Below are 55,545 nucleotides of genomic sequence, written 5' to 3'. Positions count from 1 at the left end.
GATCCCGATCGCGGCGTCGGACCCGGCCAGCCACGCACGGAACGAGCCGAACTCTCCCCAGTCGCGTGTGAGTGTCGGTTCGGCGATCCGTGCCCTGTGGGCCAGCGTTGCGAGATCCACCGGACCATCCGCGGTTCTCAAGAACTCGAGGACCGTGCGTCGCCCCACGGAGTCCACGACCGAGTCCGAAGTCGAGGCCATGACCGACCTGGCCGTTCGCGAGGCGATGAGTTCGAGCAGATCGTCCGCCTGAACGACCTGATCGGCGACTGCGCGGTAGGCGCTCGCGACGGGCCCGGCGACGACGACGCTCGTCCACCGATCCGCCGCGCGAAGCCTGCGCACCAACGAGGTGAAGTCGGCATCGGCCGACGCGATGAAGAACTCGTCGACATGAGTGGAGCCCTGCAGCACGTCGAGCACATCGAGCACGAGATTGATGTCAGCGCTGCTCTTGCCCTGTTGCGTCAGGGACGGGCAGTCGATGACGCCGAATCCCGCACGGGACCAGGACGCTCGGTAACGCGAGAACCCAGTCGGGTTGAGGTAGCAGTTGCGCACGAGGAAGCGACGGGCACGCCCATCGCCCTCCGTGATCGCGTCGACCCACGCGGCGGGGTCGGTGGCGAAGCGCTCTGCTGCACCCGAGTCGATCCGTCGCAGGCCCAGGTAGATGTTGTCGAAGTCGACGAACAGCGCGGCGCGCCGGATTTCGTTTCCCGTCATGAGTCGATGATGCCGAGCGGTCGCCCGCGGGCGCCAGCGGAACTGCCGGATACGGCTTCGCAGCTCACGGCGGGTACCGGGACCGCTGCGGGATCGTTCGTTTCTGCGACCCGCGGGCCGATGGTCCTTGCCGGTCAGGGACTTCACCGCAACGCTGGGTGCATGAGCGGATACGCCGATCCGGAACGACCGCAGGAGCGACTGAGCGATGCCGAGCGCGAGGAGGCCGTCGGGCACCTCATGACGGCGCAGGCCGAGGGGCGCCTGACGACGGCCGAACTCGCCGACCGGTCCGCGACCGCGCGCGCCGCCGTGACGCGCGGCGACCTCGCGCCGCTGTTCGCCGACCTGCCCTCGGCTGCACCACGACCCGCCGCCCCGACCGTGTCGGAGCCACCCCTGACCTGGGCGCCCGTCCCCGAGCCGACGGCGCCGATGGGACGACGCTCCCGAGCCCTCGGCGGTCGGGTCGGCGACACGATCATGGCGCTCTCGCCGTTCATCGCCCTGCTGCTGTTCTTCGGCTTCGGGTTCTGGACGCCCGGAGGGTTCGCCTGGTCGTGGCTGTGGTTCTTCCTGATCCCGATCACCGGCATCATCGTCTACGGCGGCGGATCCGCGAAGGAACGCGACCGCTGAGCGTGCTCAGCCCTTCTTCGGCCGGATGCGCACGCGGTTCTGACCCGGGGTCTCGTCGAGTTCGACGACGCCGCCGCGCGACTTCAGGAAGTCGGTGAACGACGCGAACCCGAGCTTCCGCTCCTGGAACGACGGGTCCATGCGGAGCATCTGGTTCTTCACCGCACCGCTCGGCTGCCACTCCTCATCGGACTTCGACCGCAGCAGTTCGAGCGCCTTCAGCAGCAGCCGACCCGGGTTGCGCGTGGTCCCGGCCGGAGTCTCGTCCGCCTGACCCGGAGCCATGAACTGGACGGCCGTGGTCGGCACCGACGGTTTCTCCTCGACCGAATCGGCCCCGCCCTCGGCGGATGCGCCATCCGTCGCCTTCTTCGACGACGCGCGTCGCCGGCGCGGCGTAGCCTCCTCATCCTTGGGCGCCTCGGACGACTCCGCCTTCTTCGCGGCCCCGGCCGCCTTGCCGCCGCCGCGCGCCGATCCGCCCTGCGACGCCGGCGCGCTCGCCTCGTCGTCGGCCACCGCGGCATCCGTGGCCAGCAGCGCGTCGTAGTCGGCGTACTCGTCGCACGCGGCGGTGAGCGCCCGGCTCGTGCCGCCCGCGACGCCGATGCCGACCACGTAGCGGCCGAGGCGCTTGGCCTTCTGCGCGAGCGCCACGTAGTCGGAGTCGCCGGCCACGATCACGATGTGCGAGAGGTCGTCGATGCGGAACATGTCCTCGACCGCGTCGACGGCGAGCCGGATATCGGCGCCGTTCTTCGTCGCGGACAGCGGGAAGAGCTGCACGAGGTCGACCGCGCGGTCGATGAGCTGGCCGCGGTAGCTGGCGTTCACGGGCGTCGACCAGTCGGCGTACGCGCGCGCGATCGCGATCGTGCCGAACGTCGCGGCGAAGTCGAGCACCGCGTCGACGTCGACGGTCGCCTCCTTCAGGCGCTCGGCCGCCTTCGTGCCCGGCGAGACCGCCTTCGTGCGCGAGGTGTCCTTCCGGTACTGGCTGTCGCCATGCAACTGGTCGTAGCGCGAGATGACGATGTTGTCGAAGTCGAAGTAGAGCGCGACCCGGGGTTCTGCCGAAGCGGGCATGAGTGCCTTCCGTCGGGGTGTGCCTCGATCGTATGCCCCGGCGCCTCGGGCCGACAGGGCGCGCGCCGTGCGCGCTCAGGCCGCCGCGGCCACCGCGTTGTGCAACTCGTCGGCATCCACGCCGAACCGGCCGAAGCCGCCCCCGAGGTTCGTCATGAGCACGAAGCACACGCCGAGCGACGGCGTCACCCAGAACTCGGTGCCCGCCCAGCCGCCGTGCCCGAACGTGTCGGTCGTGAGGAGGCCCGCCGCCGAGTGGCGCAGGTTCCACGTGAATCCCCAGTCCTGGCCGCGCTCTGCCGGATACGGCTCGAGCTTCGGCAGGCCCGCGGTGAGGGGTCGCAGCATCGCCCCGGCCGTGACGGGCGCGACCACCGCCCCATCGTTCCGCAGCAGCGCACTGCCGAGCGCGAGCAGGTCGGCCGCCCGGCCGAGCATCCCGGCACCGGGGTGCCGCAGCGCGGCGAAGCGAGCGTAGTCGAGGCCCTGCGCGGCGGCGTCGACCGGCGCGTGCGGCGAGACGTCGGCGTCGAAGGTGAGGCCGGAGGCATCCGCTCGCTCGGCGATGTCGGCGACCGCGCGCTCCCAGGGAGCGCCCGAGGCGTCCTCGATGAGCGCGGCGATGCCCTCGAACGCGATGGTCGAGTAGCGCGAGACCGTGCCGGCCGCGAAGTCGCGACCGGGGGCGAGGAGCGACGGGCGGAGCCCGTCGGGCGTGTCGAGCGGCGGCTCGATGATGCCCGACGTGTGGCTCGCGAGATGGCGCAGCCGCACGACGTCGGCTCGGCCGGCGCCGAAGCCGGGCAGCGCCCGCTCGAGCGGTGTGTCGAGCGTGAGGCGGCCCCGTTCGACGAGGCGCAGCGCGGCGAGCCCGACGATCGGCTTCGTGATCGAGAACAGCGGGTAGTGGTCGTCGACGGATGTCGCGCCGAACGCGTCGAGCGCGACGACGCCGTCGGCGTTCGCGACGCCGAGCACGGCGTTCGGCAGCGGTCCGTCGGCGACGTTGCGGCGGACCCAGTCGAAGGCGTGGTCGAACTGCGGCATCTGTCGGTGTCCTCTCGGGGGCGTGCGGGCTCGGCGCGGGTCAGCTGCGGAGCACGACGTTGCGCGGCTCGTCGCCACGCAGCATCCGCTCGATCTGGTCTCGGAGCAGCCGCGCCATGCGCGGCATCATGGCCGTCGTCGCGCCGCCGACGTGCGGCGAGATGAGCACGTTCGGCAGGGTGAAGAGCGGGTGGCCCTCGGGCAGCGGTTCGGGTTCGGTGACGTCGAGCGCGAAGCGCAGACGGCCGGAGGTCGCCTCGGCGAGGATCGCGTCGGTGTCGGCGACCGCGCCGCGCGCGACGTTCACGACGAGGGCGCCGTCGGGCAGTGCCGCGAGGAAGGCGGCGTCGACGAGTCCGGCCGTCTCGTCGGAGAGCGGCACGACGACGATGACGATCTCGGCGTCGGCCAGCAGCGCGGGCAGCTCGTCGACGCCGTGGATCCGACCGCGCTCATCGTCGCGCGCGCGCCTCGCGACGCGCGTGAGCTCGACCTCGAAGCCCGCGAGGCGGTCCTCGATCGAGCGGCCGACGCCGCCGTAGCCGACGAGCAGCACGCGACGGTCGGCGAGGCTGGCGTGCCGCGCGGGCGCCCAGCGCCCCTCGTCGGCGGCGCGCACGAAGTCGGGGATGCCGCGCTGTTCCGCGATCGCGAGCCCGACCGCGAGTTCGGCGGTCGAGGTCTCGTGAACGGATGCCGCGTTCGCGAACACGTGTCCCGGCGGCAGCGCGCCGGGCACGTCGTCGTAGCCGATCGACTGCGACTGCACGAGCCCGACGTCGAGCCCGTCGAGCGCGCCGAGGCGGCCCGAGGCGCCCATGTAGGGCGGCACCGCGATGCCGATGCGGCGACCGGATGCCTCCGCCGGCGGCGGGCCCGACATGTCCCACTCGACGACGTCGACCCCGTCGGGCACGCCTCCCGCGGTCTGCTCGAGCGCACGACGCAGGGTCGCGCCGGGCACGGTGACGAGGAGCTTCGGGCGGTCGGTCATGCGTCGATCCTCGCAGAACGTCTTCGCCCGGCTGCCGACGGCGGATGGCCGCTGCTACCGTGACGCTCATGGGCGAAGGTCGCACGGCACGCCGCGATCGTCCGGTCGACGAACGGGCGGAGGCGCTCAAGGAGCGGGTCTACGCGACGTTCACCGGACTGGCGATCGTGCTCGTGCAACTCGAGAACGTGGATCATGTCGGACCGATCAGAGCCGCGATCACGCTGCTCGTCGGCATCGTGGCGATCACCCTGGCCGGGTTCGTGGCCGACGTGGTCGCCCACCTCGCCGTCCACGGCGCCTTCCCCCGCGGCGCGGAGCTGCGTCGGATGCTGCGAATCTCCGGGACCGCGCTGGCGTCGGCGCTCGGTCCGCTCGTGATCCTGGCACTCGCCGGATTCGGTCTCATCGCGCTCGAGCCCGCGCTCGTCGGCGCCGCAGTCCTGTACCTGGTCACGCTCGGCATCATCGGATACGTGGCCGTGCGCCGCACGCATGTCGCGTGGTGGAAGCAGCTCGTCGCGCTCGGCCTGCTCGTGCTGCTCGGCCTCGCGGTCGTGGTGCTCCAGCAGCTCGCCCACGGTCACTGACCCCCGGCGGTCGAGCAGGACACGGAGCGCCCGTATCGAGACCTCACCGCACCGACGGATCGTACCGCCTCGGCGCGAACGCCCGCGCGACGAGTGCGCGCAGCGACTCGAGGTCGCCCTCGGCGAAGCCCTGCGTGCGCGCCTGCACGAGCACGTTCCCGATCGCGGTCGCCTCGACGGGCCCCGCGAGGACGGGGATGCCCGCGTGGTCGGCCGTCCGCTGACACAGCAGGCCGTTGAGCGCTCCGCCGCCGACGACGTGGATGGTCTCGACATCGACGCCCGACAGCACCGACGCGGTGCGGACGGCCCCGGCGAACGCCGCGGCGAGGCTCTCGATGATCGACCGCGCGAACTCCGCGCGCGTCCGCGGGGCGGGCGCGTCGTGCTCGCGGCACCACTCGGCGATGCGCCCCGGCAGGTCGCCCGGCGCCATGAACCGCGGGTCGTTCGCGTCGAACACCGCGACCGGCGAGGTGACGGATGCCGCGGCCGCGAGCAGCTCGGGCAGGTCGATCGTCTCGCCGTCCCGCTCCCACCACCGCACCGACTCCGACAGCAGCCACAGCCCCATGACGTTGTGCAGGAAGCGGACGCGCCCGTCGACGCCGCCCTCGTTCGTGAAGTTCGCCTCGCGCGCGGCATCCGTCGTCACCGGACGCTCGAGTTCGACGCCCACGAGTCCCCAGGTGCCGCACGAGATGTATGCCGCCGACTCGGCCCGCATCGGCACGGCGACGACCGCCGACGCGGTGTCGTGCGAACCGACCGCGACGACCTCGATGCCGTCGGGTGCGCCGAGCTCGGCCGCGACCTCCGCCCGCAGGGCGCCGAGCGAGGCGCCCGGGTCGACGAGCGGGGCGAAGACGGATGCCGGGAGTCCGAGCTCCGCGATGAGGTCGTCGTCCCACTCGCCGGTGGCCACGTCGACCAGGCCGGTGGTCGAGGCGTTCGTGCGTTCGGTGACCTTCGCGCCCGTGAGCTGGAACCCGATCAGGTCGGGGATCAGCAGGAGCGACTCGGCGAGCCCGAGCCATCCGCTCTGCCCCTCGCCCTCGGCGGCGAGCTGGTAGACGGTGTTGAACGGCAGGAACTGGAGGCCGTTGCGGCGATACAGCTCGGCGAACGGAACGCGGGCGTGCACGCGTTCGACCGCGCCCTCGGTGCGGGCGTCGCGGTAGTGGAACGGCTCGCCGAGCAGGCGGTCGCCGCGGACCAGGCCGTAGTCGACCGCCCACGAGTCCACGCCGATCGAGGCGACCTCGGGTTCGCGACGGAACGCGTCGGCGAGCCCGCGCGTGAGGTCGCGGTACAGGCCCGTGAGGTCCCAGTGCAGCCCCGATGTCATCCGGACCGGGCCGTTCCGGAACCGCGCGACCTGGTCGAGCTCGAGCCGTCCGGCCGACTGGTCGACGTGCCCGACGATGACCCGTCCGCTCGTCGCCCCGAGGTCGACCGCCGCGACCGCGCCGCTCGCCCTGCTCACCGCGCCGCTCGCCCTGCTCACCGCGCCACTCGCCCTGCTCACCGCGCCACCCCCTCGCGCGAAATGCCACTTCTGGCTGCTTCGTGCACCCGGACCTCGCGCGAAATGCCACTTCTGGTGGGTCCGTGCGCCGGGAATCGGGCGCAGGTGGCATCTCGGCAGCAGATGCCGCGATGGACGCCGCTCATCGGAGGAACGCCGCCGCGACGCCCGAGTCGACGGGGATGTGCAGGCCCGTGGTGCGGGAGAGCTCGGGGCCGGTGAGCACGTACACCGCGTCGGCGACGTTCTCGGGCACGACCTCTCGCTTGAGGATCGTGCGGTTCGCGTAGAACTGGCCGAGGTCCTCCTCCTTCACGCCGTAGGTCGCGGCGCGGTTCGCGCCCCACCCGGCGGCGAAGATGCCCGAGCCGCGCACGACGCCGTCGGGATTGATGCCGTTCACGCGCACGCCGTGCTCGCCGAGCTCGACCGCGAGCAGGCGCACCTGATGGGCCTGGTCGGCCTTCGTCGCCGAGTACGCGATGTTGTTCGGGCCTGCGAACACCGAGTTCTTCGACGAGATGTAGATCACGTCGCCGCCCATCTTCTGGTCGATCAGGGCGCGAGCGGCGGCCTTCGCGACGAGGAACGACCCCTTCGCCATGACGTCGTGCTGCAGGTCCCAGTCCTGCTCGGTGGTCTCGAGCAGCGGCTTCGACAGCGACAGCCCGGCGTTGTTCACGACGAGGTCGATGCCGCCGAACGCGAGCACGGCCTGGCTGATCGCGGCCTGCACGCCCTCGGCGTCGGCGACGTTCGCGGCGACGCCGATCGCGACATCCGTGCCGCCCAGCTCGGCGGCGGCCGCCTGCGCCTTCTCGAGGTCGAGGTCGGCGACGACGACGCACGCGCCCTCGGCCGCGAGGCGAGTCACGATCGCCTTGCCGATGCCCGATGCCGCGCCGGTCACGAATGCGATGCGGCCCTGGTGGGTCTTCGGCTTCGGCATGCGCTGGAGCTTGGCCTCCTCGAGGGCCCAGTACTCGATGCGGAACTTCTCGGCGTCGCTGATCGGCGTGTACGTCGAGAGCGCCTCGGCGCCGCGCATCACGTTGATCGCGTTGACGTAGAACTCGCCGGCGACGCGCGCGGTCTGCTTGTTCGCGCCGTAGCTGAACATGCCGACGCCCGGCACGAGCACGATGAGCGGGTCCGCGCCGCGGATCGCCGGGGACTCGGATGTCGCGTGCGCGTCGTAGTACGCCTGGTAGTCGGCGCGGTACGCCTCGTGCAGCTCGTGCAGGCGGGCGAGCTGCTCCTCGACGCTCGCCGTCGCCGGCAGGTCGAGGATCATCGGCTTGACCTTGGTGCGGAGGAAGTGGTCGGGGCAGCTCGTGCCGAGCGCGGCGAGCTCGGGGGCGCGCTCGGCGGCGAGGAAGTCGAGCACGACGTCGGAGTCGGTGTAGTGGCCGACCATCGGCTTGTCGGTCGACGCGAGGCCGCGGATGGTCGGGGCGAGCGCCGCGGCGCGGGCGTGCCGCTCGGCCTCGGGCAGCGCTTCGTAGCCGGCGCGCACGCCGCCGAACGGGTCGGCCGCGCCGTGCTCGGCGATGTACGCCGCTGCGGTATCGATGATCCACAGCGAGTTCGCCTCGGCCTCGTCGGACGTGTCGCCCCACGCGGTGATGCCGTGCCCCCCGAGGATGCAGCCCACGGCGGCGGGGTTCGCGGCCTTGATCTCGGCGATGTCGAGCCCGAGCTGGAAACCGGGGCGGCGCCACGGCACCCACACGACCTTCTCGCCGAAGATGCGGGTCGTCAGTTCCTCACCATCGGCGGCGGTCGCGATCGCGATGCCCGAATCGGGGTGCAGGTGGTCGACGTGCGCGGCATCCACGAGACCGTGCATCGCCGTGTCGATCGACGGCGCCGCGCCGCCCTTGCCGTGCAGGCAGTAGTCGAACGCGGCGACCATCTCGTCCTCGCGCTCGACCCCGGGGTAGGTGTTCACGAGCGCGCGCATCCGGTCCAGGCGCAGCACCGCGAGACCCGGCTCGGTCAGCGTGCCGAGGTCGCCGCCCGAGCCCTTGACCCACAGCAGCTCGACGGGCTCACCGGTGACCGGGTCGGTCTCGGTGCCCTTCGCCGACGTGTTGCCGCCGGCGTAGTTCGTGTTCTTCGGGTCGGCGCCGAGGCGGTTCGACCGCGCGATGAGGTCGGCAGCAGCCTGGTTCGTCATGAGGTGATTCCTTCGGTGGTGGAAACGGTGGTCGGAGTCGGTGGTCGAGTAGGACCCGGAGCGCCCGTATCGAGAGCTGGTGGTCGAGTAGGACGCGAAGCGCCCGTACCGAGACCGGCGTGCGTGGTCTCGGGTCGCGGCTGCGCCGCTACTCGACCACCGAGGTCGTCGACCCAGCGCATGACGCGCTCGACGGTGACGGATGCCGCGGGCTCGTCGGGCCGGTTCAGGTGCCCGTGCTCGGTGCCGGGTTCGGTCACGATCTCGACGGGCACGCCGGCGGCGGCGAGCGTCACGGCGAACGCCTCGCCCGACACCCGCAGCTCGTCGGCCTCGCCGTTCACCATGAGCACGGGCGGGAATCCGTCGAGGTCGGCGGGCGTCGCGAGGCCGGGCACCGCGGGCAGCGGCGCGCCGTCGACCGCTCCGCCGAGGTACGTCTCGTACATCTCGAGGACGCGTGCGGGCCCGAAGCGGTCGGCGACCGGGTTCGCGTCGAGCATCGCCCGCAGCGCGGCATCCGGTGCCGGCTGCACGGCCAGCAGGGTCGGGTAGGCGAGGAACACGCCCGCGGGGGTGAATCCCGCCGACGGAGCGTCGGAGCCGGGCGCGGCCTCCACAGCCGCATCCGGGGACCGGTCCGCCCCGCCGGCGGAGCCTGAGGTGCCCGGGCCGCGCCGGCCCGGCGTGAGGCAGAGCGTGCGCAGCACGGCGCCCGCGGTGAGGTTGGCCCCGGCGCTCGCACCGCCGACGACGATGCGCACCGGATCGATGCCGAGGTCGTCGGCGTGCACCCGCGTCCAGCTCCAGGCGGCGAGCAGATCATCGGATCCGGCCGGGTACACGTTCGCGCCGTCGGCGCCGACGAGGCGGTAGTCGACCGAGACGACCGTGACGCCGCGTGCGGCGAACGCCCGCGCGACCCAGTCGGCCTCGGGCATGTCGAGGTCGCCCGCGACGAAGCCGCCGCCGTGCGCCCAGACGAGTGCGGGCGTCCGGCGCGCTGCCGCGGCATCCGCGGGGTACACCCGCACGAGCCCGTCGGCCGCCGCGTACGGCGTCTGCTGCGTCATCCGTCTGCCTCTCGAGCGGTTACGCGCCCCAGCCCGCCTGCACGCCGCCGACGCGGTCGGCCGCGATCTGCGCGAGGTAGCCGGATGCCGCGAACGCGCGCATCGGGTCGGCGGGCAGGCCGCGCGACTCGCGCCACTCGGCGAGGGCCGGACGCACGTCGGTGTAGAAGGCGTCCATGAAGATGCGGTTCGCCTCGAGCACGTCGCCCGAGACCTGCGCGGCGCGGAGCGCCTCGGTGTCGACAAGCAGGGCGCGCGCGGTCATCTCCTGCACGTTCAGCACGCTGCGGATCTGGCCGGGGATCTTGTCCTCGACGTTGTGGCACTGGTCGAGCATGAACGCGACATCCGGGTGGTTGAGGCCGCCGCCGCGCGCCACCTCGTAGACGATGCGGAACAGCTGGAACGGGTCGGCCGCACCCACGATGAGGTCGTCGTCGGCGTAGAAGCGCGAGTTGAAGTCGAACGAGCCGAGCTTTCCGAGGCGCAGCAGCTGCATGACGATGAACTCGATGTTCGTGCCGGGCGCGTGGTGGCCCGTGTCGAGGCAGACCATGGCCTTGTCGCCGAGCGCGGCGACCTGGGCGTAGCTCGTGCCCCAGTCCGGAACGTCCGTGTGGTAGAACGCCGGCTCGAAGAACTTGTACTCGAGCACGAGGCGCTGCTCGTCGCCGAGGCGCGCGTAGATCTCCGCGAGCGACTCGTGCAGACGGTCCTGGCGGCCGCGCAGGTCGGCCTGGCCGGGGTAGTTCGAGCCCTCGGCGAGCCAGATCTTCAGGTCGCGGCTGCCGGTCGCGTGCATGATGTCGATGCACTCGAGGTGGTGGTCGATCGCCTTCCGGCGGACGGCCGCATCCTCGTGGGTGAGGGCGCCGAACTTGTAGTCGTCGTCCTGGAACGTGTTCGAGTTGATGGTGCCGAGCGAGACGCCGTGCTCCTCCGCGTGGCGGCGCAGGTCGTCGTAGGAGTCGACCTTGTCCCAGGGGATGTGCAGCGCGACGGTCGGCGCGAGCGCGGTGTACCGGTGTACCTGCGCGGCATCCGCGATCTTCTCGTACGGGTCGCGCGGCGTGCCGGGCGTCGCGAAGACCTTGAAGCGGGTGCCCGAGTTGCCGAACGCCCAGCTCGGCAGTTCGATCGACTGCAGTTCGAGCTGGTCGAGGACGGTCTGCGGAATGGTGCTCACTGTTCGCTGCTTTCTGTACGGGTGGTGGCGGATGCCGCGTCGGCGTCGAGCGCGGCGAGCTGGTCTTCGAGGTGGAACACCTCGGGGAGCCGGGGGGCGCCCTGGTCGGGGCGGGCGCCGTCGAGCGCGACGAAGAACTCGGCCATCTCGGCCTCCCACGGCGCGGTGCGCGGGTCGCTCGCGAGCGAGGCCTGGGCCGAATGGTCGTCGTCGACCTCGTAGTAGCCGATGAGCAGGCCGTCCTCGCGGAGGAAGAGCGAGTAGTTGCGTCGACCGGATGCCTCGATGGCCCGGAGCATGTCGGGCCACACCGCGGCGTGCCGCTCGCGGTACTCGTCGAGGCGAGCGGGGTCGACCTGCAGCTGGAAGCAGACCCGCTGCGTGGTGCCAGTGCTCATCGTCGAGCTCTCCGTTCGTCGTGAATCGTTTCAAAGACTAGATGACGCTCGTTCGCAGCGCAAGTGGAATGCGATTGCCCACATGACCGCAGCGTGCGCCTCGTAGACTCCGACGCGGAGGGGAGTCCGATGGCAGTCAGCGTGCGCGAGGTCGCGGCCGCGGCATCCGTCTCGGTCGGCACCGTCTCGAACGTGCTCAACCGGCCCGAGAAGGTCGCGCCCGAGACGGTCGCGCGCGTGCTCGCGGCGATCGACGAGCTCGGGTTCGTGCGCAACGACGCCGCGCGCCAGCTGCGCGCCGGGCGCAGCCGGTCGATCGGGCTCGTCGTGCTCGACGTGCGCAACCCCTTCTTCACCGACGTCGCACGCGGCGCCGAGGACCGCGCGGCCGAGGACGGCATGACGATCCTGCTCGGCAACAGCGACGACAACCCGGATCGCGAGCGCGCCTACCTCGACCTGTTCGAGGAGCAGCGCGTGCACGGCGTGCTGATCTCGCCGCGCTCCGACGACCTGCCTCGGCTCGAGCGCGCGCGCTCGCGCGGCGTGCCGGTCGTGCTCGTCGACCGCGAGGCGCCGGACCGCAGTTTCTCGTCCGTCGCGGTCGACGACGTCGGCGGCGGCGCGATGGCCGTGCGCCACCTCGTCGAGTCCGGACGGCGCCGCATCGCGTTCGTCGGCGGCCCCTTCTCCATCCGTCAGGTGGCCGACCGCCTGGAGGGCGCACGCCGGGCCGCGGCCGAGACGCCGGGGGTCGCGCTCGAGGTCGTCGAGACGTCCGGGACGACCGTGCTCGAGGGTCGCGCCGCGGGAGCGGCGATCCGCGACCGAGCCCCCGAGCGCCGGCCCGACGCGGTCTTCTGCGCCAACGACCTGCTCGCGGTCGGCGTGCTGCAGGCGCTGACCATGATCGGCGACCTGGCCGTGCCCCGAGACATCGCGCTCATCGGCTACGACGACATCGACTTCGCCCAGGCCGCCGTCGTGCCGCTCTCGTCCATCCGCCAGCCCGCGTGGCTGATCGGCTACACGGCCGTCGACCTGCTCCTTCGCGAGGCCCGCGACGGCGCGGAGTCCGCGCCCGAGCAGGTGCAGTTCCAGCCCGAACTCGTCGTGCGGGAGTCGACCGGGCGCTGAACCCGAACGGACCTGCTGCGGATCAGCGGAAGAGGTGGGCGCCCAGGTGGTCGCCCGCCTTCTCCGCGGCCTTCGCGGAGGCCTTCGCCGTGCCGTTCACGGACGACGTCGATATCGCGTAGGTGAGGACCGAGTGCGCGATCGCGTCGGCCATCACGCTGAGGCCCTCCTGGTTGACGTTGCTGATGGTGCCCTCGTACTCGAGCGCTCCGCCGTACGCGGCGTTCAGCGCCTCGTAGAGCTCGGCGTCGGCGCCGTCGGCAACCGGGTCCAGGCTGTCGCACGCCTGGTGGTAGCAGGGGTCGTACGACACCGGCTCGCCGTCGAACTCCGAGAGGCCGCCGTAGAGGCCGACCTGCTCCTCGGTCTTCGCGTCCTCGGCACCCGTGAACAGGCCGCCGGCCGGGATGCCGGCGCTGATGAAGGCGTCGTAGTCGGAACGGCCGTCGAACGCCGTCGGCTCGGAGGCGACGCCCTGCGAGGCGAAGTAGTCCGAGAACAGGTGCTCGATGTCGTCGCTGCCGCTCGGGCCCTTGATGCCGAACGCGTCGCCGTCACCGTCGTACACGAAGTTCGCGTAGTTGGGCGAACCGACCATGTCGAAGTTGAGGTACAGCTCGATCTTCTTGGACTCCTGCTTCGAGAGCGAGTCGACGTAGAACTGCGAGCCGATGAGGCCCGCCTCCTCGGCGCCCCACCAGGCGAAGCGCACCGCGTTGCGCGGCTGGATGCCGAGCTCGGCCATCTGCAGCGCCGTCTCGAGGATGGCGCCCGAACCGGAACCGTTGTCGTTGATGCCCGCACCGCTCGACACCGAGTCGAGGTGCGCGCCCGCCATGATGACCCGGTCGGTGCGACCCGTCGGGGTCTGCGCGATCAGGTTCTCGGTCGGGACGTCCAGTTCGATGAGCGTGTCGGTCGCGAGGTGCATGACGACCTCGCCCGCCTCGAGCAGCGAGGCGAGCTCGTCGCCGATCGCGAACGAGGTGCCCACGACGGGGATCGGGTCGCTGAAGGCGTCGCCGAGCGTCGCGTTGAGCGTCTCCTGACGGCCGTCCTGGCCCTCGTTGAAGATGATGACGCCGGTGGCGCCCGCGTCGTAGGCGTTGGCCGCCTTGACCGCGAAGTCGCACGAGCCGCGCTGGACGAGTGCGATGTTGCCCGCGGTGAAGCCGTCGAAGTCGGCCGCCTCGCACCCGCTCGTCGAGGTGTTCGCCGAGCTGGCCGGAGGCAGCACGAGGTCGACCGCTTCGAGGGGGGCGGTCACGTCGCCGCTGCCCGAGTACTCGGCGGTGACGAAGTCCTCGTAGAGCACGTACGACACCGGGTCGGGAGAGACCCGGTCCATCTCGGCGTCCGACAGCTCGGTGAACGAGTTGAACGTGAAGGCCTGCCGGGTGACCAGGTAGCCGGCGTCGGTCAGGAGCTCCTCGAGGTAGTCGACGGAGGCCGTGTAGCCGGGGGTTCCGCTGGCGCGGGTGCCTCCGTTGGCGTCCGCGATCGCCTGGAGCTCGGCCAGGTGCTCCATCACGCCGTCGGCGGTGACGGCGTCCTCGAGGGCGCTCGTGTCGGTCGGTACGGCGGCGTAGGCGCCGGTGGCGGTCAACGCGATCGCGGCGGTCGCGGCGACCGTGGCGACCGTGGCGTTCCGGGTTCTTCTTCTCACGGCTTCTCCCATGGATGGTCGGAACCGGAGGCAGGGTGCCATCCGGGACATCCGGAGGCGCCGACGGGCACTGCCCGGACGCGATCGACCCTGACACCCGGCCCGCGCACGGTCAAGGGGTCGCCGTACGGTTCGCAGGATGCGACACTCCGGGGCCCGAGGTTCACTCGGAATCGGCGGGATGCGCCGATTCCGTGCGTCAGGTGCCGGGTGCCGTCGTCGCGCGGGAGGTCGCCGAGACCTGGCCCGTCGTCGCGCCGGACGCGCGGGTCGGATCCGCGTCGCCCGGCCGGAGCCGTCGCCTGGCGGTGTGGCGACCGGCCGGGTCGATCCCACCGCGATCGCCGATCCCCGCGCGCTCGCGAGGCTCGATCGCAGGGCCCACGAGGTCGATCGGCGCGGTGCCGTCGGACACGACCTCGATCGGTCGGGTCGCGGCGACGGCGATCGACGCGGTCGGCGCCTCGGCGTACGACAGCGCGAAGCGCGGCATGCGGCCGCGGACGGGGTGACGGACGACGCGGAGGCCGCGCGCCACGATCAGCCAGGCGAGGCCGACGAGCGCCGCGATGCCGGCGGCCACTGCAGCGACGCCGAGCGCCCAGCGCGGACCCCACGCGTTCGCGACCGCGCCGACGATCGGTGCGCCGATCGGCGTGCCGCCCGAGAGGATCGCCATGTACAGGGCCATGACCCGGCCGCGCAGCAGCGGGTCGGTCGTGGTCTGCACGTAGCCGTTCGCGGTCGTCAGCATCGTCACGACCGTGAACCCGATGAAGATCGTGGATGCCGCGAACAGCCAGTACGTCGGCATCACTGCCGCGACCGTCGCCGCGATGCCGAAGAAGGCGACGGCCGCGATGATGACCCGGATGCGGGCGCGCTCGCGCTTGGCCGCGAGCAGTGCGCCCGTGAGGGACCCGATCGCGAGGATCGACGAGAGCAGGCCGTACTCGCCGGCGCCGCGGCCGAACTCGACGGCCATCGTCGAGGAGAAGATCGGGAAGTTCATGCCGAACGCGCCGACGAGGAACACCATCACGAACACGACGACGAGGTCGGGTCGGCCGGCGACGTAGCGGAAGCCCGCGACGAAGGCGCCGCGCTCGCGGGGTGCCCGCGGCATCCGTCGCAGGTTCGAGCGCTTCAGCTTGGCGAGCGCGACGAGGACCGCGACGAACGTGACCGCGTTGATGACGAAGACCCAGCCGGTGCCGACGAGCACGATGAGCACGCCCGCGAGGGCCGGCCCGATCATGCGCGCCGCGTTGAACGACGCCGAGTTCAACGCGACCGCGTTCGACATGTTCGACGACGAGACGAGGTCGGCGACGAAGGTCTGGCGCGCCGGGATGTCGACCGCGTTCACGATGCCGAGGAGGCCGGCGAAGACGTAGAGGTGCCAGAGTTCCGCGTGCCCGAAGATGAGCAGGAGCCCGAGCGCGAGCCCGAGCAGGCCGAGGGCCGACTGCGTGAGCATCAGGATCTTGCGGCGCTCGAAGCGGTCGGCGATGAGGCCGGTCACGGGCACGAGCAGCAGCTGCGGTGCGAACTGGAGGGCCATCGTGATGCCGACCGCGAGGGCGTCGTTGTCGGTGAGCTCGGTGAGCACGACCCAGCTCTGGGCGGTGGCCTGCATCCACGCGCCGATGTTGGAGACGAGCGCGCCGATGAACCAGATGCGGTAGTCGACTGAGGCGAGGGAACGGAACATGGATCTCACTGGTCGGTGAGCCTCCTGAGGATGTCGGTGGCGGCGGCGAGCGTGTCGCGCTCGTCGGGGGAGAGGGTCGCGAACCGCTTGGCGAGCCAGGCGTCGCGGCGCCGGCGGGTCTCGCGGACGATCGCCTCGCCCTCGTCGGTCGTGCGGAGCAGGACCTTGCGGCCGTCGTCGGGGGAGCCCTCGCGGACGAGCAGCCCCGACTCGACGAGGCAGTTCACGGTGCGGTTCATGGACGGGGGAGTGACCCGCTCGAGTTCGGCGAGCCGGCCGGGCGTGAGCGGGCCCTCGCTCGCGGTCCAGGCGAGCGCCGCGTACTGGGTCGCGCTGAGTTCGGTGTCTGCACGCTCCTGGCGGATGCGTCGGGCCAGGCGCATGACCGCGAGGCGCAGCTCGGTGCTCTGCTCCGCGAGGGGCGCGCGGCGGGCGCGGGCGGGTGCCTGGGCAAGGGTACCGGTCACATCGTTAGCATAACAAATTAGCGTGCCTAATGATTCCGATGCCATCAGAGGCACGTAGGAAGACGAGCGCGTACGTGGGCCTCCCACGCCGCAGCGCTCATGAGCGTGATCCCGAGGTAGACCGGCTGGACTCGGGGGGCTCGTCAGGGACGGTGCGCCTGATCGACCGGTAGACGGTCGCTCTCGACACGTTGAACATCGCGGCGAGCTCCGTCGTCGTGCGCCTGCCCTGCGCATAGACCTCGGCGAGCAGCTGCTGTTGCGGCCCCGAAAGCTTCGGTCGCCTCCCCCTCAGTCGTCCCTTGGCCTTCGCGAGCTGCATTCCTTCGCGGGTGCGGGCGCGAATCAGGTCGGATTCGAACTCGGCGACGATCGCGAGCACGTTGAACAGAAGCCGCCCGACGGGATCGTTCGGGTCGTGCACGGATCCACCGAGGTTGAGTGAGACGTGTCGCTCGGTGAGCTCGTCGACGATGTCCCGCGCGTCGCGCAATGAGCGGGCGAGTCGGTCCAGCTTCGTGACGACGAAGGTGTCACCGTCACGGCATGCGGCCAGCGCTTCGCGGAGGCCGGGTCGGTCACGGTTGGTTCCGGTGAGCCCGCGGTCGGTGTAGATGCGGTCCGGACGGACTCCCAGTTGTTCGAGCGCCTGCTTCTGGATGGTGAGATCCTGGTCGTTCGTGGAGACCCTTGCGTATCCGATCATCAATGCGTTCATGGCCGCAGGTTCGCGCCGGGAGCAGTTCGCGGCAACCGTCGCTGATCTCGTCACGTCCAGATCGCGAATTACTGAAGTGCTCAAGGGCGCCACGGTCGTCGAGGGTGGCAGGACTGCACCTCGGGAAGACGCGCTGCTGCGGGCCTCATTGCCCCGACGATCGATCACGCTCGGACATACTCCTGTCGGACTCTGCCGCCGGTGGCGAGTTCGATGGACCCGAAATCGTGGTCGGAGTTCAGGATCACGGCATCATTGACGGCGGGGCCGCGCTCGGCTGCACCGACGTCGACGCCGGCACGGAACAAGGACGGGCGTTCGGGCCGTTCCCCATGAGCGTCCTGGTCGGCGACACGTTCACGCTGACGGCCGACCCGGACGCCGAATGGGAACTCACGCTCGCCTACGTGAAGGAAGAACTTACCGACTGGGCCACCAACGGATCCGGCCAGACGTACGGTGCCGAGAACCCCGACGGTATCCCCGACCTGATCGCCGTCGTCGCCACCAACGGACGGGAAGGCTATGTCCACCGCGCCGAACTCGAGGAAGCCAACGGCACGGCCGCCGCCCGCGAGTTCACCTCACCGGAAGACGCGATCAAGTGGCAGGAAGAACGCGCCGGCAAGACCTTCACCGTCCCCGTCTACGAAGCCGACGGCACCACCCAGATCGGCGAGTTCGTCATCGAAAGCGGCGTCGGGACCGTCGTCATTCCGGAGTAAACGCGACGGCCACTCACGATCCCTCAGTGAACGCCGTCGCGCTTCCATGGAGCAGTGACCGTCGGCGTGCAACATCTTGGCGGGTGCTGGACACTTCAGGGTATGGAGCGCGAGGTGTCGGAGGCCGAGTTGTGGTCCCGCGCGCTTCGCGGGGATGGTGCGGCACTGGGTGGGGTATTCGACCTGCACGCCGACCGGGTGTTCCGGCATGTGTTCGCGGTGCTGCGGGACGTGCATGATGCGGAGGACGCGACCGCGGCGGCGTTCCTCGAACTCTGGCGGCGGCGCGCTGCGGTCCGGGTAATCGACGGGTCGGTGCTGCCGTGGCTGTTGGTCACGGCAGCGAACTGTGCCCGCAACCTGGCCCGATCCCGCCGCCGGTACCGGGCCCTGCTCGGTTCGATGCCCCACGCCGAGCACACCGAGTCCGCTGAGACGGAAGCGTTCGCCGGACTTCCCGTAGTCGATGTCGTCGACGGCGATCTCGCGGCTCAGTTGCGGTCGCTGCCGCGGACGGAGTACCTGCTGCTGATGCTGACCGCGGTCGAAGGGTACTCCACCAGCGAAGCCGCCGAAGCAGTCGGCATCACGGCATCCGCAGCCCGGACCCGGCTGTCGCGCGCCAAGGCCAGGCTCCGACCCGCCCTCGCGTCTCTGCGGACGCCTATCGGTGAGGAGGTCGGCTGATGGCACCGGTGATGTCGGAGGAGTTCCGTCAGGCGCTTCGCACCGAACTCGTGCACCGCGCCGAGCGCACCCGGGCGCGCTCGCGTGCCCGGATCTGGCGGTGGATCACCGGTGGCACGCTCGGCGTGCTGCTGGCCGGCGGCGCCACGTTCGCTGCCGCGGACCTCTTCAACCAGCCCGGCGCCCCCGTCACCTCCACCGTCGCCGACGAGATCACGGTCACCGGAACCGGGACCCGAACGATCGACCTCGGGCCGGCTCCCGAATCCGCAACCGGCGTGTGGGTCGACATCCGGTGCCTGACCGCCGGCACCTTCGAACTCGGCGCCGGCGGAGCGGCGCTCGGCTGCACCGACGTGGACGCCGGCACCGAACAGGGCCGCGCGTACGGATCGTTCCCAATGAGCGTGCTGCGCGGCCACACGTTCACGTTGACCACCGACCCGGACGCCGAATGGGACCTCACCCTCGCCTACGTGAACGAAGAACTCACCGACTGGGCCACCAACGAATCCGGACAAACGTACGGTGCCGAGAACCCCGACGGCATCCCGGACCTGATCGCCGTCGTCGCAACCAATGGACGCGAAGGCTACGTGCATCGCGTCGAACTCGAGGAAGCCAACGGCACCGCCGCCGCCGGTGAATTCACTTCACCGGAAGACGCGATCAGGTGGCAGGAAGAACGCGCCGGAAAGACCTTCACTGTCCCGGTCTACGACGCCGACGGCACCACCCAGATCGGTGAGTTCGTCATCGAAAGCGGAGTAGGGGCCATCATCGACCCCGAGTAGACCGCGTCGGCCACGCGGGATCCCTCAGCGGGCAAGCCGGCATCACCCTCGATATGCCAGTCTCGTGTCGTGTCCAAACTCGATGAGGTGGTTGATGTCGCTCTGACCGATGAGGAGCGGTTCCTCCTGGACCGCGGGCTTGTCGAGTGGGGTGGGCCTGCGCGATGCACGGAGGCGATGGCCGTCGCGATCGGGTTCGACAGCGTCGCCGACCTGCTCGCGACGGGCTATCGAATCGCCGACGACTTGACTAAGGGAAAGCCGCTCACACGCCGGGACTGGACCCGGGCTCTATTGGCTACGGAAGTGGTGTTCGCGAGCGACGTGCTCGGCTCCGGCCATGATTGGGAAGCCACCACTGGGCTTGACGACGCATCCACGATTCCCCTGCTTCGGAACGTTCAGATTCGATTGGCTGACGTGATTCTCCGCCCCTCGAAGTAGGCGCGACGCCCATAGCCCTTCACGATCCCTCAGCCAGCATCGGCCACGCTCCACGCCGGCCGCGAGTCGTTCCGGTTGTATCGTGCGAGACACCATGGTGACGCGGCGAGATCCAGTGCAGGCGACGTTTGATGAGTTCGGCGCGAAGCTCGGCCTAGAGAAGCGGGCCCGGACTTGGTATCGCCGCTCGCCCGACGTGCTGAGCATTCTGAACCTGCAGAAGAGCCAGTGGGGGGCGCAGTACTACGTCAACGTGGCCTTCTGGTTCACGGCGCTGGGAGCGGAAGCACTTCCGAAGGAGCGGGAAGCACACGTCAGGACTCGCTTGGATACCCTGCTGCGACAGACGGATCCAGCGGAGCTGCGGGCGTTCCTCGACCTGGATGCACCGATTAGCGAGACGGACCGGGTGGCGGGATTGCTCCGGCTGCTCGAAGGCGAGCTTGCACCCCTGTTCGAGAAGTTCACCTCGGTCGCCGCGTTCAAGTCTCCCGCCGGGCGCGACCTCTTGATGCGCGCCCTGGTTCGCCGCGAGGCGCAGCCGCTCGTCGTTGCGGACAGCTGACGTAGGTCCCGAGGGGATCGTCCGTGCGCCGCTGACGAACCGCTCTGGGCGCCCGAGCACCCGCTAGCGTTGTCGCTCGTGCATGGGGTTGGGCGGTGGAGAGCAATGCCGCGCCGGGGCGACGCGATGACTGATGCGCGGTTTCGCGCGCTTCTCGATGACGCGGCCGTCGAGTTGCGGCTGCCCGGGGAGTACGAAGTATCCAGCGATCCCATGTTCGCCGCTGCTCGCTTCCGCTCCACAGCGGTTTCGCTCGTCCTGGTGGGAATCTTCCTCCTGCTGATGACGACCCTTTTCATCGTCACATTCGGCCCGCCGGACGGCCCCGTCTGGCTCGCTGGAATCCCACTTCCGATGCTCCTCCTCGGCGCGACCGGCGGAGCGTTCATGCTCGGGCTTTGGCTGTTACCCGTCCTGCGACCGTCGCTGCGACGACTCTCCCGCACCATCGGCCGCCCGGTCTTCGTCGTTGGATCGACGCCCTTCTCAAGACGCCTCCTGGTGATCACCCGCGGCGCAATCTTGCTTGTCGATGGCCGCGGCAGACGCCTCGGCTCATGGCCTTGCGATCGAGTCCACGTGACGGCACTCGGACAATTCGCGAACGCCGTGGCCCTCCTGATCGTGACCGAGGACCAGTTCTTCGAACTCCCGATCTCACACGCTATCGGCGGGCCGGCGGCGCCCCTATGGTCCAACGGGGGCGCAATCGGCCTCAAGGACTTGCGGAAGCTCATCTCCAGAGAACTCGCCGAAGCAGCGTATCCGCGCGTCGACGACAGCCTGATCCGCTGAGCGAAGCGACGCAAGGTCCTCGTTCAGGGATCCCTCAGTGCGAAGGCAGCGGGCTATCCGTCGAACTCTCCGGGCTCTTGGTACTGTGCACCGCCGCCGAGTGCATCGACTAGCGGCTGAGGGCATTCGAGCAGCTCGGGTAGGAGGTCACTCGATCGCTGCCAGCCCTGGATCGTATCGTCCGCGAAGGTGACTGCCACCCGATAGCACGTGTAGATGAGGGGCGGCCCGAAATACGGACCACCGCTTCCGCGGGCCGGATCGTCTCGAGGCAAACCATCGGGGCGCATGCCCGACGAGACCAGCACGTCGTACGAGACCACGGGATACCCGTACCCGTCACGCGCGGTGTCGTCCACGTCGTAGACAACGGTGCCGGCTTCCCCGGCTGTCAACGGGACCGTCTGCGATAGGCCATCCCAGAACAACGGCGACGCTCGCAGGGATGCCACGAACTCGTCCTGCGTGGCCATCTGCATTCGGGCTCGATCGATAAGTTCGTACGCAACCGACTCTTGACGATCCACTTGGCGCCACAGAACGCCGTCGTAGCCGCTCGCGCATCCTGTGAGAAACGCAATCAGGCACACGGCCGCGATGCCCGCCCGCACCCTCCCGTGCCTCACAATCCAGATCTTAGGCGGCGCTCGACGTCGGGTCTCTGCCGGTGGCACCGAAGATCGCGATTCCTGGCCGCGCGATTCGGATCCCTCGACGTGACGTGCACCCCCCGTCCTCTGGCCGTAGGCGGGAGCGTCGCTGATAGCGTCGCTGCGTGACAGCGAGATCGAGAGGGCGCAGTATCCTGCTTGCCGTTCTGGCCCTGTCGGTTGCGTTCGGCACGATCGGTTGCACCGGCTCCCTTCTCTGGTATCCGAAAGCAGAGGAACCGGGTGACCTGGCTGGGACCTGGGTGCACGGATCAGGAGAGCTCGAGTTGAATGCGGACGGCACCTTCAAGATGACTGACATGCCGGAATGGGTGACCGAGGGGCGTTCAAATGGATCGGAGTCTGCTGAGACGGTCAGCTGCGCCGGCACCTGGACCCTCTTCGAAGAAACACAAAACATTGATCTGTGGCCGACGAGTGGCGAATGTCGCGGCGGTCAACTCTTCGCGACCGGCCGAGCCGGTCAGATGACGATCGCGTTCGGAGTCGACGGAGGCTCCGACGACCCGCGGTGCTTCGAACTCGTCCGGAGCAGTTCGAAGTTGAAACCACGGAATACCGATGAATGCCTGACCTACTGAGCGCACCCAATCGGAGCGCATCCTCGGATACGGCGGTCAGCAGCGTCAACGCGAAGCACATCAGCCGGTCATTGCACTACGCACGGACGTCGCTCTATGCGAGATGCCCGATGGCCTTGAGGACGTCGCCGAGCCACACCAGCTCCCAGTCCACGGATGCATCATCCCGCTGGAGGTTGGCCCAGGACTCGGTGAGCTGGCCGATCGTGAGTTCCGGTGCCGCACTGAGCACGTCGTACAGCCCAGGGAACGGCACCGTGTAGAAAGAGTCCTCTGGCAGGATCACCGCCTCGCCATGCGTCGACTCGAGATCATCGAGGAGTCGAGTCACTGTTTCGCGAAGCTCAGAGAGATCGATCCGCAAGCCATTCGATGTGTGCACGATCCGAACGTACTTCGACTCCTACCGACCGCGCGCGCCGCCCGGTAGCCGGTCCGCCGGCGACGCGGGAGACGATCCCTCAGCGCTCCGCTCGCCTAGGCGGGTGGGGGTCCAAGTAGGCGAAGTAGTTGTGCCGTTGCGAAAGCCGGGGACCACGGCAAACCGCGATCATCGACAAGATGCCATGAATGCCCACTGCCGAGGACGCCCACGATGGACGATGCAACTTCATCCGCGACCTCGCCCGGCGTCCGGCACTCGGTCGAGTAGTCGCCGCGCGGTGCCTGAATCACTGCGACCCACCGGTCACGCGATACCGGGAAGACTTCGACGACGAGTTCCACTCAGACAGTATGTAGCGCTGCGATGCGTGCAGCTGAGGAGAGTCCGTATGCCGGTCGGTGACCCACACATGCTGATCGACGCGAGCGATCATGGGCGGGGCTGAAATACTCGCGACAGCTGATTCGCAGATACCCCGCGCGCATTTGTGCCCGGTGGAGGCACCCTTTTCGAACAGGGGCGGCGCCTCGTATTCCATGGGCTGCGAGACGTCTCGATCGACGTCAGAGCGCCGGCCGAGATTCCGGAGAGAGCCGGGCATCGGCGATTCTCGAACTCACGTGTCGCAACCTGACGTTGAGTCCCAGTAGTCAAGGTCGGATCAGAGACGCCCAGAGCGCTCATGACGAACGTCACCTTGGCGTGTCGACCCGGCCGCAGTCGGGGCCCAAGGGTTCGCTCTCATCGGGCGCTGGTGGTCGATTCCCGCCCGACGCGTGTCGGTAACCGGGCTGAAACACCGGACTGGAACCCTCGGCACATGGGAAGCCTCTTCGACGGGTACGCGGCGACGCGGTCGCGCAGGCGGAACCGATCGCGGCCGTGGGACGAGATGTTCCCCGCCGACGCCGTGACCGTGCGCGAGCCGTACCGCGAGCTCTACCCGGCGCTCGCCCGCATGACCCAGGACGAGCTCCGCGGCCGCACCGACGCGCTCGCGAGCAGCTACCTCGCGCAGGGCGTCACGTTCGACTTCGCGGGGGAGGAGCGGCCGTTCCCGCTCGACGCGGTGCCACGCGTCATCGGGGCGGGCGAATGGAATGTCGTCGAGGCGGGCGTGGCCCAGCGCGTGCGCGCGCTCGAACGCTTCCTCGGCGATGTCTATGGACGGCAGGACGTCGTCCGCGACGGCGTGATCCCGGCAGCCCTCATCAGCTCGTCGAACCACTTCCACCGCCAGGCGGCCGGAATCGAGAGCGCGAACGGCGTGCGCATCCACGTCGCGGGCATCGACGTCATCCGCGATGAGCTCGGCGACTGGCGCGTGCTCGAGGACAACGTCCGGGTGCCGAGCGGCGTGAGCTACGTCATCTCGAACCGACGCGTCATGGCGCAGACCCTTCCCGAGCTGTTCACGTCGATGCGGGTGCGTCCGGTCGGCGACTACCCCAACCGGCTGCTCCAGGCGTTGCGCGCGAGCGCGCCCGAGGGGGTCGACGACCCCACGGTCGTCGTGCTCACGCCGGGGGTCTACAACTCGGCCTACTACGAGCACACGCTGCTCGCCCGGCTCATGGGCGTCGAGCTCGTCGAGGGCCGCGACCTGTTCTGCTCGGGCGGCCGTGTCTGGATGCGCACGACCGCGGGTCCCACCCGTGTCGACGTGATCTACCGCCGCGTCGACGACGAGTTCCTCGACCCGCAGCAGTTCCGCCCCGACTCGGTGCTCGGCGCGCCCGGCCTCATGCTCGCGGCGCGTCTCGGACACGTCACGATCGCGAACGCGGTCGGCAACGGCGTCGCCGACGACAAGCTCGTGTACACCTACGTGCCCGACCTCATCAGGTACTACCTCGACGAGGAGCCGATCCTGCCGAATGTCGACACCTGGCGGCTCGAGGAGCCCGAGGCGCTCGCCGAGGTGCTCGACCGGCTCGACGAGCTCGTCGTGAAGCCCGTCGACGGGTCCGGCGGCAAGGGCCTGGTGGTCGGGCCGGATGCCTCGAAGTCGACGCTCGCGGAACTGCGCGGTCGACTGCTGAAGGACCCTCGCGGCTGGATCGCCCAGCCGGTCGTGCAGCTCTCGACGCTTCCGACGCTGGTGGAGGACGGCATGCGGCCGCGGCACGCCGACCTGCGCCCCTTCGCGGTGAACGACGGCGAGGACGTCTGGGTGCTCCCCGGGGGACTCACCCGCGTCGCCCTGCCCGAGGGCCAGCTCGTCGTGAACTCCAGCCAGGGCGGCGGGTCGAAGGACACGTGGGTGCTCGACGACTCGGTCACGACCGGCCCCGTCGCCGGGCTGGTGCCGAGCCCGCGACCGGAGGGGTTCGGCTCCGCCCACGGCGCCGGCGGGCGGGTCGGGACGATCGTCGCCGACCAGGCGACCGGCATCGCCGGGGCGCCCACGACTGCGACGGGCATCGCGAACGCCACGGCGACCGCGACCAGCCCGATCACCGAGGTCGAGCAGGCCGCGCACCACCGCGGCCACCGACCCGAATCCTCACCGCAGGACGAGGACGCCCCGATCCGCCAGCAACAGCAGCAGCAACAGCAGCAGCAACGGGGTCTCGACACGGCCGCTTCGCGTCCTACTCGACCACCGACGGCCGACTCCCGGTGGTCGAGTCGCACGCGCAGCGCGCGTATCGAGACCATGTCGCGAGGTCTCGATACGGGCGCTGCGCGGCCTACTCGACCAACGGCGGGAGAGGAGGCGAACCCATGCTGAGCCGCATCGCCGAGAGCCTGTTCTGGATCGGCCGCTACATCGAGCGGAGCGACGGCACCGCCCGCATCCTCGACGTGCACCTCCAGCTCCTCCTCGAGGATCCATGGATCGACGAGGACTCCGCCTGCCGTGCGCTCCTGGCCGTCATGGGCAGCGAGCCGAACGAGGACGCCGCGCTCGGCCCGTCCGACGTGATCGCCCTCCTTGCGGTCGACCCGCACCACCCGGCATCCATCGCCCACTCGGTGACCGCGGCCCGCGAGAACGCGCGCCGCGCGCGCGAGATCGTGTCGACCGAGCTGTGGGAGGCGCTGAACCACACGTACGCGCGAATGCCGAGGCACGTGGCATCCGACAAGACCCACGAGTTCTTCCGCTGGGTGCGCGACCGCGCGGCGCTCGCGATCGGCGTCGTCGACTCGGCTTCGAGCCGCGACGAGGCCTGGCACTTCTTCAACCTCGGCCGGTCGATCGAACGCGCCGACATGACCGCGCGCCTGCTCGCGACGCGGTCGCTCACCGAGGCGAGCGGGCCGAGCTGGACCACGATCCTCCGCAGCTGCGGCGGGTACGAGGCGTACCTCCGGAGCTACCGCGGCGTGCCGTCGACGCTCTCGGCGGCGGAGTTCCTGCTCCTCGATCGGCTGTTCCCGCGCTCGATCATCTCGAGCGTCATCCGCGCAGAGGAGTCGCTCCGCGAGATCGACCCGCGTGCGGGCCGCGTCGGCGTGACCGACCAGGCGCAACGGCTGCTCGGGCAGATCCGCTCCGAGCTCGAGTACCGGCCGATCGGCGACATCCTGTTCGACCTGGCCGGCAACATGGAACGCGTGCAGGAGGTCGTCTCGGCGGCGAGCGACGCGATCCGGCAGCGCTACTTCCCGACGAGCGTCGTGCCGGTCTGGATCGGGGAGGTCTCATGAGTCGACTCCGCATCGTCCACCGCACCGGGTTCGCGTACGCGCAGGAGGCCACCGCGTCGTACAACGAGGCGCGGATGCTCCCGCACTCCGGCGGCGAGCAGTTCGTGCTGCACGCGAGCCTCGACATCCGGCCCGGCGCCACGCAGCACGCCTACCTCGACTACTGGGGCACGCGCGTGTCGACGTTCGAGGTGCTGACCCCGCACCGCGAGCTCTCGGTCACCGCCACGAGCGTCGTCGAGGTGCGGCCGCTACCGGGCCGCGGGCCCGAGCCGACCTGGGACCAACTCGCCGGGATCCGAGCCTCGAGCGTGCCCTTCACCGAGTACACGACGCAGACGGATGCCACGGAGCCGCCGCCGGAGGTCGCCGCACTCGCCGCGGAGATCGCGGCCGAGGGCATGCCGGTCGGCGAGACCGCGCTCGAGATCTCTCGGGCCGTCGGCGACGCGGTGGAGTACGTGACGGGCGTGACCGGCGTGAACTCGACCGCACGCGAGGCGTGGGCCGAGCGCAAGGGCGTGTGCCAGGACATCGCGCACCTCGCGGTCGGCGCGCTGCGCTCGGTGGGCATCCCGGCGAGGTACGCGTCCGGGTACCTGCACCCCGATCGCGAGGCGCCGCTGGGCGTCACCGTCACGGGCGAGTCGCACGCCTGGGTGGAGTGGTTCGCCGGTTCGTGGCGCGGGTACGACCCGACGAACCTCGCCGAGGTGGGAGAACTGCACGTGCTCGTCGGGCGCGGGCGCGACTACACCGACGTGGCCCCGCTCCGCGGGGTGTACGCCGGACCGTCGTCGTCGGAGCTGTTCGTCTCGGTCGAGGTGACGCGCGAGTCCTGACGGGGGCTCGGCGACCGTGGTGCGTCGCGTCGCGACATCCGCTCGCCCTCTCGGATGACAGGATGAGCGCATGCCGACGTTCACCGACCCGCAGGGCGTGCGCATCCACTACGAGTCGTGGCGCGTGCCCGACCCGGTCGCGGTCGTGCAGCTCGTGCATGGCGTCGGCGAGCACATCGGGCGCTACGGCGCGCTCGTCGACGCGCTGAACTCGGCCGGCTACTCGGTCTGGGCCGACGACCACCGCGGGCACGGGCAGACCGGCTTCGAGCAGCACGGCGGCGACCTCGACCGGATGGGGAAGCTCGGGCCCGGCGGGCTGCGCGCCGCGATCCACGACGTGCACCTCTTCACCGGCGTCATCCGCGAGACCGAGGGCGACGAGGTGCCGCTCGTGCTGCTCGGGCACTCGTGGGGGTCGCTGATGTCGCAGGTCCTCCTCGAGCGGCACCCCCACGACTGGGATGCCGTCGTGCTGACCGGCACCGCCTACCGCACCCCGATCCACATGAACTCCGGCGACCTGAACCGCCGCCACCGGCACCTCGGGACGACCGGCCTCGAATGGCTCTCGCGCGACCCCGCCGTCGCCGAGGCCTTCGTCGCCGACCCGTACACGACCGCCGTGCCCCTGCAGCAGCTCTTCGGCCTCATCGAGGCCGCGCGCCTGCTCGGCCGCCCGGGCCGGAACCTCCCCGAGGAGCTTCCCCTGCTCATCATGGTCGGTTCCGACGACTCGCTCGGCGGCGAGAAGAGCGCGCTGAAGCTCGCGAACGCCTACGCGTCGCGTGCCGGGCTCGCCGACGTCACGCTCGTCGTCTACGAGGGCGCGCGCCACGAGATCTTCAACGAGACGAACCAGGAGGAGGTCCGCGGCGACCTCATCCGCTGGCTCGACGACCGCTTCGCCGTCGACTGATCGCTGCTTGCTGCTTGCTGCTTGCTGCTTGCTGCTTGCTGCTTTTCTCAGGAGTTTTCTGGCGTGTCGCCGGAATCGTCGGCGTTTCTTCCTGAGAAGCGCGCGGATCGGCGGTTCGTTCCTGAGAACGGTATCGGCGGGGCGGGCGGGGCGGGGCGGGGCGGCCGGGCAGGGCGGATGCCGCGTCAGCGCAGCGCCGGGACGTTGAAGCCGATCAGCCGCGGCTGGATGCGCCCGTCCACGCGCTCGAACCGCACCTCGGTGAGCGCGCCGTTCAGGACCTCGGGGAACAGGTCGCGGTACCGGTCCGGATCGATGCCGAGCCATTCGCAGAGCAGCAGCCGCAGCAGCGTGCCGTGGAACACGACGAGCACGCGGCGGCCCCGCCGGGACGCCGCCGAGCCGCCGACCGTCGCATCGCCGACGCCGAACTCCTCGACGAGCTCCTGCAGCGCGGGCACGGCGCGAGCGATGCCGTCGACGCCGGCCTCGCCGCCCGGCAGCGGGCTGTGCGCCGGTCGCCGCCCGAACGCCGCCCAGGCCTCCGGCATCCGCTCGGCCAGTTCGGAGGGCGACCGGCCCTCGCCCTCGCCGAAGTCGATCTCGACGAGCCGCGGGTCGGTGCGCAACTCGACTCCGGCGGCGGTCGCGGCGGCCTCGGCGGTGAAACGGGCGCGCGAGAGCGTCGAGGAGACGACCGCGGAGAGCCGGGCGCGTGACGCCCACTCGGCGAGCTCGTCGGCCTGGGCGAGCCCGTGGGCCGTGAGCTCGACATCTGACGAGCCCGCGTATCGGTGCTCGCCGTGCCACACGGTCTCGCCGTGCCGTGCCAGGTACAGGGTGGTCATCGCGGCGTCCCTTCGAGCGGGCGTGCAGGCGGATGCCTCGTGGCCGAGCCTACGCCCGGTGTGCGTGCGCCGCGGGCCGGGTGGATCGTCCACCCTTGACAGCCGCGCGGCCACCCGGCAGGCTGTGCGTCGTGAGAGCGCTCTCACGGCTTCCCGCGTCACCGAAGACCGATCAGCCAGGAGGAATCGATGAAGCTTCCGCACCATGCGAAGACGTTCGCCGTCGCGATCGTCGCCGCCGCATCCGCCGTCGCACTCGCGGCATCTCCCGCCTACGCCGCGAATGACGTGCTGTCGCCCCGGGCGACGCTCTGGACGAACCCCTCGAGCACCACGATCGAGGCCGCCGCAGCGCTCGACGGCGACGCCCGCGCGGGCGCGCTGCTCCTCGGCTCGTTCCCGAGCGCGACCTGGATCAACGGCGGCACGCCGATCGAGGCCAAGCAGGACGTCAAGCGCGTCGTCGCCGCAGCGCACGCCGCCGACGAGGTGCCCGTCCTCGTCGCCTACAACATCCCCTTCCGCGACTGCGCGCAGTACTCCGCCGGCGGCGCGACCACGGTCGAGGAGTACACCGCGTGGATCGACGGCTTCGCGAAGGGCATCGGCAACAAGGACGCCGTCGTCATCCTCGAGCCCGACGGCCTCGGCATCATCCCGTGGTACACGACCATCAACGGCGAGCTCGAGTGGTGTCAACCGGCCGAGGCGGATGCCGCGACCGCGGCCGACGAGCGGTTCGCGATGCTGAACCACGCGGTCGACGCGTTCGCCGCGCTGCCGAACACCGCCGTCTACCTCGACGGCACGCACTCCGCCTGGCTCGGCGTCGGCGACATCACCGACCGCCTCATCAAGGCCGGCGTCGACCGCGCCGACGGCTTCTTCCTCAACGTCTCGAACTACGAGACGACCGAGCGACAGCAGAAGTTCGGCACCTGGATCTCCGAGTGCATCCACCTCGACCAGAACTCGTGGTGGCAGCGCGAGTGGTGCGGCAGCCAGTACTACCCCGCGAACCCGGCCGACTTCTCGACCTGGGGGCTCACGGATGCCGCGTACGACCAGGCGTACGCCGACACGGGCCTCGAGCGCGACCCGGCCGCGCAGGCGCACTTCGTCGTCGACACGAGTCGCAACGGCGTCGGCCCCTGGACGCCGACCGAGGTGTATCCCGACCCGCAGGTGTGGTGCAACCCGCCGGACCGAGGCCTCGGCCTGCGCCCCACGACGGACACCGGCGACGAGCTCATCGACGCCTACCTGTGGGTCAAGGTGCCGGGCGAGTCCGACGGGCAGTGCCTGCGCGGGACTGCCGGGCCCGAGGACCCGGAGCGCGACATGGTCGACCCGGCGGCGGGCCAGTGGTTCGTGGAGATGGCCGACGAGCTCATCGCGAACGCGGTGCCGCCGGTGGCTCCGTAGCCCCGCGATCGAGCCCCTCGAGGGGGCGGGAGTCGGCGCACCCCACCCACAGCCTGCGCCGGCTCCCGCCCGCCGGACCTCGGAGCCGCCCGCCCGCCGGACCTCGGAGCGCCCGCCCCGCGGCATCCGTAGGCTTGGACCCATGCACGGTGAGTACAAGGTCCCCGGCGGCAAGCTCGTGGTCGTCGACTTCGACGTCGTCGACGGCGCGATCCGGAACGCTCGGGTCGCGGGCGACTTCTTCCTCGAACCCGACGAGGCGCTCGGCGACCTGAACCGGTCGCTCGACGGGTTGCCCGCGGCATCCGATGCCAAGCAGATCGCGGCCGCGATCACGAAGGGGCTGCGACCCGACGCGGTCATGCTGGGCTTCTCGGCCGAGGCGATCGCGGTCGCCGTGCGCCGTGCGATGACGGATGCCAGGACCTGGTCGGACTACGAATGGGAGATCGTGCACGACGCGGCCGTGCCGCCGCGCCTCCACCTCGCGCTCGACGAGGTGCTCGCGACGCGCGTGGGCGAGGGCCGCCGCAAGCCGACGCTGCGCTTCTGGGAGTGGGAGGAGTCGGCCGTCGTGATCGGCTCGTTCCAGTCGGTGAGGAACGAGGTCGATCCGGATGGCGCGTCCCGCTACGGCTTCGACGTCGTGCGCCGCATCTCGGGCGGCGGCGCGATGATGATGGAGAAGGGCAACGTCGTCACGTACTCGCTGTACGTGCCGGCCGAGCTCGTGCAGGGCATGAGCTTCGCCGACTCGTACGCGTTCCTCGACGACTGGGTGCTGCAGGGGCTGCGCTCGCTCGGCATCGAGGCGACCTACCAGCCGCTGAACGACATCGCGAGCCCGGCGGGCAAGATCGGCGGCGCCGCGCAGAAGCGACTCGGTTCGGGCGGCGTGCTGCACCACGTCACGATGGCGTACGACCTCGACAACGCGAAGATGCTCGAGGTGCTGCGGATCGGTCGCGAGAAGATCAGCGACAAGGGCATCGCGTCGGCGGCGAAGCGCGTCGATCCGCTGCGATCGCAGACCGGGCTCGCGCGCGCCGAGATCATCGAGCGGCTCAAGGAGACGTTCGCCGGACTGTACGGTGCGACGCCCGGTTCGGTCACCGCCGACGAGCTCGCCGAGGCCGAGGCGCTCGTCGCCTCGAAGTTCGCAACGGAGGACTGGCTCCAGCGCGTGCCCTGACACCCGTGGCCCTGTGGCTGTCCCGTGGCTGTGGAAGGCCTGAACGTGAGGGGGAGTCAGGGCGTCTACAATCGCCGGGTGGACTGGTGGATGATCCTGATCATCGCCGGCGCGGTCGTCGCGTTCGGCGTGTTCGCCACGCGCAAGGGGTGGATCGACCTGTCCGACAAGACCAAGACGGGCAAGCCCAGCGGGTCAGCGGTCATGATGATCGGCGACGAGGTCTTCGCACCGCGCAAGTACGAGGCGCAGGTCGAGGTCGACCGCCAGGCACGGCTTCCCGTCCCCGCGCCCGTTCCCGGCGATGGCGACAAGGGCATCGCCTTCGCCGCGGCCGACGCCGACGACGACGATCCCGATCGGTTCCGCGGTCGCATCCGGCTCGACGTCGATCGCTGAGCTACGCGTCCGTGAGCGTCGCGCCCCACTCCCGCGCCCGCTCGAGCTCGCCGTCGGCCAGCGGGCCGGAGTAGCCGTGCACGCCGAAGGTCCTCGGCGGGTCGACCGGTCGGAACCCCTTCGCGACGAGCGCCTTCATCGCCTTCTTCGCGGCCGATCCGGGCAGGCGCGGCTTCACGGTGCGCGTGTCGAACGTCGCGACCGCGACGGCCGACGTCGGCGGGGCGAGTTCATCGATCCACTCGCGGATGCCGCGGGCGGGGATCCCGGTCGCGCCCTGCTGCCGTGCGTTGTTCCGGGTGGACGCGGTCGACATCGAGAACGCGTGCGTCGGCCCGCCGACGATCACGAGGTCGACCTCCGGGTCGATCGCGCGCGGCGCCTCGGTCGCGGCGACGACGTCGACGCGTTCGACGCCCGCGCTGCCGCGCAGCCCCTCGGCGGCCGCCTCGGCGAGGGATCCGGTGTTGCCCCAGATCGTCTCGTACACCACCAATGCGCGCATGATCCTGCTCCCCGACCCGGGCCGGCGCCGTCGGCGCCTGCTGCCAGGCGTTCAGCGTAGGGCCGGGCCGGCTCGCCGGACCGGGACCTTCGACCGGCGGCGCCCGCCGCGCCCGTGCGCTGGCAGACTTGAGCGGTGTCCGCCGACGAACCCGATCGCGTGATCCACGCCGACAACCTCGACGTGCTGCGTTCGTTCCCCGACGGCCGGTTCACGCTCGTCTACCTCGACCCGCCGTTCAACACGGGTCGGTCGCAGGCGCGCCAGTCCCTCCGCCACGTGCGGCAGACGGTGACGGATGGCGCGGCCGACGCGCCATCCGTCACCGACCTCGCGCAGGGCGCCGAGCCGCCCCCGACCCGGGGTCTCTCGATCACCGGCTTCGCCGGCAACCGGTACGAGCGCATCCGCGGCGACCTGCTCAGGTACGACGACCGGTTCGACGACTACTGGGGGTTCCTCGAGCCGCGGCTCGTCGAGGCGTGGCGCCTGCTCGCCGACGACGGCACGCTGTACCTGCATCTCGACTACCGCGAGGCGCACTACGCGAAGGTGCTGCTCGATGCGCTGTTCGGGCGCGAGTGCTTCCTCAACGAGCTGATCTGGGCGTACGACTACGGCGCGAAGTCGAAGCGGCGCTGGCCGACCAAGCACGACACGATCCTCGTGTACGTGAAAGATCCGGAGGCGTACTTCTTCGATTCCGAGGCCGTCGACCGCGAGCCGTACATGGCGCCGGGGCTCGTGACGCCCGAGAAGGCCGCGCGCGGCAAGCTGCCGACGGATGTCTGGTGGCACACGATCGTTTCACCGACGGGCCGCGAGAAGACCGGCTACCCCACGCAGAAGCCCGAGGGGGTGCTGCGGCGGATCGTGCAGGCGTCGAGCCGCCCGGGCGACTGGGTGCTCGACGCGTTCGCCGGCTCGGGCACCACGGGCGCGGTCGCGCGCACGCTCGGCCGCCGGTTCGTCCTGGTCGACGAGCACGCCGACGCGATCGAGGTCATGCGGCGCCGGTTCGCGGATGCCCCGGGCATCCGTTTCGACGCCTGACGCTGCGCTCCTGCATTCGAGTGCCGTTTCTGCGGTGGAGTGCGCCCTGAACCGGTGCGCGAACGCAGAACGTGCACTCGAACGGGAGCGCGCGGGCGAACGCGGCGCCGCGCTCGCTACGCCGAGGCGCGGCGCACGAGCCTGGTCGGCAGGATGTTGCGGTGCGGCACGTCCTCGCCCGCGAGCAGTCGCACCAGCAGGTCGGCCATCAGGTAGCCCATCTCCTCCGACGGCTGGTGCACCGTCGTGAGCGGGATCGCCGACGACGTCGCGGCGGGGCTGTCGTCGTAGCCGACCACGGCGACGTCCTCGGGCACGTGCCGGCCGCGCTCGCGCAGCACGGCGAGCGCGCCGGTGGCCATGAGGTCGCTCGCCACGAAGATCGCGTCGAGGTCGGGTACCCGATCGAGCAGGCGCCGCGTCGCGGCGACCGCGCCCGCGACCGTGAAGTCCGCGGTCTCGACCGCGTCGGCGGGCTGACCGGCCGTGGCCATCGAGCGCCGGAAGCCCTCCAGCCGGTCGACGGCGGCGGGCATGTCGAGCGGGCCGGTGATCGTGCCGATGCGCTTGCGGCCGGCTGCGATGAGCCGCTCGGTTGCGGTCATTCCGCCCTCGAGGTTGTCGACGTCGACGAAGATGTCGGTCTCGGTGATGTTCGGCGGCCGGCCGCCGAACACGATCGGCATCTCGCGCGCGGCCTCGTGCAGCTGGTGATCGCCCTCGTGGTGCGAGACGACGAGGGCGCCGTCGACGACCCCGGAGCGCAGGTAGCGCAGGGTCTTCCGGTTCGGATCGCTCGTCGAGAGCAGCAGGTTCAGCACGTACTCGCTGTCGTCGAGGCGGCGGGTGATGCCCTGCACGATCGACGCGAAGTACGGGTCGCCGAAGAACATGCGCGTGTCCTCCGGCACCACGAGCCCGATGGCCCCCGAGGTCCGGCTGGCGAGCGAACGCGCCGCCCGGTTCGGCACGTAGTTGAGCTTCGCGATGGCCGCGTTGACGACGCGGACGACATCGGGCGAGACCTTGGGCGAACCGTTCACGACGCGGCTCACCGTCGCGCGCGACACGTTCGCCTCTCGCGCGACCATCTCGAGGGTCGGCGCAGACGAACGCGCCCCGGCTCCGGTCGACCCCTGCATGCCGGCCAGTCTATTTGCGGTGTTCATGCGGCGGCAGTCATGGGGCGTCGGTCCGGGGCGCGTTCGTCGGGTCGTTCAGCGAGCGGATGCCGCGGGCAGGCCGCGATCGCGGATGACGCGCTGGTAGGCGAGGCCGCTGTCCTTGATCGAGCGCTCCTGGGTGTCGTAGTCGACGCGGACGAGGCCGAATCGCTTGTCGTAGCCCCACGCCCACTCGAAGTTGTCCAGGATCGACCAGTAGAAGTAGCCGTGCACGGGCGTGCCCTCGTCGATCGCGTCGAGGACCGCGCCGAGGTGACCGAGCAGGAACTCGGTGCGCTCGTGGTCGTGCACCGCGCCATCCGTCGCCACCACGTCGTCGTATGCCGCACCGTTCTCGGTGACGTACAGCCGCACGTCGGCCGGACCCGAGTACTCGCGGTGCACACGGCCGAGGAGCTCGCGCAGCCCGTCGGGCTGCACCTCCCAGCCCATGCCGGTCTGCGGCAGGCCCTGCGAGTGGAAGTGCACGCCGTCGGCGGCGGGGTACGGCGACCGGGTCGGCCGATCGGTCGGTGCCTGCCCCTCGAGCGGCTCCGCCGCCGGCCGGTCGCTGACCGACTCGCCGTGGTAGTAGTTCACGCCGAGCGCGTCGATCGGCGTCGAGATGATCTCGAGGTCGCCCGGCTGGATCGCGTCGCGCAGGCCGAGGTGGCCGACATCCGCCAGCAGGTCGCCCGCGTAGTGGCCGCGGAAGATCGGGTCGAGGAAGACCCGGTTGAACTGGCCGTCGATGCGACGGGCGGCGTCGACGTCTCCGGGACGCGTCGGGTCGACCGGCTTCGCGACCGTCAGGTTCAGCGTGATGCCGAGCTCGAGCGACTCGTCGCGCTCGCGGAGCGCCTGTACCGCGAGGCCGTGGCCGAGCAGGAGGTGGTGCGCGGCGCGGAGGCCCGCCTCGACGTCCTGGCGCCCGGGCGCGTGCGCACCGGCCGTGTAGCTGAGGAACGACGAGCACCACGGCTCGTTGAGCGTCGTCCAGACCTTCACACGGTCGCCGAGCGCGTCGTGCATGGTGAGCGCGTAGTCGCGGAACCGGAATGCGGTGTCGCGGTTCGCCCAGCCGCCCTGCTCCTCGAGGGCCTGCGGGAGGTCCCAGTGGTAGAGCGTGAGCCAGGGCAGGATGCCCTGCTCGAGCAGCTCGTCGACGAGGCGCGAGTAGAAGTCGACGCCCTTCGCGTTGACGGGTCCGCCGTCCGGGCGCACGCGCGCCCACGAGGTCGAGAACCGGTACGTGTCGAGCCCGAGCTCGCGCATGAGTGCGACGTCGTCGCGGTAGCGGTGGTAGTGGTCGCACGCGACGTCCCCGTTGTCGGCCTTGACGACCGCGCCGGGCACGCGGCTGAAGGCGTCCCAGATCGAGTCGGTGCGGCCGTCCTCGTGGGCGGCGCCCTCGATCTGGTAGGCGGCGGCCGCCGCGCCGAGGAGGAAGCCCTCGGGGAAGCGGCGCACGGCCGACGGTGCGACCGCGGGTGCGGCATCCGTCGTCGCGGTGGTAATGGGCTGGATGGTGGTCATCCCTTGACGGCTCCTTGCATGATTCCTGAGACGAGCTGCTTGCCGGCGACGACGAACAGCAGGAGGAGGGGGATGGTCGACAGCAGCACGCCCGCGAGCACGATCGAGTAGTCCACGAAGTGGTTGGACTGCAGGAGCGAGAGCGCGACGGGCAGCGTCGGATCGCTGCGGTCGAGCACGATGAACGGCCAGAAGAAGTTGTTCCAGGCCGTGACGAAGGTGAAGAGGCCGAGCATCGCCGCGGCGGGGCGGGCGGCGACGACGCCGATGGTCCAGAACGTGCGGATCATCGACGCACCGTCGACGCGGGCGGCCTCGATGAGCTCGTCGGGGACCGACTGGCGCAGGTACTGCGTCATCCAGAACACGCCGAACGCGCTCGTGATCGCCGGAATGATGATCGCGCCGATCTGACCGGTCCAGCCGAGGTCGGCGAACAGGATGTACAGCGGCACGACGCCGAGCTGCATCGGCACGGCCATCGTGGCGACCACGAACACCAGCAGGGCCTTGGACCCGGGGAAGCGGAGCTTGGCGAACGCCCAGCCGGCGAGCGTCGAGGTGACGACGACGGCCGCCGCGATCAGCGCCGAGCTGTAGATCGAGTTCCACAGCGCGGGCCAGAAGTTCACGGCCGGGTCGTTCACGACGGTGTTCGCGTTGGCGAGGAAGTTGCCCGCGGGCCACCACGAGAAGTCGGGATCGTTGATCGTGGTCGAGTCGCCCGAGCCGATGAGGAAGGACCAGTAGAACGGGAACAGCGAGCCGATGAACACGACGCCGAGGCCCGCGTAGACCCAGAAGCCCGCCCGGCGGCCCTTGATGCGGGTCGTCCGGTTGCGCTTGCGCTGCGGCGTCTCGGGGATGCTCGACTCGACGATGGACAGTGCGGCGGGGGAGTTCAGGGAGCTCATGCGCGCACTCCCTTCTGCTTCTTGCCGGCCTTCGGGGTCCTGATGCCCTCGTCGCGGACGAGGGTCCGGGTGACGGCGAGGTTGATGAGCCCGATGACGAGGATGATGAGGAAGAGGATCCACGCGAGCGCTGCCGCCCGTCCGAAGTTCCATTCGCCCCAGCCGATGTTGTAGAGGAACAGCGTGATCGTGAGCCACTGCTGGGCGGGGCCGCCCTCGCCGGTGTTGTCGAACATGCGCGGCTCGTCGAAGATCTGCAGGCCGCCGATGGTCGAGGTGATGATGACGAAGATCAGCGTCGCCTTGAGCGAGGGGAGCGTGATGCTGGTGAACTGGCGGAAGGCGCCGGCACCGTCGACGGTGGCCGCCTCGTAGTAGTCGCGCGGGATCGCCTGCATCGCGGCGAGGAGGATCAGCGTGTTGTAGCCCGTCCACCGGAAGTTGACCATCGTCGCGATGGCGACGTGGCTCCAGAACGGGTCCTTGTGCCAGGGCACGGCCGGCAGGCCGAGGTCGGTGAGGATGCCGTTCACGAGGCCGTGGACGTCGCCGAACATGTTGCTGAAGATGAGGGCGACCGCGACCGGCGCCATGACGAACGGCACGAGCACGCTCATCCGCCAGAACGTCTTGGCGCGGATGTTGCGGTCGAGCATCGCGGCGATGAAGATCGCGGCGATGAGCTGCGGCACGCTCGAGAGCAGGAAGATGCTGAACGTGTTGCGCAGCGCCGTCCAGAACTGCGGGTTCTGCAGGATCCAGACGTACTGGTCGAGGCCGACGAACTCGCCGGAGTTGCGGACCAGGTCCCAGTCCATGAGCGAGATGACCGCCGTGTAGCCGATCGGGAACAGGCCCACGATGGCGAACATGATGAAGAACGGCGAGATGTAGAGGTACGGGGAGAACTTCAGGTCCCAGCGGCTGAGGTGCTGGCGGAAGCCGAGCACGCGGACCGGGCGTGCCGGGGGCTCGGCGTGGTGCGGCGTGGCCGCCGGCGCCGGCGGTCGCGTTTGCGTCGAGGTCACGATGGGCTCCGAATCAGGTGCGTGGATGCGTCGGGGAGCGGGGTGCGGGCCGGTGCCGGCCCGCACCCCCGTCTCGGCCTTAGAAGGCCTCGACCTCGGCGACCCAGGTGTTCCACGCGGACTGCGCGTCCTCGGAACCGTCGAACGTGCGGTTGACCGCGTTCTGGAGCGCGTCGTGGTACTTGAAGTAGTCGGCGTCCTTGTACGGGGCGACCGTCACGGCCTCGGCGCGGTTGGAGAGGATCTCACCGGTCGGCGCGTTGTTGAAGTACTCGTTGGTCGCGCTCGCGAGCTCCTCGCTCTCGAGGGCCTCGACCTGGCTCGGGAAGGTGCCCGCGTTGGCGAAGGCCTTCATCTGCGTCTCGGGGCTGGTGAGCCAGTTCGCGAGCTCGAGGGCGGCCTCGACGTTCTCGCCGTCGGCGGGGACGGTCAGGTACGAGCCGCCCCAGTTGCCGCCGCCGTTCGGGAACACGTCGGCGACGTCCCATCCGGAGACGTCCGCGGCGGAGCCGGAGATGACGCCGAGCATCCAGCCCGGGCAGAGCATGGTCGCGAACTCGCCGTTGGCCATGGAGGCGAACCAGTCGTCCGACCACTGGCCGGAGTACGCCGAGTTCGGGATGGCGCGCTCGGTGACGAGCTCGTAGGCGTCGGCGATCTCCGGGTTCTCGGTCGCGATCACGGTGCCGTCGGGCTCGGTGTAGGTGTACTCGATCTGGTTCACGATGCCCTGGAGCACGGAGTTGGCCGAGTCGATCATGGGCTTGCCGGTGGCCTCGCGGTACTGGTCGGCGACGTCGAGGAAGTGCTCCCAGTCGCCGTCGAACAGCTCGGCGACCGACTCGCGGTCGCTCGGGAGGCCCGCGGACTCGAACAGGTCGGCGCGGTAGCAGATGCCCTGCGGGCCGATGTCGGTGCCGAAGCCGATGAGGCGGCCGTCGGCGTCCGTCGCTGCGGCCTCCTTCCAGTCGAGCCAGCGGCCCTTGACGCTGTCGGGCGCCTCGGCGAGCAGGTCGGAGTACTGCATGGCCTCGGCGAACCAGTCGATCTCGACCGCCTCGATGTCGGCCAGGCCGCCCTTGCCGAGCTTCTGGAAGTAGTTGGCGCGGGCGTCGCCGGACTCGGCGGCGACGTTGTGGACGATCGTCACGTTCGGGTGCTCGTCCATGTACTCCTGGAGGAGTTCGTCGGTGTAGCCGAAGTTGTTGAACGTGGCGACGGTCAGTTCGATCGGTCCGCCGTCGTCGGAGGCGGTGTCGTCGCCCGCGGCGCAGCCGGTGGCGATGAGGGCGAACGATGCGGCGCCGGCGAGGGCGGCGATCGCCTTGGTGCGTCGTGAAAGCATCACGGTCACTCCCTTGTGTGCGTGGAATCGGATTGCGGGCGCGTCGTTCGAGCGCGATCGATCTCCGGTGAGAGCGCTCTCACGATGCGGTTCCCGATGCTAGGCAGTCGTCAGTGCGGATGTCAAGAGAGCGCTCTCACATTCGAGCGATCGTGATCTTCGCGTGACCCCGCGAGACTCGACGGCTCGCACCTGCGGCGCCGGAGACGCACCGCTCGCACGCAGGCCGCTCCCGGCGTCCTCCGAGCCGCCGCGGCTACCGTGATCCGGTGCCACGAATCCGAACGCCCAGTCGCCGCGCCGTGGCGACCCTGCTCGGCGTGGCCGCCTTCGGCGCCCTGTGCCTGACCGGCTGCGGTGGCGTGCCGCCGCTCCCGCCCCAGGTCGCCTCGGCCGACTCCGCCTCGCCGACGCGGAGCGCCGGCATCGATGCCGACGACGGAGAGTCCGCCGACGACGAACCGGATTCGGATGTCGCCGACCTCAAGTCCGACCTCGTCGCCGACGAGACCAGCGACCCCGACGTGCTGGCGCAACTCGACTACGCCCTCGCATACTGGTCGGACTACAACGTCGAGGAGTGGGGCGTGCTGGAAGGCAATGATTGCGTCAACTTCGCCAGTCAGGTGCTGGTGGCGCGCGGATGGGCGCAGACCGCCGAGTGGAACCACGGCGGCGACCCGTACGCGTCGACCGCGTCGTGGCGGAGCTCGACCGCGATGCACGACTGGCTCTCGCGCCACCCCGAGCTCGCGACGCCGCTCGACGACGGCGAGCGCGACGAGGTGCGGCTGGGCGACATCGTCCAGTTCGACTGGGACCGATCCGGTGACCGCGATCACACGGGCATCGTGACGCGCATCGAGCGCGGCGACGGCGAGACGCGCATCTACTTCGCCGGCCACACGAAGGACAGCGACTATCGCGACGTCGACGTCGCGATCACCGAGGAGCACCCCGGTGCCGAGGTCTACTACTGGAGGCTCGCCGGGTGATGTCGTCCGGATCCCGCCCGTCCCCCCGCGTCCGCCGCACCCGTCTCATCGCCGCCGTCATCGGCATGGTCCTCGTCGCGATCGTCGTCGTGTGGGCCGTGCTCGCGTTCACACCGTCCGCCGACTCGGCGAGCGCGCCGGCATCGCCGTCGCCGACGGCGACGTCCACACCCCGACCCGCGCCGACCGCGACGTCCACGCCGACGCCGGTCGAGACCTTCGACAAGACGGCGCACTCGATCGACGACCCCGACAGCATCTGGGTCGTCGTCGACAAGCTCCGCCCGTTGAATCCGGCGGACTACGAGCCCGCCGACCTCGTCGTCGTCCCCGTGCCGCACACGTGGGAGCCGCTCATGCGCGCCGAGGCCGCGGACGCGGTCGTGCGGATGTTCCAGGCGGCGTCCGCCGAGGCGGGGCTCTCGCTCGCATCGAACAGTGCGTACCGGTCGTACGAGGCGCAGGAGCGGATCTACGACAACGACGACGAACTCACCGCGCGCCCGGGCTTCAGCGAACACCAGACCGGCCTCACGATCGACATCGGCCCGGAGTCCGGCAACTGCTCGCTCGCCGTCTGCTTCGCCGACACCCCCGAAGGCCAGTGGCTGCGCGACAACGCGCACCGCTTCGGCTTCCTGCTCCGCTACCCGGCCGACAAGGTCGAGGTCACCGGTTACCAGTTCGAGCCGTGGCACTTCCGCTACATCGGCACCGACCTCTCGACCGAGATGCACGAGAAGGGCATCACCACGCTCGAGGAGTTCTTCGGCCTTCCGGCGGCGCCGAACTATGCCTGACCGGTCGTCGGAGCCGTCGGCTGCCGGTGCGGCCGGCCCGGCGTCGGGTGATGTCGTCGATCGGATGCCGCGGCGCGAGCCCGCACGCGGCCGCCGGGGCCTGCAGCTCGGCCTCCTGATCGTCAACCAGCTGCTCGCGGGCATCGGTGTCGCGACCGGGATGACGCTCGCCGCGATCCTCGTCGCCGACCTCACGGGGGTGACGGCATTGGGCGGCCTCTCGCAGTCGGCCAGCGTGCTGGGTGCGGCGATCGCGGCGATCCCGCTCGCCCGGCTCGCGGTCCACTCCGGGCGGCATGTCGCGCTCGCGATCGGGTACGCGTCGTCCGCGGTCGGCGCGGTGCTCATCGTCGTGGCGGCGACGACCGGCCTGGTGCCCGTGGTCTTCCTCGGCCTGGCCGCCTTCGGGGCCGGCACGGCGGCCGGCCTCCAGGCTCGATTCGCCGCGACCGAGGTCGCGGCGCCCGGGTTCGAGGCCCGCTCGATGTCGCTCGTGCTCTGGGCCACCACGATCGGGTCGGTCGCCGGGCCGCTGCTCTCGTCCACGGGCGACCGGTTCGGTCAGGCGATCGGCCTGCCCGCGCTCGTCGGGCCGTTCGTGCTCTCGGGCGTCGTCTTCGCGATCGCCACGTTCGTCGCGGCGGCCGTGCTCCGGCTGCCGAGGGCCGGTCGACTCGTCGCCGATGCGTCGGGTGCCGGATCGAGCGAGCGCGTCGGGTCGTGGTCGGCCTTCCGAGCGGCCTTCCGTGATGCGCGGGGGCGCCTCGCGATCCTCGCGATCGTCTGCGCGCACACCGTCATGGTCGGCGTCATGGTGATGACCCCGGTGCACATGACCGGCCACGGTGTGCCCATCGCGATGGTCGGGGTCGTGATCAGCATCCACATCCTCGGGATGTACGCCGCGAGTCCCCTGATGGGCTGGCTGGTCGACCGGGTCGGCGCCCCGCGGGTGATCGCGCTCGGCGGCGCCATCCTCCTCGTCGCGACGCTCATCGGCCTCTTCGCGCCCGGGGACTCGATGGTGCTCGTCCCGGTCGCCCTCGGGCTGCTCGGGCTCGGCTGGTCGGCGGCGCTGATCGGCGGCTCGACCCTGCTGACCACGACGGTCGATCCGTCGTCGCGCGTCGCGCTGCAGGGGGCGACGGATGCCGCGATGAACGTCGCGGCCGCGGCATCCGCTGCACTCTCGGGCGTCGTGCTCGGGCTCGCCGGATTCGCGGGCGTGAACGCCGTCGCGATCGTCGTGCTCGTCCCGCTCGTGGTGGCCGGCATCGCGCTGGCGCGTCGCACGCGCCGCACCCGCGTCGCGTAGTGCGGGGTCGCGGCGTGATCCGCGACGATGAGCGCGCTCTCACGGTCCTCCCAGTGCGCGCGAGGGATCCTCACAAGATCACGTGATGGGCTGTGGTGTCCCCCGAAATGCCGACCGGAACACCCCCACGCCTCGTGCCCAGAAACTTCCTCCTGCCTGCCCACCGTCGTTCGACCTACCGCGCTCCCCACCCTGATGCCGCGCTCGACTTCGACCTGACGCCGCCCTCCGGCCACGCCGAACCCGACCCTCGACGAGGGGCGGCGCTCGCCGCCATCCGCGCCGAGCTCGACCTGCCCGAGCCTGCGGCCGACGCGACGCCGACGGGCGCACTGCATGGGGCCACGCGGCCGGCGACGGCGCGATCGACGTTCACCCCGGCGACGTCGGCGAACCCGACCCTCCTCGACTCGACCGTGCCCGATCCGGCCGAGCCGAACCCCCCTGCCGCGGACACCCCCGTCGCGGCGCCCATCGACTCGACCGTGCCCGATCCGGCCGAGCCGACCGCCCCGCCCGCGAGCACCGCGGACGCCGACGCCCGCACCGGCGGCGTCCGCAGCCTCGGCGAGGGCCTCCGCTTCCCGCGGCACCGGGCCGACCGCCGGGGCAATCGTCGCCCCTCGAGCGGCTCGCGCCGCCCGCTGCTCGTCGCGTGCGCTGCGTTCCTCCTCGGCGGCGCCGTCGGCGGTGGCGTGCTCGTGAACGGCATGCAGGACCCGGCCGTCGCGGACGCGTCCGCACGGGCCGCCGCGATCGACGAGCTCGCGGCGTCCGCCGGCGATGACGACATCGTGATCCCGCCCGTCACGACGGACGACCGCCCCGTCGTCACGACCGAGCTCTCCGCGAGCGAGGCGCCGTTCACGGGCGGCACGCAGGTGACCGTGCAGGGGCGCAACCTCGACCGGGTGGCCGCGGTCACCGTCGCCGGCTCCCCGGCGCAGATCGTCCGGTCCGACGCCGTCACGATCACGTTCGCGGTGCCCCCGGTCGACGACTCCGTGCGCGGCGACGCCGAGGTGCTCCTCGCGGACGCCGACGGCTCGACGGTCGACGTCGAGGTGCCGGTGGCATCCGCGCCCGCCTCGATCACCACGACGGTGCAGGGCATCGTCGAGGCGTCCGCGCCGCTCGAGGCCGCAGAGGTCGACAGCGCACCGCTCTCGATCTCGTACACCGACGACCCCGGAATCGAGGCGCAGGTGTCGTACGTGCTCGCGCACTGGGCGAACTACAACATCGCCGAGTACTCGGTGCTGAGCGGGGTCGACTGTGCGAACTTCGCCAGCCAGTCGCTCATCGCGCGCGGATGGAAGATGGATGCCGCGTGGAACTACGACCGCGGTACGGGGCGGATGACGAGCGCCTGGTCGAGCTCGACCGCCCTGCGCGACTACCTGCGCACGCGCACCGACGTCGCCACCGAGCTCACCGACGCCGAGCGGCGACAGGTCAAGATCGGCGACATCGCCCAGTTCGACTGGGACGGTTCGGGTGATCGCGACCACACGGCCGTCGTCACCCGAGTGGAGCACACCGACCAGGGCTCCAAGGTCTGGGTCGGCGGCCACACGAAGGACGCCGACTACTGGGACGTCGACGTCGCGCTCGCAACGGGCGGCGGCTCGGTGTCGTACTTCTCGCTGCGCTGAGCTCGCTGCGCTGAGCGCAGAGCGCCGAGCGCCGCGCCCCGGGATCGCGTCACCGGTCTGCGGGCGTCCTCACCCGGCGAGCGCCCGGGCGACGCGGTCGAACCACCCATCGGACTCGGCCATCGCCCGCGAGCGCAGGGCCGACGCCGTCCTCCTGGTGGTCGCCCGGCGGTCCCAGACGTCGCCGAGTGCGTCGCCGCCCCGATCCGAGGCGGCGAGGCCGAGCGGGATCACGCCATCCTGACCCCACCAGCCGGTCGCGCCCCGCAGCTTCACGGCGGTGTAGTCGTCGGCCGACAGCGCCGCGACCGGAACGCCTGCGGCGGTCGCGAACACCGCCGGATGGTACCGGCTCGTCACGAGCATCGCCGCACCGCGCGCGAGCCGCGCCGCGGACCGCGCGTCGCCGGGCTGGAGCAGCTCGGCGGGTGAACGCATGGCGTCGAGGACGGCGGCGTGGAGCACCTCGTCACCGGCCTCGATCTCCGGATCGAGCGAGCCGAAGTGCGGGTGGAAGCGCACCGGAGCATCCGCGCGTTCCGCCACGCGGTCGAGCGCCGAGGCGAGGCCTCGGACCGTCTCGTCGCGTGGGAGACCGCCGAGGTGGAGTGACAGGCTCACCAGTACGTACCGCTCCGCGGCGCCTCGCTCGATGTCGGACTCGATGCCCGAGGCGGATCGCGGATCGCCGATCCCGAGGAAGCTCGCGTCGTCCCGGTTCCCGGTGAGACGGTCCTCGGGCACCCCGAGTTCGCCCGCGAGCGCCAGCGATGCGGGCTCGCGCACGCCGGTGAGCCGGGCGGATCGCAGGAGTTCGGCGACCAGCCTGCGATCGGGCGGGTCGAGCCACGGACCGAGCGTCTGGCCCGAGACGACGAGCGGACGTCCCAGCCGGTCGGCGATGGCACCGAGCGCCGCGCGCTCGAAGACGTGCGACGGCCAGTTCGACGCGAGGTTGCCCCCACCCGCGATCACGACGGCGTCGGCGTCCGCGACGGCGTCGACCACGGCCGCCGCCGGGTCGCGGTCGGCGAGGTTCGGCGCGCCGCCCGCGGCGGCACGCACCGCCTCGAGGCGCTCGCGCATCTGCTCGCGCGTGCCGGTGAAGCCGATGCGTCCGATCGCGGCGACGCCGTACCGGGTCGCGGTGTCCGCCGGCGCTGCGGAGATCGCGGTGATCGCGTCGACGCCGCGATCGCGGAGCGCGGCGACCATGGCCTCGAACATCGCCTCGTCACCGATGTGCATCATGCCGTCGACCACGCCGACGTCGCCGATCATCGCGATCCGCATGCGTGCGCCACCTCCCAGCGAACTGTCAACCGGGTGACAGGAACGTCCATTGTGCCGAAGTATCATCCAGATCGCATGCGCCGTCGACGTCGGATCAGCCGCGTCGGGCGCCGCGGGCAGGGGGATCGCCATGGGGGTCATGACCGCACTCGACGACGTGCTCACCGCGCCCACGATCGTCGATGCGATGCGCGCCTCCGACGATCTCGCGTTCGAGGCCGGGCGCGACCCCGGCGCACGCACCATCCGGATCCTCCATCGCGTGGCGCGCGGAGATGACGAGCTCGCCGCGATCGCGGCGACGCACGCGCTCGCCGGCATGCTCGACGAGGAGGCGTCCCGGATGCTCGTCGACCTCCTGGCGGACGATCGGGAGTTCGAGCGCGAGCACGCCGCGTGGGCGCTCGGATCGGGTCTCCCTCGGCACGAGGCCGTGGGGGCGCTGCTGCGCATGGTCGTCGCCGGCGGGTTCGCCGGCATGCTCGCACAGCGCACCCTCGAGCAGTGGTCCGGATTCGCCCCGGCGCCGATCGTCGCGGGCGTCGAGGGCGGCCTGCTCGGCATCGACGACCCGGCCGCGCGGGCGCGGCTCGTCGAGACGTTGGGACTCGTCCGCGATAGGCTCGCGACCGCACCGCTCGTGCGCCTCGCATCGGACCGGAACGAGCCGGAGCCGGTCCGAGTCGCTGCGGTCGCGGCCCTCGGACAGCGTTCCGACCCCGTCGCCGCCACGACGACCCTGGAGGCGATCGCGGCCGCCGGCGGGTTCCTGGGAGCCGTCGCGCGCCTCGCGCTCGTCGACCTGGCCGCGGCCGGACCGCTCCGTCGTCGGAGCGGAGGATCCGGTGCGACGGTGGCGCAGCTGTTCCTCCACGCAGACATCGACCCGGAGATGCGCACCGCCGGAGCGGGGGACAACGGCGGCATCGCGACGCTGCTCGTCCGGCTCGGTGACGCCCTCGTCGGGGATCCCGAGACCGCGGTGGACCGGGTCATCACGCTGTCGCGCGGTTCCGTCACCGGGGCGCTGGACGACCTCGTGGCGGTCGAGGCGTCCGAGCGGGGGCACCGATACGGCCGCATACCGCTCCTCCGCGACCCCGTTCCGGCCTCCGATGCCTGGCCGCTGCGCGTCGCGACGCGTCGAGGCATCCGTCGGATCCTGCGCGCGGCGGGCGGTGTCGACGTGCTCCACCTGCGGATGGCCGACGTCGGCAGCCTGGCGGCCGCGGACGTCGCACGCGAGCTCGGCACGCCGGTGGTCTTCACGCTCGCCCCCGACCCGCACGCGGTGATCGACTCGCTCGACCGGTCGGGTCGTCTCGGACGCGGGGACTTCGGCCGGGTCGACCTGGCGGAGCACTACTGGTTCCGCACCCGTCTGGTGCATCGGCTGGCCGCCAACGCCGCGCACACCGTGCTGTTCCCCCGACCGCGGCTCGAGGAGGACCTGCGCCGCCTCGTCGGAGTCGACCTCGAGTCGGACGCGGCGCGGCGCACGGTCGTGCCGGAGGGCGTCGACACCCTCGCGATCGACCGGGCGGTCGCGGAGGCGGAGGCGTACCGTCACGATGCGGGAGCGTCGCCGGCGTTCGACGAGCTCCGCCGGCTCGTCGACGGACTCGCCCCCGAACGTCGCGGACTGCCCCTGATCCTCAGCGTCGGCCGCCTCCACCGGGTGAAGGGGATGGCGGCGCTGGCAGAGGCGTGGGCGGCCTCGTCGATCGCGTCGCGCGCGAACCTCCTCCTGGTCGGGGGCGACCTCGACTCGCCCTCGGACGACGAACGCGAGCAGCTTGATCGGATCGATGCCCTCGTGCCGGTGGCCGAGCGGGCGCGGCGTGGACTCCTGATGCCGGGCCACCGGCCCAACGACGTCGTCGCACGCTGGCTCGCAGCAGCCCGACTCGGCGTGCCGGGGGCGGTCGCACCCGGCGGCGTCTACGTGTGCGCGAGCGTGAAGGAGGAGTTCGGCATCGCGCTCCTCGAGGCGATGGCAGCCGGCCTGTTCGTGGTCGCGCCCGACGGCGGAGGACCGGCGACCTTCGTCGAGCACGGCGAGACGGGCATCCTGACGGCCACGTGGGACACCGGACGGTTGGCCGCGGCGCTCGATGACGCGCTGACCGCCGTGCAGGCGGAGCCCGACGGTCGACGGGCGGAGCGGGCGCGTGCGATGGTCCGCGATCGATTCACGGTGCAGCGGATGGCCGACGCCCTCGGCGGCGTGTACCGAACCGTCGCGCGCGACGAGGCCGGCCTGCTCGAGTCCGCGGATCGTGCGCGATGACGCTCCTCGTCATCAGTCCGGACTACGCGTCCCACCTGCTGCCGCTCGCGACGCTCGCGACGGCGTGGCGGGATCGCGGTGAACGCGTCGTGGTCGCGAGTGGACCGGCGACCGCCGGGATCGTCGACGCGTTCGGGTACGAGCGCCGCGACCTCCGGCTGGGTCGCGGCTCCAATCCCGGGGTCATCGCGGCAGGGGAGCAGCCGCCCGATGAGGGCGAGTCGCTCCGCGGCTTCTTCCGCGCCACCGAGCAGGGCGCGCTGGAGACGCTCCGCTACCAGGCCAGGGAGCGACTGACCGACCTGATGTGGGACCCCGTCGGACGCGCTGGCGAGACGGCGCGGATCGTCGACGACCTCGCGCCCGATCAGGTCCTCGTCGATCACCTCGCGTTCAGCGCACGGCTCGGGTTGGTGCGCACGGGTGTCCCGTACGGGGACGTCGTGCTGGGCCATCCGAGCGCCCTGCCCGTGGGTTCCGAGGTCTACGGCATGCCCCCGACGTGGCCCTCGGCCGTCACCCCCGACCCGAGCGGACTCGCGGAGTTGGAGGACCTCTGCCGCACCGCCTCCGCTCGGTTCACCGACGAGTGGAACCGGGCAGCGGGTGTGCTCGATCCGGGTCGCCGCCCGGTCGGCGACGCGTTCGCCGAGCATGGCCCGCTGGTGCTGTACAACTACCCCTCCGAGCTCGTCGATGACGACCGGCGACGCCTCCTCCCACCCCACCGGTTCCTCGGGTCGGCCCGACGCGCCGAGGCGGAGGACGCGGAGGTCGAGGCATGGCTGGCGCGCGGCCGGCCGTTCGTCTACGTGAGCTTCGGGAGCTTCCTCTCGGTCCGTGGCGACGTCCTCGCGCGGGTCGCGGCCGCGGTGCGCGCACTGGGCTGGACGGCGGCCGTCGCGACCGGCTCGACCGCTGCCGCGGAACTCGGCGAGCTGCCGCGCGACTGGCTCGTGCGAGGCTACCTGCCGCAGGTGCGGCTGCTGGGCGCGGCATCCGCGGCCGTCACGCACGGCGGCAACAACTCGGTCACGGAGGCGATCGGCTCGGGCGTGCCCCTCGTCGTCCTGCCCTTCTCCACCGACCAGTTCGCCGGCGCGGCCGCTGTGGAGGCGGCGGGCTTCGGCGAGGTCCTGGATCCGAACAGAGCGACCACGCAGGAGCTCGCGGGCGCCCTCCGCCGCGTGCTCGACCTGCCCGCTGACGCTCGGCGACGGCTCGACGCGGTCGCGACGTCTCAGGCCGCGAGGCCCGGGCCGGAGGTCGCGTTCGACGCTCTTGCGGCCAGCCCCTCCGCGACGAGCGCCGTCATCGCGTCGACGTCGCCCGACGCCTCCCGATAGCGCTCCATCAGCGCGGCGTTCCGCTCGTACTGCTCACCGGCGCGCAACTCCGGTTCGTGCGAGAGTGCGAAGACCGTTCCCTCGTGTCGCTGCGGCGGCGCGCCGAGCAGCGTCTCGTGCGCGAGCCGCCAGGCGGAGTCCTCGAATCCCCATCCGCGGAACCGTTCGTCCTGTCCGCCGTGCGCCGCCCACGTCCGTGCGGTCGTGACGTAGACCCCCGAGCAGGCTCCGTGCACGAGCACGTGCGAGCAGTCGGCCGGCGCGATGCCGGCCTCGAGCTCGGCGGTGCCCTCTGGGCCGAGCCAGCGGTACGTCGTGTAGGGCAGGTGCACGCGCCCGCTCGTGCGGGCCGCGGAGATCGCCTCGCGGAGCGTCGCCGCCTCGGGCAGGGTGTCGGCATCGTTGATCACCACGACGTCGGCGGGGTCGGCGAGCCTGGCGACCGCGAGGTTGCGCGTGCGCGCCAGCACGAACACGTCGTCGTCGCTGTCGACGGTCTCGATGCGGAACTCCGGCAGCTCGGCCCGGTACCAGGCGAGGACGCGATCGAACGAGGGGATCCGCGAGGGCGCCGGCCGCCAGGGGATCACGACGAGGTTGGTCACGTCGACATGCTAGGCACGGCGGATCCGCCGCGCTCCGGCTTGACAGCGAGGCGGCGGTGCGCTCGCACCCGACCCGACGCCGACCGGACGCCGACCGGCCCTAGGCCGACCCGAGCGCCGCGTCGACGATGCGCTTGGCCTCGGCCTGCACCTCGGCGAGGTGCTCCGGGCCTTGGAAGGACTCCGCGTAGATCTTGTAGACGTCCTCCGTGCCGCTCGGCCGCGCGGCGAACCAGGCGTGCTCCGACGCGACCTTCACGCCGCCGACGGCGGCGCCGTTGCCCGGCGCGTGCGAGAGCTTCGCGACGATCGGCTCGCCCGCGAGCTCGGTCGCCGTGATGGCGTCGCCGTCGAGCCTGCCGAGCGCGGCCTTCTGCGCGGCGGAGGCCGCGGCATCCGTTCGCTCGTACGCCGGCGCGCCGAAGCGTTCGACGAGCTCGGCGTAGAGCTGCGAGGGGCTCTTGCCGGTCACCGCTCGGATCTCGGAGGCCAGGAGGCACAGCAGGATGCCGTCCTTGTCGGTCGTCCAGGCCGTGCCGTCCTTGCGGAGGAACGAGGCGCCCGCGCTCTCCTCGCCGCCGAATGCGACCGAACCGTCGATGAGCCCGGGCACGAACCACTTGAAACCGACCGGGACCTCCCAGAGGCGGCGGCCGAGCGACTCGGCGACCCGGTCGATCATCGAGCTCGAGACGAGGGTCTTGCCGATCGCGGCGTCGGCCGGCCAGTCGGGGCGGTGCGTGTAGAGGTACTCGATCGCGACCGCGAGGTAGTGGTTGGGGTTCATGAGGCCCCCGTCGGGCGTGACGATGCCGTGGCGGTCGGCGTCGGCGTCGTTGCCGGTGAGGACGTCGTAGCCGTCGCGGTTCGCGAGGACCGAGGCCATCGCGTTGGGGCTCGACGGGTCCATGCGGATCTTGCCGTCCCAGTCGAGGGTCATGAACGACCAGCGCGTGTCGACCTTCTCGTTCACGACGGTGAGGTCGATGCCGTATCGGTCGCGGATCGCGCCCCAGTAGCCGACCGATGCGCCGCCGAGCGGGTCGGCGCCGATCCGGATGCCGCTCGCCTTGATCGCATCGAAGTCGATGATGCTCGCCAGGTCTTCCACGTACCGGCCGCGGAAGTCGTAGGTCTCCACCGCGCTCGGCTCGGCCTGGTTGACACCGCGGAGGCCGTCGGCGATGAGCTCGTTGGCCCGATTCGCGATCCAGCTCGTGGCGTCGGAATCGGCCGGGCCGCCGTGCGGCGGGTTGTACTTGAACCCGCCGTCCTGCGGCGGGTTGTGGCTCGGCGTGATCACGATGCCGTCGGCCTCGCCCTCGGCGCGTCGCTCCGGGTCGTTGTTCCAGGTCAGGATCGCGTGGCTGAGCGCCGGCGTCGGCACGTAGTCGTCGTACTCGTCGGCGAGCACGCGCACGCCGTTCGCGACGAGCACGTCGAGCGCCGTCGTCTGGGCCGGCCCGCTCAGCGCGTGCGTGTCGGCGCCGATGAAGAGCGGCCCGGTGATGCCCTGGCCCGCGCGGTACTCGACGATGGCCTGCGTGATGGCGAGGATGTGGTCCTCGTTGAACGCCGTGTTGAGGCTCGATCCGCGGTGGCCCGAGGTGCCGAAGACGACGCGCTGCTCGGGGATCGAGACATCCGGGTGCCGGTCGTAGTACGCCCTGAGCAGGGCCTCCACGTCGATCAGGTCGGATTCGGTCGCCGGGGTTCCCGCTCGCTCGTGCATGCCCCCATCCTGCCGCGCACGTCTGCCGTGCGACACCCCCTCCCGCCCCCTGCCCACCCTTCGTCGATCCCCTTCTCAGGAGTTCTGCGCGGATCCGGCCGTTTCTCAGGAGGACACGCCGCCGATTGCGGCGACACGCCGGAAAACTCCTGAGAACGGCACAGCGCCGTGCGTCACACGAGGGCGCCGATCGCCGTCGCGATCGAGTGGATGGCGAGGCCCGCGAGCGCACCGACGACGGTGCCGTTGATCCGGATGTACTGCAGGTCGCGGCCGACCTGGAGCTCGATCTTCTCGGTCGTCTCGGTCGGGTCCCACCGCTCGACGGTCTCGGTGATGACACCGGCGATCTCGTGCCGGTACCTGCCGACGACGTAGGCCGCGGCATCCGTCACCCACACGTCGACCTTCGCGGCGAGCTCCTCGTCGACGGCGAGGCGGGCGCCGACCTCCATGAGCGCCGAGCGGACGCCCGCGCGCAGCTCGCTCGCCGGGTCCTCGAGCGATGCGGCGAGCGAGACCTTGACCGAGTCCCACACCTCGCCGGCGAACTCGCGGAGCCGCGGGCTCTCGACGAGGTCGAGCTTCAACCGTTCGATGCGCTCGATCATCGCGGGGTCGTGCTGCAGGTCGTCGGCGACCTCGGCGAGCCAGCGGTCGATCGCCAGGCGCAGCGGATGGTGCGGCTCATCGCGCACGGACCGGGCGAAGGCGAGCACCTCGCGGTAGGCACGGTCGTCGACGAGTCCGCCGACGAAGCCGGGCACCCACTTCGGCAGCCGGCTCGAGACCATCGTGCCGAACGCCTCCGGATGCGCGGCCAGCCACGTCTCGAGCTTCTGGAGCACGGCGTCGACGGCAGCGCGCTGCTGGTCGGCGGCGACGAGCCGTTCGCCGACCCGTCCGATCGCCGGGCCCCACTCGGGCTCCAGCAGGTGCCGCCGCGCGAGCTGCTCGATCACGCCGGCCACGTCGTCGTCGCCGAGCAGCCCCAGCACCCCGCGACCGGCGACGGACGCCTCGGCCGTGACGCGCTCGGCATTCGCGGGATCCCGCAGCCACTCGCCGAGCCGCCGTGCGACGCCCATCGAACGCAGCTTGCCGGTCACCACGGATTCCGAGAGGAACTCGTCCTCGACGAACGCGCCGAGCGTCGCGCCGATCTCGTCCTTGCGGCGCGGGATGATCGCCGTGTGCGGGATCGGCAGCCCGAGCGGATGCCGGAACAGCGCCGTGACCGCGAACCAGTCGGCGATCGCGCCGACCATGGCCCCCTCGGCGGCTGCGCGCACGAAACCCATCCAGGGCACGGTCTCCTGCAGCGGGAACGCGACCGCGAACACGGCGGCGGCCACGAGCAGCAGGCCGAGCGCGATGCGCTTCATGCGCCGCAGCGCGATGCGCCGCTCCTCGTCGGTCGGCACCGCGCGGCGTGCGGCCGCAGCCGCAGCCGCGGCATCCGTCGTCTCGACCATCGCTCGCCACCACCCTTTCTCAGGAGTTTTCGCGGCGAACCGTGCGTTTCTCAGGACGCCACGCCGGGCTCTGCAGCGACCCGCCGGATAACTCCTGAGAAAAGCATGCCGCCGTAGGCTGAGGGGCATGACGGATGCCGCGCAGCCACGCCCCGACGAGACCTACTCGTACCTGGGGCCGGCGGGCACATTCACCGAGGCCGCGCTGAAGCAGGTGCCCGAGGCGACCGGCAAGCACTGGCGGAGCGTCAACAACGTCGGCGAGGCGCTCGCCGACGTCGTCGATGGCCGTTCGACCGCGGCGATGATCGCGATCGAGAACTCGGTCGACGGGGGTGTCTCCGCCACGCAGGACGCGCTCGCGACCGTCGCCGGTCTCCGCATCATCGGCGAGTACCTCGTCCCGGTGAACTTCGTGCTCGTCGCGCGCCCCGGCACCCGGCTCGACGAGGTGCGGGTCGTGAACGCGCACCCGGTCGCCTATGCGCAGTCGCGCGGATGGCTCGAGCGGGAGCTGCCCGACCACGCCCACCTGCCCGCGACGAGCAACGTGCAGGCCGCGGCATCCCTCTTCGAGAACGGGCTGGCGGACGCCGCGGTCGCGCCGCCCGGCATCGTCGACCACCTCGACGTCGAGGTGCTCGCGGAGTCGATCGGCGACAACCCGAACGCGATGACCCGGTTCGTGCTCGTGAGCCGGTCGCGGCGGGTCCCGCCGCGGACCGGGGCCGACAAGACGAGCGTCATCGTCGAGCTGCCCGACGACGAGCCGGGCTCGCTGCTGGCGATGCTCGAGCAGTTCTCGACCCGCGGCGTCAACATGTCGCTGCTGCAGTCGCGCCCGATCGGCGACGAGATGGGCCGCTACCGGTTCGTCATCGACCTCGACGGCCACGTCGAGGACGAGCGCGTCTACGACTCGCTCCTCGGTCTCCGGCGCTTCAGCCCGAAGGTCATCTTCCTGGGTTCCTACCCGCGGGCGGACCGTCGCGAGGTCGAGTACCACTCGAAGTACGACGACGAGATCTTCATCGAGGCGCGCGACTGGCTGCGCGGCATCCTCAGCGGGGAACCCGAGGAGGACTGACCCCTACCGGTCGGACTCGGTCGAGGACGTCTCGGCGGTGTCCTGGTCCTCCTCGAGTTCCGCCTTGAGGGCGTCCAGCTCGATCGCCGCGGTGTCGGAGGGCCGGGCGTCGGGGTCCTCCTCGGCGGCACGATCGGGCGAGTCCGTCCCGGCGGCGGCGGCGACGCTCTCCTCGGACGCGGCGCCGACGGCGGAGCGATCGACGCGCACCACGAGGGACTTCGGATCGATCGAGAATCGCGCGGCGGTGATCTCGCCGCGCTCCTCGCCGTCGATCTCGAACTCCTGGGCTTCGCCGTCGATCACGATGTCGACGGTCTGGCCGCTCGCGTACACGATCTCGCGGGACCGGTTGCCGCCGGTCAGGTCGATGAGCTGCCGACCGAGGGCGCTCTTGCGCAGGACCCGGTTCTCCCAGGCCACCTTGCGCCAGACCATCAGCCACCCCCAGAAGTTCCGCGGCTGGAGACGGACGACGTCGAGCCGGCCGTCGTCGATCGCGGCCTCGGGGATGAGTTCGAGGTTGCCGGGCAGGTAGCCGAGGTTGGCGATGAGCACGCTCGACACACGCGACCGGTGCGCGCGACCCTCGTCGATGCGGTGCGAGATGCGGAACGGGGCGGAGTTCGGGATCGCCCGGATGCCGGCGTCGACGTACGCGAGCCAGCCGACGCGCTTCTTCAGGTCGGGATCGGTGGCGGCGATCATCGCGGCGTCGAACCCGATGCCGCTCATGACGAGCGAGACCTCGGTCTCGACGGTGTCGTCGACGCGGCGGACCCTGGCGCGGAGCACGTCGACCGGGCGGTCGACGCCCTCGAACGCGAGCGTGGCGGCGGCTCGGAGGTCGTTGACGGGGATGCCGAGGTTGCGAGCGAACAGGTTGCCCGTGCCGAGCGGGATCAGGCCGACGGGGGTGCGGTCGCCCTCGAGCCCCTCGGCGACCGCTCGCACGGTGCCGTCGCCACCCGCGGCGATGACGAGGTCGACGCCCTTCTCGATCGCCTCGCGCGCCTGCCCGGTGCCCGGGTCCTCCTCGGTCGTCTCGATCCAGACGGTCGGACCGTAGCCGTGCGCCCGCTCGATCGACGGCAGGATGTCGCGAAGCTGGTCGACGCCGTCCTTGACCGGGTTGAAGATCACCGCTGCGCGCTTGGCGCCCCCTGCGGCATCCGTCGTGTGCTCGTCGCCCGCGCTCATGGGACGAATCTAGGGCATCGCGTCGCCTCGGACTCCGACGGACTCGAGCCTTGACAGGCGAGGCCGGCGCGACGGACGCCCCGACTACACTTGCACGGGTGATCGACCCCGTGCTGCTCCGCGAGAACCCC

53 protein-coding genes (2 of these 53 running past the window's edge) are annotated in these 55,545 nt (G+C 71.0%); 26 read left to right on the top strand and 27 right to left on the bottom strand.

Annotated features, from left to right (window positions below; translation table 11 throughout):
* Positions 1 to 963 carry the 5' portion of an NYN domain-containing protein gene (locus tag ACIQH8_RS14945; protein ID WP_401000065.1) on the bottom strand. The gene continues 606 nt to the left of window position 1, outside the view, so only the first 963 of its 1,569 coding nucleotides appear in the window; its start codon is at positions 961 to 963; the stop codon falls past the left edge of the window.
* Here ACIQH8_RS14945 and ACIQH8_RS14940 point away from each other — a divergent pair.
* The gene (locus ACIQH8_RS14940) at positions 889 to 1,365 is read left to right on the top strand and encodes a DUF1707 domain-containing protein (protein ID WP_401000063.1); all 477 of its coding nucleotides are present in this window, start codon (positions 889 to 891) and stop codon (positions 1,363 to 1,365) included. The two genes, ACIQH8_RS14945 and ACIQH8_RS14940, sit on opposite strands and share 75 nt — an antisense overlap.
* Positions 1,366 to 1,371: 6 nt before the next feature.
* On the opposite strand, the gene ACIQH8_RS14935 is transcribed toward ACIQH8_RS14940, so the two are convergent.
* The 3 genes from ACIQH8_RS14935 to ACIQH8_RS14925 form a co-directional block, all read right to left on the bottom strand.
* Complete coding sequence (locus tag ACIQH8_RS14935) at positions 1,372 to 2,451, bottom strand: NYN domain-containing protein (protein WP_401000061.1); 1,080 nt, start codon at positions 2,449 to 2,451, stop codon at positions 1,372 to 1,374.
* 75 nt (positions 2,452 to 2,526) lie between these two features.
* The gene (locus ACIQH8_RS14930) at positions 2,527 to 3,498 is read right to left on the bottom strand and encodes a serine hydrolase domain-containing protein (protein ID WP_401000059.1); all 972 of its coding nucleotides are present in this window, start codon (positions 3,496 to 3,498) and stop codon (positions 2,527 to 2,529) included.
* A gap of 40 nt (positions 3,499 to 3,538) precedes the next feature.
* Entirely contained in the window at positions 3,539 to 4,492 is a 954-nt protein-coding gene (locus ACIQH8_RS14925) for a 2-hydroxyacid dehydrogenase (protein WP_401000057.1), read from the bottom strand.
* Positions 4,493 to 4,560: 68 nt separating this feature from the next.
* Here ACIQH8_RS14925 and ACIQH8_RS14920 point away from each other — a divergent pair, with 68 nt between their 5' ends.
* The gene (locus ACIQH8_RS14920) at positions 4,561 to 5,082 is read left to right on the top strand and encodes a hypothetical protein (RefSeq protein ID WP_401000055.1); all 522 of its coding nucleotides are present in this window, start codon (positions 4,561 to 4,563) and stop codon (positions 5,080 to 5,082) included.
* 43 nt (positions 5,083 to 5,125) lie between these two features.
* Here ACIQH8_RS14920 and ACIQH8_RS14915 read toward each other — a convergent pair whose 3' ends face one another.
* The 5 genes from ACIQH8_RS14915 to ACIQH8_RS14895 form a co-directional block, all read right to left on the bottom strand.
* Entirely contained in the window at positions 5,126 to 6,568 is a 1,443-nt protein-coding gene (locus ACIQH8_RS14915) for a rhamnulokinase family protein (protein WP_401000053.1), read from the bottom strand.
* Between the two features lie 184 nt (positions 6,569 to 6,752).
* Positions 6,753 to 8,789: a bifunctional aldolase/short-chain dehydrogenase gene (locus ACIQH8_RS14910; protein WP_401000051.1), complete on the bottom strand. Its 2,037-nt coding sequence runs from the start codon at positions 8,787 to 8,789 to the stop codon at positions 6,753 to 6,755.
* Positions 8,786 to 9,862: an alpha/beta hydrolase gene (locus ACIQH8_RS14905; RefSeq protein ID WP_401000049.1), complete on the bottom strand. Its 1,077-nt coding sequence runs from the start codon at positions 9,860 to 9,862 to the stop codon at positions 8,786 to 8,788. The genes ACIQH8_RS14910 and ACIQH8_RS14905 overlap by 4 nt, the downstream gene beginning before the upstream one ends.
* A 19-nt stretch (positions 9,863 to 9,881) precedes the next feature.
* Positions 9,882 to 11,048, bottom strand: coding sequence for an L-rhamnose isomerase (gene rhaI, locus ACIQH8_RS14900; protein WP_401000047.1), 1,167 nt, complete (start codon positions 11,046 to 11,048; stop codon positions 9,882 to 9,884).
* The gene (locus ACIQH8_RS14895; RefSeq protein ID WP_401000045.1) at positions 11,045 to 11,446 is read right to left on the bottom strand and encodes an L-rhamnose mutarotase; all 402 of its coding nucleotides are present in this window, start codon (positions 11,444 to 11,446) and stop codon (positions 11,045 to 11,047) included. The genes rhaI and ACIQH8_RS14895 overlap by 4 nt, the downstream gene beginning before the upstream one ends.
* A gap of 129 nt (positions 11,447 to 11,575) precedes the next feature.
* On the opposite strand from ACIQH8_RS14895, the gene ACIQH8_RS14890 reads away from it, so the two are divergent.
* Positions 11,576 to 12,583, top strand: a complete 1,008-nt coding sequence (locus ACIQH8_RS14890; protein ID WP_401000043.1) for a LacI family DNA-binding transcriptional regulator — start codon at positions 11,576 to 11,578, stop codon at positions 12,581 to 12,583.
* A gap of 22 nt (positions 12,584 to 12,605) precedes the next feature.
* On the opposite strand, the gene ACIQH8_RS14885 is transcribed toward ACIQH8_RS14890, so the two are convergent.
* The 4 genes from ACIQH8_RS14885 to ACIQH8_RS14870 all read right to left on the bottom strand — a co-directional run bounded on the left by ACIQH8_RS14885 (position 12,606) and on the right by ACIQH8_RS14870 (position 17,148).
* On the bottom strand, positions 12,606 to 14,261 hold the full coding sequence (locus tag ACIQH8_RS14885) for a M28 family peptidase (RefSeq protein WP_401000041.1): 1,656 nt from the start codon (positions 14,259 to 14,261) through the stop codon (positions 12,606 to 12,608).
* Between the two features lie 187 nt (positions 14,262 to 14,448).
* Positions 14,449 to 15,963, bottom strand: a complete 1,515-nt coding sequence (locus tag ACIQH8_RS14880) for an MFS transporter (protein ID WP_401000039.1) — start codon at positions 15,961 to 15,963, stop codon at positions 14,449 to 14,451.
* Positions 15,964 to 15,968: 5 nt separating this feature from the next.
* A complete protein-coding gene (locus ACIQH8_RS14875; protein WP_401000037.1) occupies positions 15,969 to 16,430 on the bottom strand; it encodes a MarR family winged helix-turn-helix transcriptional regulator in 462 nt (153 codons plus the stop codon).
* A gap of 97 nt (positions 16,431 to 16,527) precedes the next feature.
* On the bottom strand, positions 16,528 to 17,148 hold the full coding sequence (locus tag ACIQH8_RS14870; protein ID WP_401000770.1) for a recombinase family protein: 621 nt from the start codon (positions 17,146 to 17,148) through the stop codon (positions 16,528 to 16,530).
* Between the two features lie 104 nt (positions 17,149 to 17,252).
* On the opposite strand from ACIQH8_RS14870, the gene ACIQH8_RS14865 reads away from it, so the two are divergent.
* The 6 genes from ACIQH8_RS14865 to ACIQH8_RS14840 all read left to right on the top strand — a co-directional run bounded on the left by ACIQH8_RS14865 (position 17,253) and on the right by ACIQH8_RS14840 (position 21,158).
* Positions 17,253 to 17,873, top strand: coding sequence for a hypothetical protein (locus ACIQH8_RS14865; protein WP_401000035.1), 621 nt, complete (start codon positions 17,253 to 17,255; stop codon positions 17,871 to 17,873).
* A 54-nt stretch (positions 17,874 to 17,927) separates the two neighbouring features.
* Positions 17,928 to 18,560: an RNA polymerase sigma factor gene (locus ACIQH8_RS14860; protein WP_401000033.1), complete on the top strand. Its 633-nt coding sequence runs from the start codon at positions 17,928 to 17,930 to the stop codon at positions 18,558 to 18,560.
* Positions 18,560 to 19,354, top strand: a complete 795-nt coding sequence (locus ACIQH8_RS14855) for a peptidase M56 family protein (protein ID WP_401000031.1) — start codon at positions 18,560 to 18,562, stop codon at positions 19,352 to 19,354. Before ACIQH8_RS14860 ends, ACIQH8_RS14855 begins: the two co-directional genes overlap by 1 nt.
* Positions 19,355 to 19,423: 69 nt before the next feature.
* Positions 19,424 to 19,798: a hypothetical protein gene (locus ACIQH8_RS14850; RefSeq protein WP_401000029.1), complete on the top strand. Its 375-nt coding sequence runs from the start codon at positions 19,424 to 19,426 to the stop codon at positions 19,796 to 19,798.
* Positions 19,799 to 19,880: 82 nt separating this feature from the next.
* Positions 19,881 to 20,363, top strand: coding sequence for a DUF4304 domain-containing protein (locus ACIQH8_RS14845; RefSeq protein WP_401000027.1), 483 nt, complete (start codon positions 19,881 to 19,883; stop codon positions 20,361 to 20,363).
* Positions 20,364 to 20,489: 126 nt separating this feature from the next.
* Positions 20,490 to 21,158 carry a hypothetical protein gene (locus ACIQH8_RS14840; RefSeq protein WP_401000025.1) on the top strand — a complete coding sequence of 223 codons (669 nt, stop codon included), beginning with the start codon at positions 20,490 to 20,492 and terminating at the stop codon, positions 21,156 to 21,158.
* Between the two features lie 53 nt (positions 21,159 to 21,211).
* On the opposite strand, the gene ACIQH8_RS14835 is transcribed toward ACIQH8_RS14840, so the two are convergent.
* Positions 21,212 to 21,769, bottom strand: a complete 558-nt coding sequence (locus ACIQH8_RS14835; RefSeq protein ID WP_401000023.1) for a hypothetical protein — start codon at positions 21,767 to 21,769, stop codon at positions 21,212 to 21,214.
* Positions 21,770 to 21,933: 164 nt separating this feature from the next.
* On the opposite strand from ACIQH8_RS14835, the gene ACIQH8_RS14830 reads away from it, so the two are divergent.
* Positions 21,934 to 22,410 (top strand): hypothetical protein, encoded by a 477-nt coding sequence (locus ACIQH8_RS14830; RefSeq protein ID WP_401000021.1) that lies wholly within the window; start codon positions 21,934 to 21,936, stop codon positions 22,408 to 22,410.
* A 94-nt stretch (positions 22,411 to 22,504) separates the two neighbouring features.
* Here ACIQH8_RS14830 and ACIQH8_RS14825 read toward each other — a convergent pair whose 3' ends face one another.
* Positions 22,505 to 22,792 carry a hypothetical protein gene (locus tag ACIQH8_RS14825; protein WP_401000019.1) on the bottom strand — a complete coding sequence of 96 codons (288 nt, stop codon included), beginning with the start codon at positions 22,790 to 22,792 and terminating at the stop codon, positions 22,505 to 22,507.
* Between the two features lie 823 nt (positions 22,793 to 23,615).
* Here ACIQH8_RS14825 and ACIQH8_RS14820 point away from each other — a divergent pair.
* The 4 genes from ACIQH8_RS14820 (at position 23,616) to ACIQH8_RS14805 (ending at position 28,213) form a co-directional block, all read left to right on the top strand.
* Positions 23,616 to 25,529: a circularly permuted type 2 ATP-grasp protein gene (locus ACIQH8_RS14820; protein ID WP_401000017.1), complete on the top strand. Its 1,914-nt coding sequence runs from the start codon at positions 23,616 to 23,618 to the stop codon at positions 25,527 to 25,529.
* Complete coding sequence (locus ACIQH8_RS14815; protein WP_401000015.1) at positions 25,523 to 26,452, top strand: alpha-E domain-containing protein; 930 nt, start codon at positions 25,523 to 25,525, stop codon at positions 26,450 to 26,452. The genes ACIQH8_RS14820 and ACIQH8_RS14815 overlap by 7 nt, the downstream gene beginning before the upstream one ends.
* Complete coding sequence (locus ACIQH8_RS14810; RefSeq protein ID WP_401000014.1) at positions 26,449 to 27,294, top strand: transglutaminase N-terminal domain-containing protein; 846 nt, start codon at positions 26,449 to 26,451, stop codon at positions 27,292 to 27,294. The genes ACIQH8_RS14815 and ACIQH8_RS14810 overlap by 4 nt, the downstream gene beginning before the upstream one ends.
* Positions 27,295 to 27,364: 70 nt before the next feature.
* Complete coding sequence (locus ACIQH8_RS14805; RefSeq protein WP_401000013.1) at positions 27,365 to 28,213, top strand: alpha/beta fold hydrolase; 849 nt, start codon at positions 27,365 to 27,367, stop codon at positions 28,211 to 28,213.
* 185 nt (positions 28,214 to 28,398) lie between these two features.
* On the opposite strand, the gene ACIQH8_RS14800 is transcribed toward ACIQH8_RS14805, so the two are convergent.
* Positions 28,399 to 29,061, bottom strand: a complete 663-nt coding sequence (locus tag ACIQH8_RS14800) for a histidine phosphatase family protein (RefSeq protein WP_401000011.1) — start codon at positions 29,059 to 29,061, stop codon at positions 28,399 to 28,401.
* Between the two features lie 189 nt (positions 29,062 to 29,250).
* On the opposite strand from ACIQH8_RS14800, the gene ACIQH8_RS14795 reads away from it, so the two are divergent.
* From ACIQH8_RS14795 to ACIQH8_RS14785, 3 genes are all read left to right on the top strand, one after another.
* Positions 29,251 to 30,486 (top strand): glycoside hydrolase family 6 protein, encoded by a 1,236-nt coding sequence (locus ACIQH8_RS14795; protein WP_401000009.1) that lies wholly within the window; start codon positions 29,251 to 29,253, stop codon positions 30,484 to 30,486.
* A 142-nt stretch (positions 30,487 to 30,628) separates the two neighbouring features.
* A complete protein-coding gene (locus ACIQH8_RS14790) occupies positions 30,629 to 31,678 on the top strand; it encodes a biotin/lipoate A/B protein ligase family protein (protein ID WP_401000007.1) in 1,050 nt (349 codons plus the stop codon).
* A 78-nt stretch (positions 31,679 to 31,756) separates the two neighbouring features.
* Complete coding sequence (locus tag ACIQH8_RS14785; protein WP_401000005.1) at positions 31,757 to 32,077, top strand: hypothetical protein; 321 nt, start codon at positions 31,757 to 31,759, stop codon at positions 32,075 to 32,077.
* A gap of 1 nt (position 32,078) precedes the next feature.
* Here the strand turns inward: ACIQH8_RS14785 and ACIQH8_RS14780 are convergent, their stop codons facing one another.
* Positions 32,079 to 32,582, bottom strand: coding sequence for a flavodoxin family protein (locus ACIQH8_RS14780; RefSeq protein WP_401000003.1), 504 nt, complete (start codon positions 32,580 to 32,582; stop codon positions 32,079 to 32,081).
* 135 nt (positions 32,583 to 32,717) lie between these two features.
* Between ACIQH8_RS14780 and ACIQH8_RS14775 the strand changes: the two genes are divergently transcribed.
* Positions 32,718 to 33,635: a DNA-methyltransferase gene (locus ACIQH8_RS14775; protein ID WP_401000001.1), complete on the top strand. Its 918-nt coding sequence runs from the start codon at positions 32,718 to 32,720 to the stop codon at positions 33,633 to 33,635.
* Positions 33,636 to 33,751: 116 nt separating this feature from the next.
* Here ACIQH8_RS14775 and ACIQH8_RS14770 read toward each other — a convergent pair whose 3' ends face one another.
* From ACIQH8_RS14770 to ACIQH8_RS14750, 5 genes are all read right to left on the bottom strand, one after another.
* The gene (locus ACIQH8_RS14770) at positions 33,752 to 34,777 is read right to left on the bottom strand and encodes a LacI family DNA-binding transcriptional regulator (protein WP_400999999.1); all 1,026 of its coding nucleotides are present in this window, start codon (positions 34,775 to 34,777) and stop codon (positions 33,752 to 33,754) included.
* Positions 34,778 to 34,852: 75 nt separating this feature from the next.
* Positions 34,853 to 36,334, bottom strand: a complete 1,482-nt coding sequence (locus ACIQH8_RS14765; protein WP_400999997.1) for a GH1 family beta-glucosidase — start codon at positions 36,332 to 36,334, stop codon at positions 34,853 to 34,855.
* Positions 36,331 to 37,248 carry a carbohydrate ABC transporter permease gene (locus ACIQH8_RS14760; protein WP_400999995.1) on the bottom strand — a complete coding sequence of 306 codons (918 nt, stop codon included), beginning with the start codon at positions 37,246 to 37,248 and terminating at the stop codon, positions 36,331 to 36,333. The genes ACIQH8_RS14765 and ACIQH8_RS14760 overlap by 4 nt, the downstream gene beginning before the upstream one ends.
* Entirely contained in the window at positions 37,245 to 38,276 is a 1,032-nt protein-coding gene (locus ACIQH8_RS14755) for a carbohydrate ABC transporter permease (protein ID WP_400999993.1), read from the bottom strand. Before ACIQH8_RS14755 ends, ACIQH8_RS14760 begins: the two co-directional genes overlap by 4 nt.
* Positions 38,277 to 38,355: 79 nt before the next feature.
* Complete coding sequence (locus tag ACIQH8_RS14750; RefSeq protein ID WP_400999991.1) at positions 38,356 to 39,621, bottom strand: ABC transporter substrate-binding protein; 1,266 nt, start codon at positions 39,619 to 39,621, stop codon at positions 38,356 to 38,358.
* Between the two features lie 269 nt (positions 39,622 to 39,890).
* Here ACIQH8_RS14750 and ACIQH8_RS14745 point away from each other — a divergent pair, with 269 nt between their 5' ends.
* From ACIQH8_RS14745 to ACIQH8_RS14730, 4 genes are all read left to right on the top strand, one after another.
* The gene (locus ACIQH8_RS14745; RefSeq protein ID WP_400999989.1) at positions 39,891 to 40,616 is read left to right on the top strand and encodes an amidase domain-containing protein; all 726 of its coding nucleotides are present in this window, start codon (positions 39,891 to 39,893) and stop codon (positions 40,614 to 40,616) included.
* Complete coding sequence (locus ACIQH8_RS14740) at positions 40,616 to 41,416, top strand: M15 family metallopeptidase (RefSeq protein ID WP_400999987.1); 801 nt, start codon at positions 40,616 to 40,618, stop codon at positions 41,414 to 41,416. The genes ACIQH8_RS14745 and ACIQH8_RS14740 overlap by 1 nt, the downstream gene beginning before the upstream one ends.
* Before the next feature lie 64 nt (positions 41,417 to 41,480).
* Positions 41,481 to 42,731: an MFS transporter gene (locus ACIQH8_RS14735; RefSeq protein WP_400999985.1), complete on the top strand. Its 1,251-nt coding sequence runs from the start codon at positions 41,481 to 41,483 to the stop codon at positions 42,729 to 42,731.
* A 134-nt stretch (positions 42,732 to 42,865) separates the two neighbouring features.
* Positions 42,866 to 44,386, top strand: coding sequence for an amidase domain-containing protein (locus ACIQH8_RS14730; RefSeq protein ID WP_400999983.1), 1,521 nt, complete (start codon positions 42,866 to 42,868; stop codon positions 44,384 to 44,386).
* 69 nt (positions 44,387 to 44,455) lie between these two features.
* On the opposite strand, the gene ACIQH8_RS14725 is transcribed toward ACIQH8_RS14730, so the two are convergent.
* Positions 44,456 to 45,679, bottom strand: a complete 1,224-nt coding sequence (locus ACIQH8_RS14725) for a polysaccharide pyruvyl transferase family protein (protein ID WP_400999981.1) — start codon at positions 45,677 to 45,679, stop codon at positions 44,456 to 44,458.
* Positions 45,680 to 45,818: 139 nt separating this feature from the next.
* Between ACIQH8_RS14725 and ACIQH8_RS14720 the strand changes: the two genes are divergently transcribed.
* Together ACIQH8_RS14720 and ACIQH8_RS14715 are read left to right on the top strand one after the other, a co-directional pair.
* Entirely contained in the window at positions 45,819 to 47,969 is a 2,151-nt protein-coding gene (locus ACIQH8_RS14720) for a glycosyltransferase (RefSeq protein ID WP_400999979.1), read from the top strand.
* Positions 47,966 to 49,315, top strand: a complete 1,350-nt coding sequence (locus ACIQH8_RS14715) for a nucleotide disphospho-sugar-binding domain-containing protein (protein WP_400999977.1) — start codon at positions 47,966 to 47,968, stop codon at positions 49,313 to 49,315. The genes ACIQH8_RS14720 and ACIQH8_RS14715 overlap by 4 nt, the downstream gene beginning before the upstream one ends.
* On the opposite strand, the gene ACIQH8_RS14710 is transcribed toward ACIQH8_RS14715, so the two are convergent.
* The 3 genes from ACIQH8_RS14710 to ACIQH8_RS14700 all read right to left on the bottom strand — a co-directional run bounded on the left by ACIQH8_RS14710 (position 49,210) and on the right by ACIQH8_RS14700 (position 53,127).
* Positions 49,210 to 49,920 carry a hypothetical protein gene (locus tag ACIQH8_RS14710; RefSeq protein WP_400999975.1) on the bottom strand — a complete coding sequence of 237 codons (711 nt, stop codon included), beginning with the start codon at positions 49,918 to 49,920 and terminating at the stop codon, positions 49,210 to 49,212. The genes ACIQH8_RS14715 and ACIQH8_RS14710 overlap by 106 nt on opposite strands.
* Positions 49,921 to 50,020: 100 nt before the next feature.
* Complete coding sequence (gene pgm, locus ACIQH8_RS14705; protein WP_400999973.1) at positions 50,021 to 51,652, bottom strand: phosphoglucomutase (alpha-D-glucose-1,6-bisphosphate-dependent); 1,632 nt, start codon at positions 51,650 to 51,652, stop codon at positions 50,021 to 50,023.
* Positions 51,653 to 51,825: 173 nt separating this feature from the next.
* Positions 51,826 to 53,127 carry a DUF445 domain-containing protein gene (locus ACIQH8_RS14700; RefSeq protein WP_400999971.1) on the bottom strand — a complete coding sequence of 434 codons (1,302 nt, stop codon included), beginning with the start codon at positions 53,125 to 53,127 and terminating at the stop codon, positions 51,826 to 51,828.
* A 127-nt stretch (positions 53,128 to 53,254) separates the two neighbouring features.
* On the opposite strand from ACIQH8_RS14700, the gene pheA reads away from it, so the two are divergent.
* Entirely contained in the window at positions 53,255 to 54,214 is a 960-nt protein-coding gene (pheA, locus tag ACIQH8_RS14695; protein ID WP_400999969.1) for a prephenate dehydratase, read from the top strand.
* A gap of 3 nt (positions 54,215 to 54,217) precedes the next feature.
* Here pheA and ACIQH8_RS14690 read toward each other — a convergent pair whose 3' ends face one another.
* Positions 54,218 to 55,414, bottom strand: a complete 1,197-nt coding sequence (locus ACIQH8_RS14690) for a diacylglycerol/lipid kinase family protein (RefSeq protein ID WP_400999967.1) — start codon at positions 55,412 to 55,414, stop codon at positions 54,218 to 54,220.
* A 98-nt stretch (positions 55,415 to 55,512) separates the two neighbouring features.
* Here ACIQH8_RS14690 and serS point away from each other — a divergent pair, with 98 nt between their 5' ends.
* Positions 55,513 to 55,545, top strand: the 5' end (the start) of a protein-coding gene (serS, locus tag ACIQH8_RS14685; RefSeq protein WP_400999965.1) for a serine--tRNA ligase. The gene runs 1,236 nt beyond the window's last position; the window shows 33 of its 1,269 coding nt (coding positions 1–33); its start codon is at positions 55,513 to 55,515; its stop codon lies off the right edge, out of view.

Source organism: Agromyces sp. GXQ0307, assembly GCF_044769845.1.
GTDB lineage: Bacteria > Actinomycetota > Actinomycetes > Actinomycetales > Microbacteriaceae > Agromyces.
Note: the sequence above shows the minus strand (reverse complement) of the source record. Positions and strands in the feature narration are given on the sequence as shown.

Excerpts from the sequence above, each read along its gene's own strand:
- ACIQH8_RS14940 (WP_401000063.1), top strand. The coding sequence starts at position 889 with ATGAGCGGATACGCCGATCCGGAACGACCGCAGGAGCGACTGAGCGAT.
- ACIQH8_RS14935 (WP_401000061.1), bottom strand. The coding sequence starts at position 2,451 with ATGCCCGCTTCGGCAGAACCCCGGGTCGCGCTCTACTTCGACTTCGAC.
- ACIQH8_RS14930 (WP_401000059.1), bottom strand. The coding sequence starts at position 3,498 with ATGCCGCAGTTCGACCACGCCTTCGACTGGGTCCGCCGCAACGTCGCC.
- ACIQH8_RS14925 (WP_401000057.1), bottom strand. The coding sequence starts at position 4,492 with ATGACCGACCGCCCGAAGCTCCTCGTCACCGTGCCCGGCGCGACCCTG.
- ACIQH8_RS14920 (WP_401000055.1), top strand. The coding sequence starts at position 4,561 with ATGGGCGAAGGTCGCACGGCACGCCGCGATCGTCCGGTCGACGAACGG.
- ACIQH8_RS14910 (WP_401000051.1), bottom strand. The coding sequence starts at position 8,789 with ATGACGAACCAGGCTGCTGCCGACCTCATCGCGCGGTCGAACCGCCTC.
- ACIQH8_RS14905 (WP_401000049.1), bottom strand. The coding sequence starts at position 9,862 with ATGACGCAGCAGACGCCGTACGCGGCGGCCGACGGGCTCGTGCGGGTG.
- ACIQH8_RS14895 (WP_401000045.1), bottom strand. The coding sequence starts at position 11,446 with ATGAGCACTGGCACCACGCAGCGGGTCTGCTTCCAGCTGCAGGTCGAC.
- ACIQH8_RS14890 (WP_401000043.1), top strand. The coding sequence starts at position 11,576 with ATGGCAGTCAGCGTGCGCGAGGTCGCGGCCGCGGCATCCGTCTCGGTC.
- ACIQH8_RS14885 (WP_401000041.1), bottom strand. The coding sequence starts at position 14,261 with ATGGGAGAAGCCGTGAGAAGAAGAACCCGGAACGCCACGGTCGCCACG.
- ACIQH8_RS14880 (WP_401000039.1), bottom strand. The coding sequence starts at position 15,963 with ATGTTCCGTTCCCTCGCCTCAGTCGACTACCGCATCTGGTTCATCGGC.
- ACIQH8_RS14870 (WP_401000770.1), bottom strand. The coding sequence starts at position 17,148 with ATGAACGCATTGATGATCGGATACGCAAGGGTCTCCACGAACGACCAG.
- ACIQH8_RS14855 (WP_401000031.1), top strand. The coding sequence starts at position 18,560 with ATGGCACCGGTGATGTCGGAGGAGTTCCGTCAGGCGCTTCGCACCGAA.
- ACIQH8_RS14840 (WP_401000025.1), top strand. The coding sequence starts at position 20,490 with ATGACTGATGCGCGGTTTCGCGCGCTTCTCGATGACGCGGCCGTCGAG.
- ACIQH8_RS14820 (WP_401000017.1), top strand. The coding sequence starts at position 23,616 with ATGGGAAGCCTCTTCGACGGGTACGCGGCGACGCGGTCGCGCAGGCGG.
- ACIQH8_RS14815 (WP_401000015.1), top strand. The coding sequence starts at position 25,523 with ATGCTGAGCCGCATCGCCGAGAGCCTGTTCTGGATCGGCCGCTACATC.
- ACIQH8_RS14810 (WP_401000014.1), top strand. The coding sequence starts at position 26,449 with ATGAGTCGACTCCGCATCGTCCACCGCACCGGGTTCGCGTACGCGCAG.
- ACIQH8_RS14805 (WP_401000013.1), top strand. The coding sequence starts at position 27,365 with ATGCCGACGTTCACCGACCCGCAGGGCGTGCGCATCCACTACGAGTCG.
- ACIQH8_RS14800 (WP_401000011.1), bottom strand. The coding sequence starts at position 29,061 with ATGACCACCCTGTACCTGGCACGGCACGGCGAGACCGTGTGGCACGGC.
- ACIQH8_RS14795 (WP_401000009.1), top strand. The coding sequence starts at position 29,251 with ATGAAGCTTCCGCACCATGCGAAGACGTTCGCCGTCGCGATCGTCGCC.
- ACIQH8_RS14790 (WP_401000007.1), top strand. The coding sequence starts at position 30,629 with ATGCACGGTGAGTACAAGGTCCCCGGCGGCAAGCTCGTGGTCGTCGAC.
- ACIQH8_RS14780 (WP_401000003.1), bottom strand. The coding sequence starts at position 32,582 with ATGCGCGCATTGGTGGTGTACGAGACGATCTGGGGCAACACCGGATCC.
- ACIQH8_RS14770 (WP_400999999.1), bottom strand. The coding sequence starts at position 34,777 with ATGCAGGGGTCGACCGGAGCCGGGGCGCGTTCGTCTGCGCCGACCCTC.
- ACIQH8_RS14765 (WP_400999997.1), bottom strand. The coding sequence starts at position 36,334 with ATGACCACCATCCAGCCCATTACCACCGCGACGACGGATGCCGCACCC.
- ACIQH8_RS14760 (WP_400999995.1), bottom strand. The coding sequence starts at position 37,248 with ATGAGCTCCCTGAACTCCCCCGCCGCACTGTCCATCGTCGAGTCGAGC.
- ACIQH8_RS14750 (WP_400999991.1), bottom strand. The coding sequence starts at position 39,621 with ATGCTTTCACGACGCACCAAGGCGATCGCCGCCCTCGCCGGCGCCGCA.
- ACIQH8_RS14740 (WP_400999987.1), top strand. The coding sequence starts at position 40,616 with ATGTCGTCCGGATCCCGCCCGTCCCCCCGCGTCCGCCGCACCCGTCTC.
- ACIQH8_RS14735 (WP_400999985.1), top strand. The coding sequence starts at position 41,481 with ATGCCGCGGCGCGAGCCCGCACGCGGCCGCCGGGGCCTGCAGCTCGGC.
- ACIQH8_RS14725 (WP_400999981.1), bottom strand. The coding sequence starts at position 45,679 with ATGCGGATCGCGATGATCGGCGACGTCGGCGTGGTCGACGGCATGATG.
- ACIQH8_RS14720 (WP_400999979.1), top strand. The coding sequence starts at position 45,819 with ATGACCGCACTCGACGACGTGCTCACCGCGCCCACGATCGTCGATGCG.
- ACIQH8_RS14715 (WP_400999977.1), top strand. The coding sequence starts at position 47,966 with ATGACGCTCCTCGTCATCAGTCCGGACTACGCGTCCCACCTGCTGCCG.
- pgm (WP_400999973.1), bottom strand. The coding sequence starts at position 51,652 with ATGCACGAGCGAGCGGGAACCCCGGCGACCGAATCCGACCTGATCGAC.
- ACIQH8_RS14700 (WP_400999971.1), bottom strand. The coding sequence starts at position 53,127 with ATGGTCGAGACGACGGATGCCGCGGCTGCGGCTGCGGCCGCACGCCGC.
- pheA (WP_400999969.1), top strand. The coding sequence starts at position 53,255 with ATGACGGATGCCGCGCAGCCACGCCCCGACGAGACCTACTCGTACCTG.
- ACIQH8_RS14690 (WP_400999967.1), bottom strand. The coding sequence starts at position 55,414 with ATGAGCGCGGGCGACGAGCACACGACGGATGCCGCAGGGGGCGCCAAG.